Below are 55,526 nucleotides of genomic sequence, written 5' to 3'. Positions count from 1 at the left end.
CTGGATGGCCTCGGCACCGAGGCGGACGCCGTCTTCCGGGAGATGGCGCCCGAGTTGCGCGAGGCGCTCACCGTGGGGCGGGCCATCGCGGCAGCCGAGTCCGACAGGCGGCTACGGAACAGCCATGAGGCCACCAGGCTCACCACCCGGGGCATGATCAGATAGACCACCAGGGGCACGATGGTGGCGGCGACCAGGCCGTGGCGGATGCCCCAAGGGTCGAGGGCCCGGCAAGTGCCGGGCCCCACACCGTTTAGCCCTTCTGGGCGGTGTAGCTCTGGATCAGGTTGGCGTAGGCGGGCAGGTGACCGGCCAGCAGGCCGCCGAAGCCCTCGATGTCGTTGCGCCAGTCGCGGTGCAGCTCGCAACCGACCCCGAACCAGGTCATCAGCTGGGCGCCGGCCTGGGACATGCGATCCCAGGCGGCGTCACGGGTGGTCTGGTTGAAGGTGCCGGAGGCGTCGGTGACCACGAACACCTCATAGCCCTCCTCCAGGGCCGAGAGCACCGGGAAGGCCACGCACACCTCGGTGACCACGCCGGCGATCAGCAGCTGCTTCTTGCCGGTGGCCTTGAGGGCCGCCACGAACTCCTCGTTGTCCCAGGCGTTGATCTGCCCGGGGCGGGCGAAGTAGGGGGCGTCGGGGAAGGCTTCCTTGAGTTCCGGCACCATGGGCCCGTTGGGGCCATCCTCGAAGCTGGTGGTGAGGATGGTGGGGATCTCGAAGAACCTGGCGATATCGGCCAGGGCCAGCACGTTGTTCTTGAAGTCGTCGGGGCTGAAGTCGCGCACCAGCGAGAGCAGGCCGGCCTGGTGGTCGACCATCAGCAGGGCGACATCGTCCTTGTTCAGGCGGTTATAGGCATAGGACATCTCATTTCTCCTTTGCTACCTCGGATGGAGCGCCCGGCGGGGATGCCGGGCGCGATCGGCCGCGGCGATGCCGCTAGCCATTCAGGTTGCCGAACTTGCCTTGCTGGAAGTCGGCAAGGGCCTGGTGGATCTCCTCCGCGCTGTTCATGACGAAGGGGCCATGGCCCACCACCGGCTCGTCGAGGGGCTCGCCGCCGAGCAGCAGCAGCCTGGCATCGTTGTTGGCCTCCAGGCGCAGCGCATCGCCCCGACGCTCGAAGGCCACCACCGCCTCGTCGCGTACCACGGCGTCGTCGTTGACCTGCACGGTGCCCTCGAGTACCACCAGCAGGCTGGTATGCCCCTCGGGCACCGCCAGCGAGACCTCGCCGCCTGCCTGCAGGCGCAGGTCCCAGAGGTCGATCGGCGTGAAGGTGCGGGCTGGCCCTCGATGGCCCCGATACTCGCCGGCGATCACGCGCAGCTCGCCGGCCCGTCCCGGCAGCGAGACTCGTGGGATCTCGGCGTCGAGCAGGGTCTGGTAGGCCGCGGGCGCCGACTTGTGTTCGGCCGGCAGGTTGACCCACAGCTGCACCATCTCCAGGGAGCCTCCGCGCTCGGTGAAGGCGGGGGAGTGGAACTCCTCGTGGACGATGCCCGCCCCGGCGGTCATCCACTGGACGTCGCCCTCGCCGATGCGCCCGCCGCCGCCGCTGGAGTCGCGATGCTCGAGCTCGCCGCGGTAGACCAGGGTCACGGTCTCGAAGCCGCGGTGGGGGTGAGCGCCCACGCCGCGGGGCCGCTGTGCCGGTGCAAAGTCGTGGGGGCCGGCGTGGTCGAGCAGCAGGAAGGGGCTGAGGTGCCCGGCACCCAGGCGGTCATAGGAGAACAGCGAACGGACGGGGAAGCCGTCGCCGACCCAGTGGCCGCGGGGGGCACCGTAGATGCCGAGAATCTTCTTCATGGTGTGGCTCCTGTTCGAGTGAGGGGCGCTTGCCCGATGCAGGAAGCCTAGGAGGGGAACGATGAAGGCGGTAGAGGGTATAATTCACACTCTCCGTTCCATGAATAGGACGACAAGGGCGGCTCAACCATGCAGGATCTCAACGACCTCTACTACTTCGCCCAGGTGGTAGAACACGGTGGCTTTGCCCCGGCCGGCCGGGCCCTGGGCGTTCCCAAGTCGAAGCTGAGCCGGCGCATCGCCCAGTTGGAGGAGCGCCTGGGCACCCGGCTGATCCATCGCTCGACGCGCCACCTGTCGGTCACCGAACTGGGCCAGGCCTACTACCGCCACTGCGTGGCGATGCTGGTGGAGGCGGAGGCCGCCGAGGAGCTGATCCAGCGCAACCTCGCCCTGCCGCGGGGCACGGTGCGACTGAGCTGCCCGCCGAGCCTGCTGCACTACCTGATCACGCCGCTGCTGGTGCGCTTCATGCGGCAGTGTCCCGACGTGGCGGTGCAGGTGGAGGCCACCAGCCGCCGGGTGGACGTGGTCAGGGAGGGCTTCGACATGGCGATCCGGGTGCGCTTCCCGCCGCTGGAGGACAGCGACCTGGCCATGAAGGTGCTGTCGCGCAGCCCCCAGCGGCTGATGGCGGCGCCCGGCCTGTTCGGAGGCACGCCGCTGCCGCGCGCCCCCAGCGACCTGGCACAGCTGCCGAGCCTGGACTTCGAGCAGGTCGACAAGCAGCACGTCTGGGAGCTGGACGGACCGGACGGCATGACCGCCCAGATTCGACATCGGCCGCGGTTGGTCACCGACAACGCCGAGACCCTGCACCAGGCGGCCCTGAACGGCCTCGGTGTGGTCAAGCTTGCCCTGCTGGTGGCGGGGCGGGATCTCCAGGCGGGCCGGCTCGTCGACGTGCTACCCGGCTGGGAGCCGCGGGGCGGCATCCTGCATGCCGTCTTTCCCTCGCGGCGCGGGCTGCTTCCCTCGGTCCGGGCGCTGCTCGACTTCCTGGGCGACAACATCAACGAGCTGGACTTCACTAGCCTGGCGTCGCAGTTCCCGGGAGGGGAGTAAGGGCGTCTGCTGGCGGGTGCCGGGTGATTCCCTCGCGTCGCTAGCGCGAGGGTTCAGCACAGCCGGCTGCCGAGCAGCAGCAGGCCGGCATCCAGGCTGTGCCAGCCCCACCAGGCCAGTGCCAGGGCGCCGGCGGTGGTGAGCGCGGCGGAGAGGACCAGGAGCCGATGACTGTGTGTCATGCCTGGACCTCGCTGGGCGTGGAGCGGCTGATGGGCTGTTCGCTGATGAACCAGTGCAGGGCCGCCGCCGCCACCGAGAGCAGGATGGCGAGCTGCCACACCAGGTCATAGTCGCCGTGGAGATCGTAGAAGTAGCCGCCCAGCCAGACGCCCATGAAGGAGCCCAGCTGGTGGAAGAGGAAGACGATGCCGCCGAGCATCGACAGGTGGCGCACACCGAACACCGCGGCCACGATGCCGTTGGTCAGCGGCACGGTGGAGAGCCACAACAGGCCCATGGCGATGCCGAACAGGTAGGCGCTGGCGGGGCTCAACGGGAAGACGATGAAGGCGGTGATCACCACGCCGCGGATGAGATAGAGCCAGGTCAGCAGCCGCGACTTGGAGAAGTGGCCGCCGAGCCAGCCGGCGGTGTAGGTGCCGAGGATGTTGAACAGCCCCACCAGTGCCAGCACGGTGCTGCCCACGTGCACGGCGATGCCGTTGTCGAACAGGTAGCCCGGCAGGTGTACGCCGATGAATACCACCTGGAAGCCGCAGACGAAGAAGCCCAGGCAGAGCAGCCAGAAGCCGCGGCGGCCGGCGGCCTCGTCGAGGGCGGCCCGCAGGCTGATGTCGCTGTCCTGGCGGGGCGAGGGGCGGTCCCTGAGCATGCCGCCCAGTGGCACCATCAGGGCCGCCAGGGCGCCCATCACCAGCAGTGCCGCCGACCAGCCCAGCCACTCCAGCAACCCGAGGGTGCCCGGCAGCATGGCGAACTGGCCGAACGAGCCCGCCGCGCTGACGATGCCCATGGCCATGCTGCGTTTCTCCGGTGCCACGGCGCGGCCCACGGCGCCGAGAATCACCGAGAAGGTGGTGCCGGAGAGCCCCAGGCCGATCAGCACCCCGGCGGACAGCGACATGCCCAGTGCGGAATCCGAGAGCCCCATGAACGTCAGCCCCAGGGCATAGAGCAGCCCGCCGATCGCCACCACCCGGGCGGCGCCGAAGCGGTCGGCCAGGGCCCCGGTGAAGGGCTGGGAGAGCCCCCAGAGCAGGTTCTGCAGTGCCAGGGCGAAGGCAAACACCTCGCGCCCCCAGCCGAGCTCGCTGCTCATCGGCTCCATGAAGAGCCCGAAACCATGACGCAGGCCCATGGCCACGGAGATGACCAGGCTGCCCAGCAGGACCAGCAGCAGGGTATGGCGACGAAGGGCGTCCATATCGAGATGCCTGTTTGCAGACTAATGAGTTGCCACTATCGCGCGTCCTCGGCCTGCTGGCCATAGTCGCTTTCCTGCGACAGTGCTGTCGCCCAAACGCCACATGGGTGATGTGGCCGCTCTTCGCTAGAATGGGGGCCCGGATCATCACAAGGAGATTTCCATGCCCCGGCGCCTGTTGACCCTGTTCGTTGCCTTGCTCGCTGTCCTGCTGGTGGCCGGTTGCAGCTACCAGCCGGCGCGTATCAAGTCCGAGCCACTGATCGTCATCGATGACGACCGCGGCCACTCCCACGGCGGCCGCTTCTGCCCGCCGGGGCAGGCCAAGAAGGGGCGCTGCTGACCTTGCACGGTCTTTCCTTGCTCCGGGCTTGGCGTGACCGGGGCAGGGGATATACTGATTGGAAACAGTGTTCGTTCAGTAGTGCCCGAGCCGCCATCCGCCCACAGAGGCAGTCATGGTCACGGACCGTGAGAGAAGGCGTACCGAGCCGGGAACGCAGGGAGCCGATCACCCGTTCATTGCCTTGCGAGGTATTCGCCATGATGACTCCCATGCGCCTGCTGATGCTCGCCGTGGTAGCCGGTACCCTGACACTGGCCGGTTGCAGCTATACCCCGGCGCGCATCCATTCCGAGCCGCTGATCGAGATCGACGGCTTCAGTGGGCATCGTCACCACGATCGCCATCGCCGCGTGGAGCGACACTACTACTACGATGACCGTCGCCGTGGCGGCTTCTGCCCGCCTGGGCTGAGGATGCAGGGCCGTTGCTGAGGCGAGGTCGAACGAGGATGCGATGAAGCTCTTCTATCACCCCGACCAGGAGCGCCATGCGCCGCCCACCTTCCTGCTGCGTGGCCGGACGGTGGCCTCCCCCGAGGGGCCGGTCCGCGCCGAACTGCTGGCCGAGGGTCTCGACCGCGCGGGGCTCTCGCTGACCACGCCGGCCGATGCCGACAGTCCGATCCTGCGGGGGCGGCTGGCGCGGGTCCATACGCCGCGTTACCTCGATTTCCTCGAGACCATTCATGCCCGCTGGAGTGAGTTGCCGGATGCCGCCGAGATCGTCGCCCCCAATGTCCACCCCTGCGGCGGCGGGCACCACTATCCCCGGCATCCGGTGGGCCGGGTCGGCTGGCACATGCACGACATGGCCTGCCCCATGACCGCCGACAGCTTTGCCGGCATCCTGGCCAGTGCCGCCAGCGCCGAGGCCGCCGCCGAGGCGGTGCTGGCGGGCGACCGTGCCAGCTATGCGCTGTGCCGCCCGCCGGGGCACCATGCCGGACCGGAGCGGGCCGGCGGCTTCTGCTTCCTCAACAACTCGGCGCTCGCCGCCACCGTGCTGCGCGAGCGCTTCTCGCGGGTGGCGATCCTCGATGTGGACCTGCACCACGGCAACGGTACCCAGGACATCTTCTATCACCGCGGTGACGTCTGGACCGGCTCGCTGCACGCCGACCCGGCCGATTTCTACCCCTTCTTCTGGGGCAGCGCCAACGAGGAGGGCCTGGGCGAGGGGCTGGGGACCAATGTCAACCTGCCGCTGCCGCTGGGCAGCGACGGGGCGGTGTTCCTCGAGCATCTCGACCACCTGATCGTGCGCCTGGCCGATTTCCGTCCCGAGGCCGTGATCGTGGCGCTCGGGCTGGACGCCCACAAGGCGGATCCCCTGGCCGGCCTGAGCCTGGAAACCGACGACTTCGCCCGGATGGGCCGACGGCTCGCCGATATCGGCCTGCCCACCGTGCTGGTACAGGAGGGGGGCTACCCCACCGAGCACCTGAGCGAGAACCTGGCCACCTTCATGGGTGGCTTCACCGGTGCCTGAGCGGTACCCTCGATCCGAACACCGGCTTGCGTTACGCCCATCCACCGCAAAGCGAGCAACGTCATGACCGTCCACTACCGCGACAGCAACCTCCGCCTGAGCCAGGCCGCCGTTCACAACGGCACCGTCTGCCTCTCCGGCCAGGTGCCGGAGGCCTGAGATGCGCATCATCACGGCTGAGCAGGTGGGCGCCTCGCTCGAGGACCTGGCCGCCGCCATCGAGGTCTGGGAGCAGCTGGCGGCACGCCCATGACGGTGGGCCGCACCGGCCGCTTTCGCTATCCGTCACGGAAGGACGCTGATGATCATCGCTTTCATGGACGGCCTGCTGCGCCTGGCGCTGTTGCTCTCTACCGCCTGGGGCGCGCTGGCGCTGGCCCATCGGCTGCCGTTGTCGACGGCGGGCCGAAGGTTGGGGGTGGCGGGCTGGGTGGCCGCAGGCGGGTTCTGGCTGTGGCTGCACTGGCTGGGCGCGAGAGCCGCCCCGCTGGCCGGCATGGCGGTCCAGATGGCCGCGCTGCTCGCCTGGTGGCGCGGCCTGCGACCGTCGAAGGACCTCGACTGGGCCGAGGACGTGGCGCACCTGGCCACCGGCGAGGTCGAGGGCAACCGGCTGACGCTGCACCATGTCCGCCACTTCACCTGGCTGACTCGGGACGAGGCCGTGAGCGCCTGGGAGACCCGGCACTACGACCTGGACCGGCTGTCGTCGGTGGACCTCTTCATCTCCAGTTGGGGCCGTCCGGGCATTGCCCATGTGCTGATCAGTTTCGGTTTCCAGGGCGAGCAGGGCGATGACGGCGAGTTCGTGGCCTTCTCGGTGGAAGTGCGTCGCGAGCGACACGAGCGCTTCTCGGAGATCGGCGGCTTCTTCAAGCAGTACGAGCTGGCGATCATCGCCGCCGACGAGCGCGATGCGGTGCGCCTGCGTAGCAACGTGCGCGGCGAGCGGGTCATCCTCTACCGTGTCACCCTTTCGCCCGAGGACCGACGCGAGTTGCTGCTGGCCCTGGTCAAGGTGGCCAATCGGCTCGACCACGAGCCGCGCTTCTACCACACCATCACCGCCAACTGCACCACCCTGGTGTTCGCCATGATGCGCCGCATCATCGAGGGGTTGCCCATGGACCACCGCCTGCTGCTGACCGGGCTGCTGCCCGGCTATGTGCACGACCATGGCGGGCTCGTCGAGGGCTACTCCCTGGCCGAGCTTCGCCAGTTAGGGGATATCACCGAGCGTGCCCGCCGGGCCCATGAGGCCACGGACTTCTCGCGCCGCATCCGCCAGGGCGTGCCGGGCTGGGAGTCGTTCGCCGGCCCGCACGAATAAAAGCGCCACGACGGCGAGCGTCGTGGCGGCATGCGGCTCCTCCCTGGGCATCGTCCCGATGCCATGGCCCCTGCCGTCAAGACCTGGGCCTCCCTCGGGTGCGTCCCGCACCCTCGCATCCCTGGCGTGGGGGGTGGCAGTGTCCCTTGCCTGTCCCGCCTGGCGGGCCCCTCCTTTATCGCGCATCAGGATGACAGTCCGATCACCGGGCGATGACGATATCGTGACGGCGAGCGTGGCTCACTTCTCCAACGAGCCGAGCAGGCCGCGCAGCAGCGACAGCTCGCGGCGCGAGGGCCGGGCGCGGGCGAACAACGCCTGCAGCTGCGCCTCGGTGCGGGCGTGGGGCTGGGTGAGGAAGCCGCTTGCCTGCATGACCCGGCTCAGGTGGTCGTGGAAGTGGGCGAGCTGCTCCCGGGTCGGCTGTCGCTCCCCGGCGGGGCGGGGTGGCCGGTAGCCGCTGCCGGGGCGCCGGCGCCAGGCCTTGAACACCTCGTAGGCGAGCACCTGTACCGCCTGGGCCAGGTTGAGGATGCCGTAGTCCGGGTTGGCGGGAATGCTCACCTGGTGACTGCAGCAGCGGATCTCGTCGTTGGTCAGGCCGAAGCGCTCACGTCCGAACACCAGCGCCACCGGGTCATGGACGGCATGCGTCACCAACTCGCCGGCCATCGCGTCCGGTTCGTCGAAGTGGGGCAGCGGCAGGCTGCGCAGCCGCGCGCTGGCCCCCACCACCTGCACGCAATCGGCCACGGCCTCCTCGAGGGAGGCCACCAGCCGGGCCTGGTCGACCAGGTCCTCGGCCCCGGCGGCCAGGCGCGAGGCCTCCGGGTCGGGAAACTGGCGCGGATTGACCAGCACCAGGTCGGTGAGGCCCATGGTCTTCATGGCCCGCGCCGAGGCGCCGATATTGCCGGGGTGGTAGGTCTGGACGAGGACGACGCGGATGTTGTGGAGCATGTGGCAGCTGCTGGTGGAGTGGGGCCTGTATTCTAGCGGTAGGACGTAAAGCTGTAAGCCCTAAGCTGTAAGCGCGAAGAAAACCCCCAAAGCCATGGAGTGGGGATTTACGGCTTATAGCTTACAGCTTAAAACTGAAAAACCCCGCCGGTCTCCCGGCGGGGTTCGATCAGGCGAATGCCTGGGAGGTCAGGAGGCGTTGTCGGGTAGCAGCAGGGCATTTCTGCCCCGCCGCCCCCTAAGAACCGTACGTGCGAGTTTCCCCGCATACGGCTCAAGCCTCTGTAAGCCAGTGATCACACTGGCCGGCTGTCACTTACCCTTGCACTCGTTGCATTGCTCCCGTCCCGCAGGCTTAGTGTGGGACGCTTTCCAGCCATCGGCTGGATAGTGGTTCCGGGAGCAGCTCTTTTCCCAGTGATATGCATCACTACCAGTTTCTTTGTAGTAGTAAAGAGGCGCTGGATCAGACATAAGTTCTATCCTTGTTTGCGATGAGAGGACTAGCTTCCTATGGCCGTAGGCTTAGTAAAATTAGTACACCACCGAACGAGGCGTCAAACCGGTCTTGTTGAGTGCAGTTGCCGATGGCAGTTGGGATGCAGCAGTACCAGATTCTCCAGCTCGTCACCGCCACCCTTGTGCCGTTCCACCACGTGGTGGATGTTCCACCCGGTTTCCCAGGTGATGAACTGTTGGCACATCGGGCAGCGCTTGCCTTGCCGGGACCAAAGCGTCTGCAGCTTCTTCCTTCCCTTCGTCGATTCCTTCCAGGAACGTTCCAGCCGCTCCTCGAAATAGGTCTCGAACGCCGGGTCGAAAGGATTCGCTTCCGCCTTGATCTTGGTATGCCGCTTGATCGGCACATCGCTGGCATAGAGCAGATACGCTCGCTTGCCGCCGGGATACTCACCCTGGAAGACCCATTGGCGCTTGCCTGCTGGAGGGAAGTACTTCCCCTTGATCCAGCGCTTGCGCCGGCTCAGGTGCCGTCTCTTGCACCATTGCCATAGCATCTTCCAGATGCGGTAGTCCACGTAGTTGAACGTCTCTTTGGCCGCAACTCCCCGATGGTAGTTGGTCCAGCCCCGAATCATCGGGTTGAGCTGATCCACGATCCACCAGGCAGGCATGGTCTTGTTGGCGTTCAACAGCCTCCTTACATTGGCCAAGAAAGTCTTCACGTTCTTGTGACTCGGCTTGATCAGGCACTTGTCACTGTACTTGCGAATATTCTGGCCCAGGAAGTCGAAACCCTCCGCTATGTGCGTGACAACGGACTTCTCCACCGAAAGGGTGAGCCCACGCTCGGCCATGAAGGCCTCGACGATGGGTTTCACGTCCTCCTCCAGCAGCTCCTTGGAGATGCCGGTGATGATGAAGTCGTCCGCGTACCGCACATAATTGACCTTGGTCTTGTAGCTGGCCTTGGTGTTCTTCCTCCCGAATTGGGATTCGAGCACCGCTTCCAAACCGTCAAGCGCCATATTGGCCAATACCGGCGAGATGATGCCACCTTGCGGTGTTCCCGCCGTCGTCGGAAGGAGCCGTGAGGACTCCATGTATCCCGCTTTAAGCCACTTGCGGAGGACCGTCCTATCCATAGGGATATTCCGGACCAGCCACTCGTGGTCGATGTTGTCGAAGCACCCCTTGATGTCGCCTTCGAGTACCCACTGAGCCGAGTGCTTGCGGCTGAGATTGACGAAGCATTGCTCAATCGCATCCGCGGTGGCTCGCATGGGCCGAAAGCCGTAGGAGTTCCGATCCGCCGTCGTTTCTGCTACCGGTTCGAGCCCAAGCAGGAACAGAGCCTGCATGGCGCGATCCAGCATCGTCGGGATTCCCAGCGGCCGACGTTCACCGTTGGCCTTCGGGATATAGACCCGACGAAGCGGCCTGGGCTTGTAACCCTTCCGCTGCAAACGGAAGATCGCTTCCCACTTGTCATCCGGGGTCTCCCAGCATGCCCCATCGACACCAGGCGTCTTCTTGCCCTGGTTCTCGGTGACGCGTTTCACAGCCAGTGCTCTGGCTGAGAACGAGCGGACCAGCATGCGTTGCAGGGATTTTACCCTGCGCCACTTCTGGTCATGGGCAGCCTTCGCGATCCGTACCTGTAGCCTCCTCACACGGCGATGGCAGACCTTCCAATCGATGGTGTGCCAGCTCGATGCCGAGTGGGAGAATGCAGGTACGCTTTCCAGAGTACTCATCTTGCTATCCTCCTCTGAGCATTGACGAAAAATGCCCCGAGGGGTGAAGACGGCACTATCCCCTTGCGGGGAAGGTGAGCCTCACCCCGCAAGGGCATTCGTACTGTCCATCCAAACCGCGGATGGTGCTTATCAGGCGGCTTTACACGCCTTCACGCGATCAGAGACCAGACAGAAGTCAGCACGCTTTCGCGTCGGGGCAAAGTTCGAACCCCTATCCCGTCCATTACAGACGGGCATTCGCTTTTTCTGTCCTCCTCTACCCGCACCTCCAACAGCTTGCCTTGCGGCTCGCCTGCCCGAGGGCAGAGATACGGGCTTACCGAGTTCCTTTCCTTCTACATGAGTGGGTTAGACCCTGCCTATCCACCGGTAGCCGTGCGTCAGCGTATGCCCAGATGTAAGAGGCATAACCGGCTACACACCTTTTGGTTGAAGCCTGTCAGCAACTTTGGCTCCTTGCGGTTGACGGTGTTTATCAGCAGTTCACTTGCGTTGGTCGTACCACCCAGCCTAGCGTCTCATCCGCCTGTTGCTGGCAGAGTCACTGGCGTGCCTCGCGGCACAGACAGTCCACCGAGGTGGGACTACATTGTCAGGGAGCTTCGCACACCACCGTTGCCAGTGATGCACTACCCCTAGGCTACTGTTGGCTGAACAACAGGTCTCTTTACCCCGAAATACACCAAGGTGAGACAATAGCAGGAAAGGCTTGCGCCACTAGGTGCTAGCAAGCTTTGTAGACACGGCAATCTCTGCTACATCATCCGGCCATTTGGCCGAACTTCAGCATTGATAGATCCGTCGCCGTGAGGCGAGGACTCGGGGTTTCCCCCAGACACCGAGAACGGTACACCCTAGTTACAGGTGACCGGTATCCGGGTCTTGAGAAAGCCCCGGATACCGGGTTTAGCAAATTGCTTTTTCTGCGGGTGTGTGGCCACCGACTCTAGGGTCGGTGACCACAATGATGTAGCCCGCTAGGCTAGCTACCTAAGCGACTCTCGTCGCACTACATCATGCCGCCCATGCCACCCATGCCGCCCATGCCGCCCATGTCCGGAGCAGCGTCCTTCTCTTCCGGGTCGTCGGCGATCATGCACTCGGTGGTGATCATCAGACCCGCCACGGAACCGGCGGACTGCAGCGCAGAGCGGGTCACCTTGGCCGGGTCCAGCACACCCATCTCGAACAGGTCGCCGAACTCGCCGGTCTGGGCGTTGTAGCCGAAGTTGCCTTCACCCGCCTTGACCTCGTTGAGGATCACGGAGGCTTCCTGGCCGGCGTTGGTGACGATCTGACGCAGCGGTGACTCCAGGGCGCGCAGCGCGATGGCGATACCGTGGGTCTGGTCCTCGTTGTCGCCCTTGAGGTCCTTGATCTTGGTCAGCACGCGGATCAGGGCGGTACCACCGCCAGGCACCACGCCTTCCTCGACGGCGGCGCGCGTGGAGTGCAGGGCGTCCTCGACGCGGGCCTTCTTCTCCTTCATCTCCACTTCGGTGGCGGCACCGACGCGGATCACGGCGACACCGCCGGCCAGCTTGGCGACACGCTCCTGGAGCTTCTCGCGATCGTAGTCGGAGGAGGTTTCCTCGATCTGGGCGCGGATCTGGTTGACGCGGGCCTCGATGTCACCCTCGCCACCGGCACCATCGATGATGGTGGTGTTTTCCTTGGACATGGTGATGCGCTTGGCGCTGCCCAGGTGGTCCAGGGTGGCCTGCTCGAGGGTCAGACCCACTTCCTCGGAGATCACGGTGCCGTTGGTCAGGATGGCGATGTCCTGCAGCATGGCCTTGCGACGATCACCGAAGCCGGGCGCCTTGGCGGCGGCGACCTTGACGATGCCGCGCATGGTGTTGACCACCAGGGTCGCCAGGGCTTCGCCCTCGATGTCCTCGGCGATGATCGCCAGCGGCTTGCCGGCCTTGGCGACGGCTTCCAGCACCGGCAGCAGTTCGCGGATGTTGGAGATCTTCTTGTCGACCAGCAGCAGGTAGGGGTCTTCCAGCTCGACCGCCATGGTGTCCTGGTTGGTCACGAAGTAGGGCGACAGGTAGCCGCGGTCGAACTGCATGCCTTCGACCACTTCCAGCTCGTCTTCCAGGCCACGGCCTTCGTCGACGGTGATGACGCCTTCCTTGCCGACCTTCTCCATGGCCTCGGCGATGATCTCGCCGATAGGCGCGTCGCCGTTGGCGGAGATGGTGCCGACCTGGGCGATGGACTTGCGCTCGGTGCAGGGCACGGCCAGGGCCTCGATCTCCTTGACCGCGGCGATGACGGCCTGGTCGATGCCACGCTTGAGGTCCATCGGGTTCATGCCCGCGGTCACGCCCTTCATGCCTTCGGTGACGATGGACTGGGCCAGCACGGTGGCGGTGGTGGTGCCGTCACCGGCGACGTCGGAGGTCTTGGAAGCGACTTCCTTGACCATCTGGGCGCCCATGTTCTCGAACCTGTCCTTGAGTTCGATCTCCTTGGCGACGGAGACGCCGTCCTTGGTCACGGTCGGGGCACCGAAGGATTTCTCGAGCACCACGTTGCGGCCCTTCGGCCCCAGGGTGGCCTTCACGGCGTTGGCCAGGATATCGACCCCACGGGCCATGCGCTTGCGGGCGTCGTCGGAGAACTTGACTTGTTTTGCTGCCATTTTCGAAGTCTTCCTATGAGTTCGTGAACGTCAGATTTGAGCGGTATTCGTGCGAGTCTCGGCGTTGCTTCGGGCTGTTCAGCCTTCGACCACGGCCAGGATGTCGGACTCACTCATGATCAGGACTTCTTCGCCGTCGATCTTCTGCTTCTCGACGCCGAAGCCCTCCTTGAAGATCACGGTATCGCCGACCTGCACATCCAGCGAGCGGACATCGCCGTTGTCGAGAATCCGGCCATTACCGACGGCGAGTACCTCGCCTCGAGTCGGCTTTTCCTGGGCGTTACCCGGGAGCACGATGCCGCCAGCGGTTTTCTGTTCTTCTTCCACGCGACGGATGACGACGCGATCGTGCAAGGGACGGATGTTCATTGCTCACGTTCTCCTGATGGTTTGCTGTGCCATGACGTCACTGCCATGGCGGTTCATCATCACCCTCGCAGTCGGGCCGCGAGGTGGAGGCGACGAATCGCCTTCCTTGTCGATGGCCCGGGGCTGACCCCGTGCCGAAGCCTGTTGCTGAGCGAGAAGTGGGGGCTGGGCAGGGGCTTTCAAGGGCGCCGAAGAAAAAAAATTCATGCCCGCCCTCGCTCAACGGCGCCGCTCGTCGCGGCCGATGAAATCGCCTTCCAGGGGGGCCTCCCGGGAGTCGCTGCCGGAAGCTTCCTGCTCCTGCCGTGGGGCGTCGTCCCCGCGGCCGGCCTGTTGCCAGTCGGCCGCGGGTCCCTGGTCGGAGCGGGAGCCACAGCGGTGCACCGTGCGGTGCTGCAGGCGGATGCCGAGCCACCCCAGCAGGCGACCGAGCAGGCGCCGGGCATCGGGAACCAGGCAGATGAAGCCCAGGGCGTCGGAGAGGAAGCCCGGCGCCATCAGCAGGGCGCCGCCGAAGATCAGTGCCGCCCCGGTCAGCAACTCGCCGGAGGGCACCTCGCCCCGGGCCATGCGTTCCTGGGCGCGGGCGAAGGTCGCGACCCCCTCGCGGCGTATCAGGTGCAGGCCGATGAAGCCGGTGGCCAGTACCAGAAGCAGCGTGGTCAGCAGGCCGATCTGGCTGCCGACGGAAAACAGGATGACGAAATCGAGCAGGGCGAAGAGGGTGAAGGCGAGCAGAAAGGGCATGACGACTCCGCGGGTGGCAGTTTCGCAGAGGATGGGGGCAGTGGGGGAAAAATCAAGCGGCAGTGGTAGTGAGGCGCCTTTACCTGCCAAAGGTGGAATAATCTTCCATATCTCGATATGACAATGATGCAGTGCATCATAAAGGATGGGGCGGGCCAGCGCCGACCCGCCCGGAGTCCCCCGCTAGAACTCCACCTGATCCTGCAATCCATCGACGGTGCTAGCGCCGATGCCGCCGACCCGGGTGAGGTCGTCGAGGCTCTCGAAGGCGCCGTTCGCTTCGCGCTCTTCGATGATGGCCTCGGCACGGCTGGGGCCGATGCCGGGCAGCTCCGCGAGCAGTTCGGCGTCGGCGCTGTTGACGTTGATCGGCGCGACTTCCTGGGCCAGCGCCGCCAGTGGCGGCAGCCCCAGCAGCAGCCCGAGGATCATGGCGACGACGGGACCTTTCTTCCATTGCTTCATGATGACTCTCCCTTCGGTTTTCCGTTGTGCTCAGGCACCCCGCGGGTGCCCCCTTCAAGCTAGCGTGGGCCTGCCGGCTGCAAGGTCGGCCATTGCCGTCAGTGACTGTCGGCCGGTTGCCATGATCGTTGCGGGTTTTCTCCGACATCTGCTGTCCGCCAGGGCTGATATACTGCCGACAGCATTCCGCCCTCCCACTTCCCCCTGACTGGAGACCGGTCCGTGTCCACCGATTCGCCGCTGATCATCGCCCTCGATTATCCCTCCCTGGATGCCGCCCTGTGCATGGCCGACCAGCTGGACCCCGCGCGTTGCCGGGTCAAGGTGGGCAAGGAGCTGTTCACCCGCAGCGGGCCCGACGTGCTGGAAGCCTTGCACGGGCGTGGTTACGAAGTGTTCCTGGATCTCAAGTTCCACGACATCCCCAATACCGTGGCCGGGGCCGTGCAGGCCGCCGCCGAGCAGGGCGCGTGGATGGTCAATGTCCATGCCGGCGGCGGGCGGCGCATGATGGAGGCCGCCCGCGAGCGGCTCGACCGGCATGGCCTGGCGACCCACCTGATCGCGGTGACGGTGCTGACCAGCATGGCGGCGGGGGACCTCGCCGAGGTGGGGGTCACCGCGAGCCCCGCCGAGCAGGTCGAGCGCCTGGCGCTGCTGGCGCGCGACAGCGGCATGGCCGGCGTGGTCTGCTCGGCCCGGGAATCGACGCGGCTGCGTACGCTGTGCGGCGACGACTTCCTCAAGGTGACCCCGGGCATCCGTCCGAGCTTCGCCGCTGCCGGCGATCAGCGGCGCATCATGGCCCCGCGCGACGCCATGGCGGCCGGCAGCACCCATCTGGTGGTGGGGCGGCCGGTGACCCAGGCGGAAGATCCCATGGCGGCGCTCGCCGCCATCGAGGCGGAACTGGCCGGGGAGTGAGCGCTACTCGCCCTCGATGCCGGTGATCGGCTTGGTGGTGCCCCAGCTGCGACAGCTGGGGCACTGCCAATGCAGCTGTTCGCCGGCGAAGCCGCAGCGTCGGCAACGCTGCCGGGGAAGGGCCTTGAGCAGGGTATCGGTGTGGCGCTTGAGCAGCAGGATGCGCTCGGCGGGCTCGCCCCGGCCGTCGTGTCGGTAGAGGTCCATCAGGTAGTCCACCGCCCCCAGGCTCGGTTTCCGGTTGAGCTGTTCGCTGACCAGGTCGATGGCGGCCTGCAGGCCCTCGCGCTGGCGCAGGGTCTCGGCGAGCAGGATGATCACGCTGGTGGAGGGCGCGCGCTCGAGCAGCTCCCGCAGGCACTGGATCAGGCCCTCCTCGTCGTCCAGCAGCCGATAGGCCCTGGCCAGCGGCTCGAGGATGGTGGGGGCGAAGGCCGGATCCTGATCGGGGATGCGCTTGAGGAGGCGGATCTCCTGCTTGTAGTGACCGGTATCGTGCTCCATCCCGGCCAGCAGCAGGTTGGCGCGCACGCAGCGCCCGTCGGTGGCCAGCGCCTGGCGCAGGTGGCGCCGGGCCAGCGCCGGGCTGGAGGTGTGGCGTTCCTGCTCGGCCAGTTCGCAGAGCCAGTGGGCGGCGGCACGGCGGATGTCGTCGTGCTGGCGCACCAGCTGGGGCAGGGCCACGTCCAGCGCCGCCTTCCATTCCCCTTCACGCTCCAGCAGGTCGACCAGCAGTCGCTTGGCCGACTGGCGGATCTCCTCGTCCGGGGTGTCTCGCACCAGGCCGTGCAGCAGGCGTTCGGCGCGGTCGAGCAGCCCCAGCTTGAGGAAGTCGCGTGACAGCTCGAGCTGGACCCGTTCGCTCTGAATGGCGGTGAGGGTCGGGCGGGCGAGCAGGTTCTGGTGGATCTTCACCGCACGGTCGGCCTCGCCACGGGTGCGGAAGAGGTTGCCCAGGGTGATGTGGGTCTCGATGGTTTCGCTGTTGACCTCCAGGGCGGCCACGAAGGTCTCGATGGCTCGGTCCTGCTGATCATTGAGCAGGTAGTTGAGGCCCACGAAATAATCCCGCGCGAGGGGTGTCGAGGGCGCGGGATCGTGGTAGCGACTGCGGTCGCGGCGGCCGAGCCACCAGCCGATGGCCACCGCTGCCAACAACAGGGCCAGCAGCAGAACATCGGGCATTTAGGGGAGTTCCTTCATCTCCTGGATGCGCAGGCGGTCGAGCTCCTTGCGCTGCTGCTGGTTGTGACGCTGGGCGCGTGTCAGCAGGGTGCGCAGGCGGAGGTAGACGCCAGTCATGGCCAGCATCCCCAGCAGCACACCGCAGGCCAGGGCGGCCAGCAGCCATACCGACAGCGAGGCAGCGGGAAGCTCGATCCAGATCAGGTTGAGGGGCAGCGCCTGCTGATTGTTGACGGCGAAGAGGATGCCGATGAGCAGAACCGCCAGCAGGATGATGGCCAGGATCAGGCCTTTGAGCCAACGCATGAACTTGTCCCCTGTGATGTCAGTCGGTATGGCAATGGAAATGGGAGCCCGGTGGGAGGAGAAGCACTCAGTAGCCGAGGGCACGACTGGCGTCTACCTGCTCGCGCAGCTCCTTGCCGGGCTTGAAGTGTGGCACGAACTTGCCGCTCAGCGCGACCGGTTCGCCGGTCTTGGGGTTGCGGCCGACCCGCGGCTCGCGATAGTGCAGCGAGAAGCTGCCGAAGCCGCGGATCTCCACGCGCCCCCCCTCGGCGAGGGTGTCGGTGATATCGTCGAGGATCAGTCGCACCGCCGCTTCGACTTCCTTGATCGACAGCTCGGGCTGTCGCATCGCAATCTGCTCGATCAACTCTGACTTGGTCATCGGCTCTCTCCATGCATTCGTGCCTGGGCCTGTCTGTTTCCCGGCGTTGTTGTTTCGTCAAAGCATACTGTGCAAATCGTGATAAAACAACGAACTACGACTATAGAGGCCGGAATGCCCCCGCGCGGGCCGGCGCAGGCTGTTGCCGGGAGGGGGCTCGGGTATACTGGCGCCACATTCACCCGGACTGTCGAGGTCGACGTTGAGCGAACAATCGTCCATGGACGCTGCCCTGCGCAAGCGACTCTACTGGCACTCCCGCCGTGGCATGTGGGAGCTGGACCTGCTGCTGATTCCCTTCCTCGAGCAGTGCTATGACGCCCTGAGCGAGGCGGACCAGGCCGCCTACCGGTCGCTGGTCGACGAGGAGGACCAGGACCTCTTCGCCTGGCTGATGCGCCGCGAGTGGCCGGAGGAGCCGGTGCGCCGGCGCATCGTGCAGATGATCGTCGAGCATGCCGAACACCCCGATAGCGCTGCGCATCGTCCCGTCTAGGCTGTTGCTGCTCGTCCATCTGCTGCTGGCCCTGGCGGTGATCGGCCTGGCGCTGTGGGTCTCGCCGCCCGGTGTCGCCCTGCTCGCCATCGTGAGCCTAGCCGGCGTGCTGGTGTGGGTGGCGCACCGCCGGGCCCGGGGAGAGCTTCGCGGGTCGCCGCGGGTCTCCGGGGGCACGAGCTGGTGGTGGCGCGAGCGTGCCGGGGCGCCCTGGCAGCCGGTGGCCCTGCGGTGCGACTATCTGGGCCCCTGGCTGATTGGCCTGCGCCTCGACGGGCGTCGGCTCTGGCTCTGGCCCGACAGCAGCGACACTGCCTCGCTGCGCGCGCTCAGGCGCGCACTGGTCGCCTTGCCCTGACACGCCGTCGGGTGCATCGGATGGCGTGGCTCGGCGCATCGCCGCCACGCCGGACCGTCACGCCTCGTCCAGATCGCTCAGCCGGGTTCTCGAGGGCCGCGGCGCCGGATCACCATGGACCGGACAGTCGGGGTTGTAGTGCAGGCCGCGGGATTCGCGGCGCGCCCTGGCGCTGGCCACGGTGAGCCGCGCCAGGCGCAGGGCGTGCCGGAGGCTCGTCAGCCCGGCATCGGCCGCCGCCCGTCGCAGCCGAGGGGCCAACTCGGCCTGGAGGCGAGCCAGGCCGTCGGCGGCCTCGGCGAGGCCGGCATCGCGGCGCATGATGGCGACCCGGGCGCTCATCAGGCTGCGCATCGCCTCGAACGCCTCGGCGATCGTTGCCGCGGGCAGCCGCTCGTCGCCGTCGTGTCCTGGCAGCAGAGGGGCGGTAGAGGCGGGTTCGCTCCGGCTCAGGCACCGGGCGCAGCTGCGGGCAAACACCAGGCACTCCAGCAACGAATTGCTGGCCATGCGGTTGGCGCCGTGCAGGCCGGTGCAGGCGACCTCGCCGATGGCATACAGCCGCGGCACCGTCGTGGCGCCGTCCAGGTCGGTGGCGACGCCGCCACAGCTGTAGTGGGCCGCCGGTACCACGGGGATCGGCGAGCGGGCGATATCGAGGCCACGGCTCGCGCAATGGGCATGGATGGTGGGGAAGTGGTGGCGGATCGTTGCCTCGCCCAGGTGGCGGACGTCGAGGAAGACGTGGTCGCTGTCGGTGCGCTGCATCTCGGCATCGATGGCCCGGGCGACGATGTCGCGCGGTGCCAGCTCGGCCCGCGGGTCCAGCGCCGGCATGAAGCGCTCGCCCGCGGCGTTGAGCAGCAGCCCTCCCTCGCCGCGCACCGCCTCGCTGATCAGGAAGGGCGGGCCATCCGGGTCGTAGAGGCAGGTGGGGTGGAACTGCTGGAACTCCAGGTTCATCAGCTCGGCACCGAGTTCGGCGGCCATCATCATGCCCTCGCCGCTGGCCGGGCGCGGGCTGGTGGTGTGGCGGTAGAGCCCGCTGGCGCCGCCGGTGGCGAGCACGGTGTCCTCGGCCAGCAGGTCGTGTCGCTCCCCCCCGGCGTCGAGGCAGCGGACCCCCCGGCAGTGGCCGGCGGCGTCGCCGATCAGGTCGATGGCGGTGAGGTCGGAGCGCAACGTGATGGCCGGGTGCGCCACGGCATGGGCCATCAGGGTGTCGACCACGGCACGGCCGGTGGCGTCGTCGGCGTGGATGATGCGTCGCGCGCCGTGACCGCCTTCGCGGGTCAGGTGGTAGGGGTAGGCGGCCTCGGGGCTGGTATCCAGGGTGAAGGGCACGCCCAGCGACAGCAGCCACTCGATGGCGGCCGGGCCCTCTTCCACGGTGAAGCGCACGGCGCGCTCGTCGCACAGGCCGTCGCCGGCCACCAGGGTGTCGGCGACATGGGCGTCGAAATCGTCCAGCGGCGAAAGCACGGCGGCGATGCCCCCCTGGGCCCAGCGACTGGCGCCCTGGTCGTCGCTGGCCGGACGCAGCAGGGTGACCCGGCGCCGGTCGGCGATCTCCAGGGCCAGTACCAGGCCGGCGACGCCGCCGCCGATGATCAGTACGTCATGCTTGCCGTCAGTCATCTCGCTTTCCTTTTTCGAGCGGGACAGGTCCCTCGCTGGCGCCGGCCCGGTGCGAGGCACTGCGCAGGCGCTTGCTGGGCAGCCGGACCAGGCTGCCCAGGCGTTCCACCAGGGCGTCGGTCAGGCGCGCCAGCTCCCGGTTGAGCCACAGGTAGCCGCTGGGACTGAAGAGGGCGCGGCCGTCGTCGGTGCGGGCATTGCAGGCCAGGTCGGCATGGCGCTGCAGGTCGAACTGGCCGACCCGGACATCGATGGGGTGGCCGGTGCGTACCTGGAAGGCCAGGCTGCCGAGCACCCGGGCCAGGCCGTGCTGCTCGTCGCGCAGCCCGGTCATGGCATCGATACGATCATGTCCGGCGCGCGTCGTCCAGTGCGTCTCGAGCAGCAGCTCGATGGTCGAGAGCATGCGACGCTGCAGGGAGATGATGTCGTCGAGCTCGTTGCGGCGCAGTCGACGCTCCCGGTGGATGGCGTCCACCAGGCCGCGCTGCTTGACCAGCGACGAGCTGGTGGCCTTGAGCAGCGCCCGGGTGTCGACATCCACCGACGAGGAGGCCGAGGTGTGGGCGTGATAGAGCCGCGCCATGCGATCCAGGTTCTCGGCGAGCATGAAGCGCATCATGTCGGTGGCCTTCTGGGGCAGCACCAGCACCGTGACGGCGATGCCCACCAGGGTGCCGAGCAGCACGTCGAAGGCTCGCCACAGGCCGATGCCGAGGTCATGGCTGCCGTCGCCGATCACCAGCAGCAGGCTGATGGCGAACATCAGGCCGCTGTAGCCGTGACGTTTGCCGAAGGTGATCCAGGTGGCCACGCCGATACCGGCCAGGGCGCCGGCCGGCACCAGCTGAGGCACGGGCAGCGGCAGCAGGATCAGCGCCAGCCCCCAGCCCGCGCCGAGTACCGTCCCCAGCAGGCGCTGTCGCCCCTTGTCGAGCACGCCGCCGATGTGCGGCAGGTTGCCCATCACCATGATGGTGCTGACCAGCGCCCAGCTCGAGTGGGGAATGGGGAAGACCGTGATGACGGCGAAGGTGATCACCAGAGCCAGCAGGACACGCAGCACGTGCAGCTTTCGCCGGTGCCGATAGTTGACATGGGGGTCGCGCAAACGCGGCAGGTTCATGAAGCGATGCCCCGTCCGTAGGCTGGAAGCGGAAGGGTCCAGAAGCGAGGCCGGTAGGCTGGTGCCCGGAGTCGGACTCGAACCGACACGGTGTTGCCACCGAGGGATTTTAAGTCCCTTGCGTCTACCAATTTCGCCATCCGGGCGGCACGGGTTCGAGCGAAAACACGGGGGAAAGTGGAGGCTGGAGTCGGAATCGAACCGGCGTACACGGAGTTGCAGTCCGCTGCATAACCACTCTGCCATCCAGCCTCATCGAGCCGTTCCCCGTCGAGAAGCTTCGACGGAGAGAATGGAGCGGGAAACGAGATTCGAACTCGCGACCCTCGCCTTGGCAAGGCGATGCTCTACCACTGAGCTATTCCCGCTCGACTCGAGAGCGAATTATACGGATAAGTCGGTGACTGTCAAACGCTTTTCACTGCCTGCCATCACATCGAACGACTCAGGTGGGGCCAGGCGGCGCGCAGGTAGAGGATCATCGACCACAGGGTCAGCACGGCGGCCACATAGAGGGTGGCGACGCCGAGAGCGGCCAGCGGCGTGGTGGGGGGGAAGGCCAGCAGCACCAGCAGGGCGATCATCTGCAGGCTGGTCTTGACCTTGCCGATCCAGGACACCGCCACCTGGCCGCGCTTGCCCATCTCGGCCATCCATTCGCGCAGTGCAGAGATGACGATCTCCCGACCGATGATCACCAGCGCCGGCAGCGTCAGCCAGATGGCCTCGTAGCGTTCGATCAGCAGGGCCAGGGCCACCACCACCATCAGCTTGTCGGCCACCGGATCGAGAAAGGCGCCGAAGGGGGTCGACTGGTCCCACCGGCGTGCCAGGTAGCCGTCGAGCCAGTCGGTGACCGAGGCCAGGCCGAAGAGGGCGGCGGCCACCGGCATGCTCCAGGCGAAGGGCAGATAGAACAACACCACCAGCAACGGAATGAAGATGATACGAGCCAGGGTGAGGAGGTTGGGTATGTTCATCGCGTGATGCAGTCCTTGCCGGAGAGGGTGGGGCCAAGAGGTCACTCATTCTATCCAGCTTGGGCGTCGTCATCCATGCAGGGCGCGATGAATCGCCTCGGCGAGGGTGGCGCTGATCCCCGGGACCCGGGCCAGCTCCTCGCGGCTGGCCTGCTTCACGCCCTGCAGGCCGCCGAAGAAGCGCAGCAGCTCGCGTCGGCGGCGCGGGCCGACCCCGGGGATCTCCTGCAGGGTCGAGGTGCGCCGGGTCTTGTCGCGCCGTGCCCGGTGCCCGGCGATGGCGAAGCGGTGCGATTCATCGCGGATGTGCTGGATCAGATGCAGGGCGGGGGAGGCGCCATCGAGGTCGAGGCTGCGGTCGACGGTCTCGACGAACAGCCTCTCGAGCCCTGCCTTGCGGGTGGTGCCCTTGGCCACGCCGAGCAGCATCACGCCGGCGACGCCGAGTTCGGCGAACACCTCGCGCGCCATGTTGAGCTGCCCCTTGCCGCCGTCGACGATCAGGATGTCGGGCCGCTCGCCCTCGCCCTCGCCCTCGGTGAGGCGCTTGAAGCGGCGGGTCAGTGCCTGGCGCATGGCGGCGTAGTCGTCGCCGGCGGCCACCCCCTCGATGTTGAAGCGGCGGTAGTCGGACTTGCGCGGCCCGCCCTGGTCGAACACCACACAGGAGGCCACCGTGGCCTCGCCCTGGCTGTGGCTGATGTCGTAGCACTCCAGGCGCCGTGGCACCGCCTCGAGGTTCAGTGCCTCGCGGAGTGCCTCGAAGCGATGTGATAGCTGGGCCTGGCCGGCGAGCTGGCTGGCGAGCTGCTGCTCGGCATTGGTGCGGGCCAGCTCCCGCCACTGGGCGCGGTGACCGCGTACCTGGTCGGTCAGTCGCACGCGCCGACCGGCGCGCTCGCCCAGCGCCCGGGCGATCAGCTCGGCATCCGGCACCCGGTGGCTGGTGATCACCTCCTGGGGGATCTCCCGGGCCTGGCCCAGATAGAACTGGCTGACGAAATCGCCGAGCAGGGCCTCGGGACCCAGGTCCAGGCCGTTGGTCGGGGCGTGATGGCGGGCGCCCAGCAGCCGGCCCTGGCGTACCGTCAGCACCGAGATGCATAGCGCCCCCGGGCGACTGGCCAGGGCGAAGACATCGGCGTCGCCGCCGGCGGTATCGACGAACTGGCGCTGCTGGAGCTGGCGCAGGTGCTGGATCTGGTCGCGCAGCCGGGCGGCCTCCTCGAAGTTCAGCTCGCGGCTGGCGGCCTCCATGTCGCGGGTCAGCTCCCGGGTGACCTGCTCGCTCTTGCCCTCCAGGCACTGCACCGCGTGCTCGAGATCGCGCCGGTAATCGGCCTCGCTGATGTAGCCGACGCAGGGCGCGCTGCAGCGCTGGATCTGGTACTGCAGGCAGGGACGGGTGCGGTGGGCGAAGACGCTGTCCTCGCAGTTGCGGATGCGGAAGATCTTCTGCATCAGCGACAGGCTCTCGCGCACGGCGCCACTGCTGGGGTAGGGCCCCAGGTAGCGGCCATCGTCGCGCCGGGCGCGGGCGCGCTTGTACTCCAGCGCCGGAAAGGGGTGGCGATCGGTGACGAAGACGAAGGGGTAGGACTTGTCGTCGCGCAACAGGATGTTGTAGGGCGGACGCAGCTCCTTGATCAGCGTCTGCTCCAGCAGCAGTGCCTCGGTCTCGCTGTTGGTCACCGTGACCTGGATATCGCCGATGCGGGCGACCAGCGCCTGGGTCTTGGCGTTCAGCGCGCCGCGGAAGTAGCTCGCCAGTCTCGCCTTGAGCCGGCGAGCCTTGCCCACGTAGAGGGTCTCGCCCTGGTCGTCGAGCATGCGGTAGACGCCGGGGGACTCGCTGACGGTGTCGAGGAAGTGGCGGTGATCGAAGCTCATGCAGGGAAACGAGGCCGGGACGTCGAGAGTGCCATCCTAGCAGATCGTGCGAACAGGGGGGGACTCACTCCACGCTGGCGTAGCCATCCACCAGGCCGTGGCGCAGCCCCAGGTGCGTCAGCTCCACGTCGGAGTGCACGCCGAGCTTCTCGAAGATCCGGTAACGATAGGTGTTGACCGTCTTGGGGCTGAGGAAGAGCCGGTCGGAGATATCGGCGACCTTCTGGCAGTTGACGATCATCATCGCCACCTGCAACTCGCGCTGCGAGAGCTGGTCGAAGGGATTCTCCTGGGAGTCGATGCGTGACAGCACCAGGCGCTGGGCGATCTCGGGGCTGACGTAGCGCTGGCCGGCAAAGACGCTGCGGATGGCACCGACCATCTCGTCATGCTGCGAGCCCTTGCTGATGAAGCCATGGGCCCCGGCGTCGAGCAGGCGCTGGGCGAAGGTCTCCTCGAGAAAGGCGGTGAGCACCAGCACGCGGGTATCGTCCATGCCGCGGGTGATCTTGCGGGTCGCCTCGAGTCCCCCGATGCCGGGCATGCGGATGTCCATCAGTACGATATCCGGGCGCAGGCTGCGTGCCTGGGAGATGGCGTCTTCCCCGTCGGCGGCCTCGCCGACCACGCTGATGTCCTCCTCAGCATTCAGCAGGTGGGCGATGCTGGTCCTTACCAGGTGGTGATCATCGGCAACAAGAACCCGGATCAAGGCAGCGCCTCCTGAGCATAGTGACGGATCACCGGCTAAGACGTCGGGGTGGCGTCTCCGGTAACCTAAGGGTGACACAACTTCATCCTAAGAGGAATTGGCTTTTGGTGGGGAATATTCTCGCCCACCCTTATTCTTCGCTCGGGGCTTGACCCGACTGGCGACCCTGCGTAGGATGTGCCTCGTTCTCGCACGGCGAGACAGCGTGGGGCCTTAGCTCAGCTGGGAGAGCGCAACACTGGCAGTGTTGAGGTCAGCGGTTCGATCCCGCTAGGCTCCACCAACGAGTTTAGAAGAATCAGCCGCCTGGAGCAGTGCTCCAGGCGGCTTTTTCGTGTGCTCGTAAAACGCTGCCGAAGTGTCCCGCAAGCCTGCGGGGCGGACCGTGGGTGAGGGTGGGCGGCGACAGAGACGGCATCGCCCATGCTGGGGAGTGGCGCCGTCGTCTGGCCGGTACGGGTGGCGGCGGCTGAAGGGGGTCAGGCGCAGTCGGCGGCGCCTTGGTCGAACATGTCGAACAGCAGCTCGCGGCCCAGGGCGGTGAGCACGAAGCGGTCATGCTCGTTGTAGGCGGCGGCCTCGCTGCGCTCGAGGACGCTCTGGCAGGTGGACCAGTCGCCCGAAGCGGCGGTCAGGTCGCGAATCGCCTGGCGGTCGAGGCCGCGGTGGGGAACCGTCACCGACTCCAGGACGTGGCCATGGTGATAGAGCAGGGCGGCCATGTTCGACAGGCACTGGCGCAGGCTGCGCTGCATGCCGGCCGTGGCGGAAGTGTCGAGTGTCATGCGCTGCATCTCCCTATGACTCGAGTGTGCTGCAGCGCACTATACCACGAAAGTCGATATGCGACCAAAGTCGCACGTCGCCCGGCCGGCTGCTAGCCCTCGACGCGGCCGAGCAGCAGGAACTCCAGCAGCGCCTTCTGGGCATGCAGGCGGTTGCCGGCCTCCTGCCAGACCACGGCGCGGGGGTCGTCGAGCAGGGTCTCGCTGATCTCCTCGCCCCGGTGGGCGGGCAGGCAGTGCAGGAAGAGCACATCCTCCCTGGCGCGGTCGAGCAGCGCCTCGGTGACCTGGAGGTCGGCGAAGTCGGCCTGGCGCCTGGCCTGCTCCTCTTCCTGGCCCATGGAGGCCCAGACATCGGTGGTGACCAGGTCGGCGTCGGCCACCGCCTGCTGCGGGTCGCGGTAGAGGGTGACGCGCTCCCCGGCGGCGTCGAGGATGTCCTGGCGCGGCTCGTAGCCCTCCGGGCAGCAGATGCGCAGCTGGAAGTCGAACTGGCGGGCGGCGTTGATCCAGGAGTGGCACATGTTGTTGCCGTCGCCGATCCAGACCGCGGTGCGTCCCTTCACGCCCCCCCGCAGCTCGGTCCAGGTCATGATGTCGGCGAGCAGCTGGCAGGGGTGGTAGTCGTCGGTCAGGGCGTTGATCACCGGCACCGTGCTGGCGGCGGCGTAGGTCTCGAGCCCCTGGTGGGAGAAGGTGCGGATCATCACCGCGTCGACCATCTCCGCGAGCACCCGGGCGGTGTCCGCGATGGGCTCGCCGCGGCCGAGCTGGGTATCGCGGGGCGACAGGAACAGCGCATGGCCGCCGAACTGCGCCATGGCGGTCTCGAAGGAGACCCGAGTGCGCGTCGACGACTTCTCGAAGATCATCGCCAGGGTGCGGTTGGCGAAGGGGGTGTAGGTCGGGCCGTGGGTCTTCAGGCCGTTCTTGATCGAGATGGCGCGTTGGATCAGGTAGCGCAGCTCTTCCGGGCTGAGGTCCAGCAGGGTCAGGAAGTGGCGGGTGGCCATGGGGTCGCTCCACGGGAAAAAACGACCATCCTAGCCAGCGGCAGGGGGATGCGCAATGCGCCTTGCATCAGTAGAATGGATCCACACTCAATGCCGACAACCGCACTCGGGTATTCCGGTGCGACGGTCCATCCCTCACATTTTCAGACACCCAGGTTCAGAAAGGACAGGCCCATGAGCACTACCGTCGAGAACATCCAGCGCCAGATCAGCGAGAACCCCATCCTGATCTACATGAAGGGCACGCCCCAGCTGCCCCAGTGCGGTTTCTCCGCCCAGACCGTCCAGGCCCTGATGGCCTGCGGCGAGCGCTTCGCCTTCGTCAACGTGCTGGACAACCCGGACATCCGCGCCGAGCTGCCCAAGGTGGCCAACTGGCCGACCTTCCCGCAGCTGTGGGTCGAGGGCGAGCTGGTCGGCGGCTGCGACATCGTGGTCGAGATGTACCAGAACGGCGAGCTCGAGAAGCTGGTCAAGGAGGCCGCCGCGCGCGCCGAGGCCAGCGACAAGCCGGAAGCCTGAACTGGGCTGCACGCCCCCACTGTAGGAGCTCGGCTCCGCCGGGCGATGCGTCGCGAAGCGGCGCCGGCGGTGAGTCGAGCCGTTGGCGATGGGCACTCGGGCGCCTGCCGGCGCCAATCGCGCAGAAAATCTGCGCTCCTACAGGAGGGTAGCTGGCCATGGCAGCGGGCCCGCCGTGATCCGGCGGGCCCGCTTGCGTTCTCGAAGGGCCTGAGAGCGATAGGCTCTTGCCGCTTACGGCTGCTCCTCGATGCCCTGCTCGCGCTGGGCCAGCGCCCAGCCGCCCAGGTCCTTGTAGCGGTTGACCATGGCGCAGAACAGCTCGGCGGTGCGCTCGGTATCGTAGCGGGCCGAGTGGGCCGCGCTGTTGTCGAACTCGATGCCGGCCGCCCGGCAGGAGCGGGCCAGCACCGTCTGGCCGTAGATCAGGCCGGCCAGCGAGGCGGTATCGAAGCTCGAGAAGGGGTGGAAGGGGTTGCGCTTGATGCCGCAGCGGGCCACGGCGGCGTTGAGGAAGCCGTGGTCGAAGGCGGCGTTGTGCCCCACCAGCACCGCCCGGGTGCAACCGTGGGCCTTGATCGCCTTGCGCACCGGGCGAAAGATCTCCCCCAGCGCCTCGGCCTCGGTGAGCGCCACCTGCTGGCGCAGCGGGTCGTCGAGCCGGATGCCGGTGAAATCCAGCGCCGACTGCTCCACGTTGGCCCCGGTGAAGGGCTTGACGTGGAAGGCATAGGTGGCGTCGGGGACCAGGCTGCCCTCCGGGTCCATGGTCAGGGTCACGGCGGCGATCTCCAGAATCGCGTCGCGTTCGGCATTGAATCCGCCGGTTTCCAGGTCCATTACCACCGGCAGGAAGCTGCGGAATCGCTGCGCCATCAGTTCGCGGGCGATCGCCTCGCTCATTCACCTCTCCTTGCGTCTTTCCGACTCGTCACGACCACTGCATCGCCCCCGGGAACACCGTCGCGTCCCGGCCGGCATCGAATCGCGAAAGTCTAGCAGTTTGGCCTGGCTGCGTCCCGCGGCCGGTATTCGCTGGCGGGTTGCCGCGCTATAATCATTGATTCATGACGTTTATCGCTGTCATTCATTTCAATTTCAGGAGCCCCTAAATGTCCGATGTCAAGAAGGTCGTTCTCGCCTATTCCGGCGGCCTGGACACATCCGTCATCGTCAAGTGGTTGCAGGAGACCTATGACTGTGAGGTCGTGACCTTCACCGCCGACATCGGCCAGGGCGAGGAAGTCGAGCCGGCACGCGCCAAGGCACAGGCGCTGGGCGTCAAGGAGATCTACATCGAGGACCTGCGCGAGGAGTTCGTGCGCGACTACGTCTACCCGATGTTCCGCGCCAACACCATCTACGAGGGCGAGTACCTGCTGGGCACCTCCATCGCCCGCCCGCTGATCGCCAGGCGCCTGATCGAGATCGCCAACCAGACCGGCGCCGACGCCATCTCCCACGGTGCCACCGGCAAGGGCAACGACCAGGTGCGCTTCGAGATGGGCGCCTATGCGCTGAAGCCCGGCGTCAAGGTGATCGCCCCCTGGCGCGAGTGGGACCTGACCTCCCGCGAGAAGCTGATGGCCTACTGCCAGCAGCACGAGATCCCGGTGGACTTCTCCTCGAGCAAGAAGAAGTCGCCGTACTCCATGGACGCCAACCTGCTGCACATCTCCTACGAGGGCGGCATCCTCGAGGACCCCTGGGCCGAGGCCGAGGAGGACATGTGGCGCTGGAGCGTCTCGCCGGAGACCGCCCCGGACCAGCCCACCTACGTGGAGCTGACCTATGAGAAGGGCGACATCGTCGCCATCGACGGCACGCCGATGCGCCCCCACGAGGTGCTGGAGACGCTCAACAAGCTGGGCGGCGACAACGGCATCGGCCGTCTCGACATCGTCGAGAACCGCTACGTGGGCATGAAGTCCCGCGGCTGCTACGAGACCCCCGGGGGCAGCATCATGCTGCGCGCCCACCGTGCCATCGAATCGATCACCCTCGACCGCGAGGAGGCCCACCTCAAGGACGAGCTGATGCCGAAGTACGCCAAGGTGATCTACAACGGCTACTGGTGGAGCCCGGAGCGCCGCATGCTGCAGGCCGCCATCGACGAGACCCAGAAGAACGTCTCCGGTGTGGTGCGCATGAAGCTCTACAAGGGCAGCGCCACCGTGGTCGGCCGCAAGTCCGACCAGTCGCTGTTCGACGAGTCGATCGCCACCTTCGAGGACGATGCCGGCGCCTACGACCAGAAGGACGCCGAGGGCTTCATCAAGCTCAACGCCCTGCGCCTGCGCATCGCCGCCGGCAAGGGGCGCAAGCAGGACTGAGCGGGCCCGCGAGGATCGTTCCTGTGACGCCGGCCCGATGCCGGCGTCGTTGTTTCGAGGCTTATCATCAGTGAGGAATGGATCATGCTCAAGAAACTGTTTTCCGGGCTGTTCGGCGGTGGCGACGAGAAGCCGAAGGGGGCGGCCGCCGCCGAGCCGGTGGAGTACAAGGGCTACCAGATCGTCTCCGAACCCGCCAACCAGGGGGGGCAGTATCGCGTCAGCGGCTGGATCCGCAAGCCCGTCGAGGGCGGGGAGCCCCTCGAGCACCGCTTCGAACGCTCCGACATGGTGTCCGGCCGCGAGGCCTGCGACCAGCTGATGGTCAGCAAGGCGCAGCGCTTCATCGACGACGTGGGCGACGAGATGTTCACGTCACGCTGATCCGGAGCCTCCATGCGCCTGCTGCATCGCGCCTCGCCCTGGCGGGACCTCTTCGCCGCTGACGCCCTGCCCGATCCCGCCCGGCTGCCATCGCTGGTCGCGCCGCTGCGCGATGCCCTCAAGTCGCTGGGGCCGCACCCGAGTCTCGCCGCCGCCCACCGCTGGCAGGCCGAGCTGGTCGAGGCACTGGATCGCCTCGACCTGCCGGCCTGGCGGATCGGCCAGTTGATCAGCGACCACAACGACTGGCTCTATCGCCGCGCCATCGACCTCTCGCTCAACGAGATGCAGGGGCAGGGCTGGGGCGCGCCCCCTGCCGCCTGGTGCGTGCTGACCCTGGGCTCGGCCGCCCGCCACGAGAGCCTGCTGGGGACGGACCAGGACAACGCCATGATCATCGCCGACTACCCCGACAACCGGCACACCGAGATCGATGGCTACTTCCAGGCACTCGGCGAGCGCTTCACCGCGCGCCTCGACGAGGCGGGCATCCCGCTGTGCAGCGGCCACGTCATGGCGCGCTGGCCCATGTGGCGCAAGCGGCTGTCCGAGTGGACCGAGCAGCTGACGATCTGGACCGCCGAGCGCCGGGTCAAGCGGGTGCAGCAGGCCAATATCCTGCTCGACTTCTTCCCGGTGCATGGCGAGGCGGCCCTGGCCGAGGCGCTGGCCGACCGCATCGCCGGGCTGATGCCCCGGGCGCCGCTGTTCCTCGACGAGATGACCGCGCTGCTCGACGAGCTGCCGGTGGCGCTGGATCGCTTCGGACGGCTCGCCGGCAGCCGCGAGGGGGCGCCCCACGAGCGCGCCGTCAACCTCAAGCACCAGGGCGTGCTGCCGCTGGTCAATGCCGTGCGCCTGCTGGCGCTGCGCCACGGCGTGCGGCCTCCGGACACCCGCGCCCGGCTCACCGCGCTGGTGATGAAGGAGGTGCTGAGCGCCGCACGGGCGCAGGCCCTGACCTCGGCGCTGGAGCGGCTGCAGGGGCTGCTGCTCGACGAGCAGCGCACCAACCTCCAGGAGGGGCGGCCGGTGGATGGCTGGGTGGATGTCGCCCGCCTCGGCGAGGACCAGCGCCTGCTGCTGCGCCACGACCTCCAGCAGATCCGTTCGCTGGTCAGGCTGGCCCGGGGACGGTCGTCGGGGTAGGGCTGTCGACCGCCTGCTCGTCGGGCGGGGCGGCCGGCAGCTCCATCACCAGGCAGGCGCCGCCCAGGTGCGGCGCCTCCTCCACCCACAGCCGGCCGCCGAGGTGGGCGACGATGCCGCGGCTGATCGGCAGACCCAGGCCGCTGCCCCGGGGGCGGCCACGGGCCTGGCCGCCGCTGCGCTCGATCTGGTGGAACTTCTCGAACACCCGCTCGCGCTCCTCCGCGACGATGCCGGGGCCGTTGTCCTCCACCGCCAGGCGGAAGTGGCCCTTGTGGCGCTCGAGGCGCAGCCGCACCCGCGGGTCCTCGTCGGCGGCGAACTTGCCGGCGTTGTCGAGCAGGTTGATGATCACCTGCTCGAGCCGGTCCGGGTCACCGATCACCGGCGCCGTCTCCAGCGCCATCTCGACCTCGAGGGCCACCCCACGGTTCTCCTGCAGGCGGTGCACGGCGTCCACGCTGTGCCGGGCCAGGGCGACCAGGTCCAGCGGCTGCGGGTTGAGGGTCAGGCGGCCGCTCTCCAGCCGCGCCAGGTCGAGGATCTCCTCGATCAGCCGCGACAGGCGCTGGCTCTCCAGCACCACCACGTCGAGGAAGTGTTCGCGCTTCTCGTCGGGCAGGTCCTGGCCATCGCGCAGGATCTCAGCGAAGGCGCGGATCGAGGTGAGCGGGGTGCGCAGCTCGTGGCTGACCATGGCCACGAACTCGTCCTTGAGCCGGTCGAGCTCGCGCAGCCGCTCGTTGGCGGCGCGCAGCTCCTCGCCGATGCGCGCCAGCTCCCGCGACTTCTGCTCCAGGCGGCGGTTGTACTCCAGGGTCTGGGAGGTGGTGTCGAGGATGCTGAGGATCGACTCCAGGTCGAGGGCCTCGCCGCGCACCACCGAGTTGATCAGCACCCGGGCCGAGGCGCTGCCCAGCGCACCGGCCAGGGCCTGCTCGGCCCGGGCGATCAGTTCCGGCGGGGCGGGCTGGTCGTCGCCCTCGTGCTCGCCCTGCCGGGCGAAGACCCGCGCCGTGGCGTTGATGCCCAGGTAGCGGTCGAGCAGGGTGCGCAGCTCGCCGCGGGTGGTCTGGCCCCGCCACAGCGAGGTCTCCATCAGCCCCGGGTGCATCGCCTCGGCGAACAGCGCCGCCTGGGTCTGCTCCAGCGGCCCCTGGCGGGTGAAGAGCGACACCCCGACCAGCAGGCCGACGTTGGCGAGCAGGCTCCACAGCAGCGAGTGGGTATAGATGTCCCAGCCCTCGAGACCGAACAGCGCATAGGGCCGCAGCCAGGACTGCCCCCAGGGGCCCTCCTCGACGAAGCCGGCATCGAGCCATCCCGACAGCGCGAAGCCGGGCAGCAGCAGGGTCCAGGCCCAGATCAGGAAGCCGGCGATCAGGCCCAGGCCCGCGCCGTTGCGGGTGGCGCCGCGCCAGTACATGCCGATCAGCATGGCCGGGGCGAACTGGGCGGCGGCGGCGAAGGAGACCAGGCCGATAGTCACCAGGCTGTAGGAGTCGCCGATCAGGGCGTGGTAGAGATAGCCCAGCAGCAGGATCAGCACGATGGCCACGCGCCGGATCCCCAGCAGCCAGCCGGCGAGCTCGCCGCGGGAGCCCAGGTGGAGCCGCCGCGAGCGCAGCATCAGCGGCATCACCAGCTGGTTGCTGACCATGGTCGAGAGCGCGATGGTCTCGACGATCACCATGCTGGTGGCCGCCGAGAGCCCGCCGATGAAGACCAGCAGCGGCAGCCCCTCCAGCCCGGCGGAGAGCGGCAGGGTGAGCACGAAGCTGTCCGGGTCGCTGCCCGTCCCGCCGAGCAGCAGCCCGGCCATGGCGATGGGGATCACGAACAGGTTGATCCCCAGCAGGTAGAGCGGGAAGAGCCAGCTGGCGCGCTTGAGGTGCCGCTCGTCGACGTTCTCGACCACCAGCACCTGGAACTGGCGGGGCAGGGTGAGGAAGGCGAGGAAGGCCAGCAGCAGGGTGCCGACCCAGCCCGCCGCGCCGCCGGGCACCGCCTCGAGGCTCAGGGCGTCGGTCAGTGCCGGCGCCGCGGCGACCCGGGCGAAGAGGTCGCCGGGGCCGTTGAACAGCACGAAGACGGTGAACACCCCCACCGACAGGAAGGCCACCAGCTTGACCAGCGACTCGAAGGCGATGGCCGCGACCATGCCCTCGTGGCGCTCGCTGGCGTCCAGGTGGCGGGTGCCGAAGAGGATGATGAACACCGCCAGCACCAGGGCCACCCAGAACGACCTGTCGTGCCAGAAGCTCTCCTCGGCCAGGCTCAGCGCGGCGGCCTCGGGGTAGTTGACCAGCACCGCGTGGCTCAGGGTGATCGCCTTGAGCTGCAGCGCGATGTAGGGGGTGATGCCGATCAGGGCGATCAGCGCCACCAGGGCGCCCAGGCTCGAGCTCTTGCCGTAGCGGGCGCTGATGAAGTCGGCGATGGAAGTGAGGCGCTGGGCGCTGGCGATGCGCACCATCTTGCGGATCACGAAGGGTGCCATGAGCATGGCCAGGGTCGGCCCCAGGTAGATCAGCAGGAAGCTGGGGCCATGCTCGGCGGCCCGGCCGACGCTGCCGTAGAAGGTCCAGGCGGTGCAGTAGACGGCGATCGACAGGGCGTAGACGGTGGGCGAGCCGATCACCGAGCGACCCTGCTCGGCGCGGCGGTCGCCCCAGGCGGCGATCACGAACAGCAGCGCCAGGTAGCCGAAGGCGACCCCGAGCACGACCATATCGCCCCTCATGGCTCGCTCACTCCTCGTGGCGCCGTTCCATCAGCCAGGCGGCCAGGGCGATCACCGCCCCCCAGGCGAGGAACAGGTAGAGGGGGAGCACGGAGAGCCCGGAGGCGGACGGGCGGTCCGCCACCAGCAGCAGCGGCGGCGAGAAGAGCAGCGCCGCCAGCACGATCAGGGCGACCAGCCGCTCCTTGAGCCGTGGCGTCTTCATGCGCTGGCATCCTCGCGGTCGAAGGCGGCGGCCTGCAGCGCCAGGACCTGCTCGAGGGTGTCGAAGCCGCGGGCCTCGAGGCGTGGCAGCAGCGCCAGCCACAGTTCGGCGGTGACCCGGGCGTCGCCCAGGGCGGTGTGGCGGGCGCCCGGGGGAATCACCAGGCCATAGCGCTCGGCCAGGGTATCCAGGTCGTGGCCGTCGAGGCCCTCGTCGAGGGCGCGCGACAGCAGCAGGGTGTCGAGCACCGGCATCTCGAAGGTGACGCCGGCCCCCGGGGGCTGGATGGCCAGCAAGTCGAAGGCGGCGTTGTGGGCCAGGATCACCGCCTCGCCGATGTAGTCGCGAAAGCGCGGCAGCGCCACGTGCAGGGGCGGGGCACCGGCCACGTCGCGGTCGGTCAGGCCGTGGATGGCGGTGCTGGCCGGCGGGATCGGGCGGCCCGGGTCGATCCGGATGTCGAAGTTGTCGCTGGCCAGCAGCCGGGCGTTGACCACGCGACAGGCGCCGATGCTGATCACGCGGTCGCCGCGGCGCAACTCGAGGCCGGTGGTCTCGGTGTCGAAGGCGACGATCTCCAGCGCCCGCAGCGAGCGGCCGGCGAGTTCGGCGTCCGGGGGCGGCAGGTCGGCGATGCCGAAGTCGTGGAACTCGGGCCGCGGCGGCGTCCGCGGGCGCGGCGCGCCGACCCGCTCGGTGGCCGGCAGCGGCAGCCGCAGCCGGGCGTGCTGGCCGTCCGGGTCGGCCAGGCTCCAGGCGTCGCTGTCGTGCTGGCGCAGCACATCGCCGACCCGCGGGGCGAGCGGCAGGGCCTCGAGGGGCGTGCGGCTCCAGTCGGCGAGCTGGCGTTCGCCGAGCGGCCGGCCGCGCCACACCAGGTCGAGGTAGACCCGCTTGTTGCCGAGGCAGATCTCGCCTTCGATGTCGCCGCCGCCGGTATGCTCCGCCAGCCGCTCGAGCAGCGAGCCGAGCAGCACCAGTAGCGCCGTGGCATCGCCCTTGAGCCAGGCCGGCATGCCGATCGGCACGACGCCCCGGCCTTCGCCGGCGTGGCGCTCGTTGAGGGCGTCCCAGAGGTCGTTGGACCACAGCGGCACCAGCCGCTCGCCCTGGCGCTGCATGTCCTCGATCAAGGCCCCCATGCGTTCGATATCGCGGCCCAGCGCCAGGCTCTCCTCCTCGATCACCGTCTCCAGCCGGCGGCGCAGCTCGCTCGCCTCGCCATCGGGGCGCAGGCTGGTCAGGGCGTCGGCGGCACTGGTCAGGCTGGCGCTGTGGCGGCGCAGCAGCGGCAGGGTATCGACCAGCTCGACCCGGGCGCCCATCTCGCTGGTCCAGGCGGCGGTGGTGTCGGTGAGGGTCAGCAGGGTCTCGCCGTTGCTGCCGGGGACCCGACGCAGGATGGCGCACAGCCAGCGCTCGTCGCAGGGCACCAGGATCTCGCGGGGGGTGCCGTCGTCGGGCAGCTGGCCCAGGGCATCCTGCAGGCTGGACACCGGGAGCAGCGCATCGAGCCGCTTGCCGAGGCCGAGCCCGGGGTGGCCCTCGAAGAGGGATTCGGCGGCCTGGTTGAACAGCAGCAGGCGGCGGTGGTGGTCGCAGAGCAGCAGCGGGGTGTCCAGCACCTGCAGCAGCGTCTCGAGCTCCTGGCGGATGCGGGCCGCACTGCGCGCACCCTCGGCATGGGCGGTGGCCAGGCGGTTGCGATCCGCCCGCCAGGCATCGCGGATCCGTACCAGGTCGGGGCCGAGGCCGCGCAGCCAGCCTTCCGGCGGGTAGTCCTCCCGGGCGTCGGGATTGGCCACCAGCCGCGCCAGCTGGACCTGCAGGTGGCGCAGGGGAGTGAACAGCTGGCGCTCGAGCAGCAGGCCGACCAGGAAGATGGTGCCGCCGCCGGAGAAACAGCCCAGCCAGAGCACCCAGCGGGCCAGCCCCTGGGGCTGGAGCAGGCTGTCGAGCCAGAGGGCGAACACCGCCCCGCCGAACAGGCTGACCCCGCTGAGCAGCAGCCACAGCCCCACCAGCCGCTGGCGCCTGGGCAGGCCAGAGAGACGACGCCCCATCAGTTGGCCTCGTCGAGCAGGGTCTTGACCTTCTCCACCAGGGCCTGGGTGGAGAAGGGCTTGGTGATGTAGTCGTCGGCCCCCAGCGCCATGCCCTTCTCGCGCTCGACCTCGCGACCGTGGGCGGTGAGCATGATGATCGGCAGGCGGGCATGGGCCGGGTCGGCCCGCAGCTGCTCGAGCACGTCGAAGCCACTGATGCCCGGCAGGCTGATATCCAGCAGCACCAGGTCGGGCACGCCCTCGGCCACCCTGGCCAGGGCTCCCTCGCCGTCCTCGGCGGTGACCACCTCGAAGCCGGCCTGCTGCATCAGGAACTCCAGCGACAGGACGATGTTGGGTTCATCGTCCACCACCAGGACCTTGGCCATGGGCGCTCTCCTCGTAAGCGTGCTGCTATGCATTGTTACCGATCAGTCTAGTGGGCGGCCAGGGCGCGGCAAAGACGACCTTGGCCGGAGGTGCCGGCCGGGGCGGCCGCCAGGAGGCGGGGCAGAGGCATTCGGGCGGGGGATCAGCGTCCGTTGTCGCCGTTTCCGGTGTCGCGGACCTTCGGCCCCAGCGGACCGAGCCACAGCCATATCTGCACTACCACCAGCACCGGCAGCAGCCAGATCGGCGCCCCCACGGTCGCGACCAGCACATAATGGATGACGAAGGCGGTAATGCCGGCGATCAGCCCGACCACCGGAAACAGCAGGGGACGCCGGCGACCGGGCAGGCGCGAGAGGCGAAACAGCGAGCCGATGAAGGCGCCGAAGGCGGCTGCCATGGCCAGGGGGATCAGCAGTTCTTGCATGGGGAGTCTCGTGCCGTGGGCGGGAAGTGGCCGTGCCGCCAGCGTAGCGTTTCCGCGGGGCGCCTGACCCTTCGACTTTTGATGTAGTCAGCGACAGTCAAAGGGTCAGGCCGACCGCCCGGAGGTCGCGGGGTTCTAGCCGGCGTGACGCCGAATCGGGATCCCCGGGAGCAAGGCAGGAATGGGCTCGCACCATTGCCATATGGCAGCAATGTAGTGCGGCGGAGCGGCCTACTCCGGCCGGGGATGGCTCGGCTACACTGTCGCCCTTTCGATTCATCTGCCGTCCGGAGGGGGCATACCATGTCCGACAGTGTCCAACTGATTCAGCGCTACTACGCCGCCTTCAACCGGGGCGACTGGGACGCCATGCTCGACTGCCTCGACGAGGAGGTCGCCCACGACCTGAACCAGGGGCCGCGGGAAACCGGCCGCGAGGCCTTCCGCGCCTTCCTCGCGCGCATGGACCGCAGCTACGTCGAGCGGCTGCAGGACATCGTCGTCATGGCCACCGCCGATGGCCGGCGCCTCGCCGCCGAGTACGTGGTGCACGGCGAGTACCGCGCCACCGACGAGGGGCTGCCGCCGGCCACGGGCCAGCGCTATGTGCTGCCCGGCGGTGCCTTCTTCGAGGTGCGCGACGGCCGCATCACCCGGGTGACCAACTACTACAACCTGCAGGAGTGGCTGCGTCAGGTGGGAGCCGAGGCGTGATACCGGCGTGGCGTTCGAGCTTGAGGGAGGGGCACTGATGCGTGTGGCGGTGGCCAAGTACCCGATCGGGATGCCGCGGGACTTCGATGAGTTCGCCCGGCGCCAGGCCGACTGGCTGGCCGAGGCCAAGGCACGGGGCGCACGCATCGCCGTGCTGCCGGAGTACCTGAGCCTGGAACTGGCGGCGGGCTTCGCGCCGGCGGTGCGCGACGACCTGGCGGCGTCGCTGGCGGCGCTGCAGCCGCTGCGCGAGGCGTGGTGCGCGCTCTATCGGCGGCTGGCCCGGGAGCTCGATCTCTATATCGTGCCCGGCACCTTCCTGCTGGCCACCGGCAGCGGTCGCTATCGCAACCGGGCCGACTGGTTCGCCCCCGATGGCCTTCACGGCTGGCAGGACAAGCTGCAGCTGACCGGCTACGAGAAGGCGAGCGGGGTGGTCGAGCCCGGCGATGCCCTGCAGGGTTTCGACTGCGACGGGCACCGGGTGGGCATCGCGGTCTGCTATGACGTCGAGTTCCCGCTGCCGGTGCGCGCCCAGTACGAGGCGGGCGTGCGCCTGCTGCTGGTGCCCAGTTGCACCGACACCGCGGCCGGGGCGACCCGGGTCAGGGTCGGCTGCCTGGCGCGGGCGCTCGAGAACCGCTTCTTCGTGGCCCAGGCGGTAACCGCCGGCGACGCCCCCTGGAGCCCGGCGCTGGACGTCAACACCGGCGAGGCCACCCTCTATGCGCCCATGGACCACGGCTTCCCCGCCGACGGCCTGCTGGCCGTCACCGAGGCCGACCAGCCGTGGGCCTGCGGCGATGTCGATATCGACGCGCTGGAGCGCAGTCGCGCGCACGCCCAGGTCGCCAACGACCGGGACTGGCCCGCCCAGCTGGCGTCGCCGGTGCGGATGATGGCAGTGGACGAGGCGCAGGCGGACACCGCCGAGGCGTGAGGCCGGCGATGTCCCTGTCCCTCAATCGCCGCGGTCGAACAGCTGCCGGCGCAGGGCCTGCTCGCCGCGGCCCAGCCACTCGTGCAGGGCCCGGGTGCTCTGGTGCAGGTGATAGCTGCGGGGCAGCCAGCCGGCCAGGCCCGGCGGCGGTCGGCTGGCGAACTCGGTGGGGGCGGGAATCACCGTGAAGCCGGCGCGCTCGAACTCCGCCACGGCCCGGGGCAGGTGCCAGGCCTGGGAGACCAGGGCGATGCGCTCCACCTCCGCGACGCGCAGCATCTCGGCGCTGTAGCGGGCGTTCTCGGCGGTGTTGCGGCTCTGCCCCTCCAGCCAGGCCACCGGCACCTCGAACACCTCGCGCAGGGCCGCGGCCATCAGGCTCGCCTCGGCACTGTGCTCGTCGTGGCCCCGGCCGCCGCTGACCAGGATCGGCAACCCACTCTGGCGATGCAGGTGGGCCCCGTAGGCGAGCCGCCGCCAGCTGGCGTTGGCGGGGGCGTCGCCCCAGCCGAATTCCGGGGCGAGGTAATCCCGGCCGCCGCCGAGAATCACGATCGCCTGGGCCGCTTCCAGCTGGCCCGGCCCCGAGAGCGGCGCCGGCTCCAGGCCCTGGCGCAGGGCGTGGCTCGCCACCGGGGTGGCGAGGGCGAGCAGCCCGCCCAGGCCGAGCACCACCAGCAGGCCGCCGAGCAGGCGCATCCGCGGCCAGAGCAGGCCACCGAGCAGCGTCAACAGCACGTTGGCGAGCGGTGGCAGCAGCAGGTACTTGAGCATCTCCATGGGGCGGCCTCGCTGTCGGTTAGCCCGGCGTGGGGCGGGTGTCAGCCGATATCGACCTTGTCCGGGTACTCGCAGAGGTCCTCGATCACGCAGCTGCCGCAGCGCGGCCGGCGGGCCACGCAGGTGTAGCGCCCGTGCAGGATCAGCCAGTGGTGGGCGTCCTTGAGGAACTCCTTCGGCACGTAGCGCAGCAGCTTCCTCTCCACTTCCACCACGTCCTTGCCCTTGGCCAGGCCGGTGCGGTTCGCCACCCGGAAGATATGGGTGTCCACGGCGATGGTCGGCTCACCGAAGGCGGTGTTGAGGATGACGTTGGCGGTCTTGCGGCCGACGCCTGGCAGCGCCTCGAGGGCGGCGCGGGTGCGCGGCACCTCGCCGCCGTGCTGCTCGACGAGGATCCGGCAGGTCTTCATCAGGTTCTCGGCCTTGGTGTTGTAGAGGCCGATGGTCCGGATGTGCTCCTTGAGGCCGTCGAGGCCGAGGTCGAGGATCGCCCTGGGCGTATTGGCCACCGGGAACAGCCGCGCGGTGGCCTTGTTGACCCCCACGTCGGTGGCCTGGGCGGAGAGCAGCACCGCGGTGAGCAGCTCGAAGGGCGTGGCCCAGTCGAGCTCGGTGGTGGGCTCGGGGTTGTGCTCGCGCAGCCGCGCGAAGATCTCGTAACGTTTCTGGGCGTTCATGAATCCAGTGGGGGTCCTTCTGCAGACGGTACTGACAGGAGATACTCTTCCGGTGTCATGGCGGGAACAGGGGAGCCTGCGAAGTCGCGGACGTTACGGGTCACGATGGTGTGGCAACCCCGGGTTTCTGCGGCGGCCGCGACGACGGCATCCTCGAAGTCGGCCCAGCCAAGCCCCTGTGCTCGCCACAGCTCGGCTCGGCCGACGGACGCGATGTCGAAGTGGCGCAATAGCCAGGCAACGGCCTGGTGGGCCAAATCGCCATTCTGGTAGCGGTGTACCAGGAAGTGAATCGTCGTCACCGCATGCGCGGAGAGCGTGCCGCGGTAGCGGTGCCGGAGAATGCCGTCGATGACCGCCGCGGATGCCGGGTAGTGGGGCTCACGCTTCTGGATCACATCGAGCAGCACATTGGTATCGACCAGGATCATCCGTGCTTCTCATACTGATGCTGGCGGAACTCTTCCAGACCGTCGACATCGTCGGGCACCAGGCCCGTAATGAAATCGAGCTCTGGTGAGAGCGTGGCGTGTTCCAGCTCGCGCATTTGCCGCAGGTAGCGGTCGATGACTTCCGTGACGGTCAGGCCGTGCGCCTTGGCATAGGCCTTGGCGAATTCCACATCCTGACGTGGCAGGCGGATGGTCAGCTTCACGGTGTCGGGCGGCATGCGAGCCTCCTGGTACGGCAATTATTCTTATTTTATACGGCTTGTGAGCCGTCGTCCAAATCAGCGGGATGTGGCGCTCTCGAGGGCGGTGCGGGCGTCGTCGAGCAGCCTGGTCGCCTGCGCCACCTGATCCCGGGCCGTCGCGATCGCCTCGGCAACGCCCTGGCGCTCGGCGTGGGCGAGCTGCTGGCGGGCCCGGCGCAGGGCCTGCTCGGCGGCCTTGACGGCCATCTGGCGCTGACGCTGCTGGAGCCGGGTGTCCGAGGCGCTGCGGGTGGCGCGCGAGGTCTGGCGGATCAGGCGCCGCTGGCGTTCCAGGCGCCTTTCCCGCGCCTCACGGGCCAGGCGGCGGTTGCGCGCCTCGAAGCGCTTGCGCCCGCGCTCGGCGCGCGCGGCCAGGTAGTCGCGGCGCCGGGCCTCGGTCTCGGCCGCCACCCAGGCGGGGTGGGGCAGCAGGTCGATGCAGTCGACCGGGCAGGGGGCCACGCAGAGCTCGCAGCCGGTGCACTCCGCGGCGATGACCGTGTGCATCCGCTTGGCGGCGCCGAGGATGGCATCGACCGGGCAGGCCTGGATGCACTTGGTGCAGCCGATGCACTCGGCCTCGCGGATCCATGCCACCAGCGGTTCCTGGGCGGGCTGCTCGAGCGGCACGGGCTCCCGCCCGGTCAGCTCGGCCAGCCGCGCGACGGTGGCCTCGCCGCCGGGCGGGCAGCGGTTGATCGGCTCGCCCGCGGCAATGGCCTCGGCATAGGGGCGACAGCCGGGATGGCCGCACTTGCCGCACTGGGTCTGCGGCAGTTCGGCGTCAATGGCGTCGATCAAGGCGGGGTGGCCCGTCACATTCGCTCCTCGGTGGGGTCGTCGGCAGCGGCGCTGACAGGGCAATATTGTACGCCCTTTGCGACCACCGAGGTACCTCAGCCCGGGGGAGGCGGGGTCAGCGCACCCGCTGGCCGGGCTCGGCGCCGGAGTCCGGCGAGAGCAGGTAGATGCCCTCGTCGCTGCCGGCGGCCAGCACCATGCCTTCCGACACGCCGAAGCGCATCTTGCGCGGCGCCAGGTTGGCGACCATCACCGTCAGCCGGCCCTCGAGGGCCTCCGGGGCATAGGCGGCACGGATGCCGGCGAACACGGTACGGGTCTCGCCGCCCAGGTCGAGGGTCAGCTGGAGCAGCTTGTCGGCCCCCTCGACATAATCGGCCTTGGCGATGCGCGCGATGCGCAGGTCGACCTTGGCAAAGTCGTCGAAGGCGATCTCGGCGGCGATGGGCTCCTCGGTCAACGGCCCCTTGGGAGCGTCCTTGAGCTTCTGTTCTTCCACCAGGTCCTCCTTCGATGCCGCCATCATGGCATCGATCTTGTCGCGCTCGATGCGCGTCATCAGCGGCTTGAACTTGTTGATCTCGTGATTCAGCAGCAGGTCGTGGCGGCTGTGCCAGGCGAGGGTCTCCAGCTTCAGGAACTCGCGGGCCCCCTCGGCCATGGCCGGCACCACCGGGGCCAGGTAGACCATCAACTGGCGGAACAGGTTGATGCCTACCGAGCAGATCTCCAGCACCTCCTGCTCACGGCCGGCCTGCTTGGCCAGCACCCAGGGCTCCTTCTCGGCGATATAGGTGTTGGCCTCGTCGGCCAGTTCCATCACCTTGCGCATGGCGCGACCGAACTCCCGTGTCTCGAAGTCCTCGGCGATGCCGTCGCCGGCGGCGATGAAGCGCGCCACGAGGTCGGGCTCGGCACAATGCGCCGAGAGCTTCCCATCCCCCAGCTTCTTGACGAAGCCGGCGCAGCGGCTGGCGATGTTGACCACCTTGCCCACCAGGTCCGAGTTCACCCGGGCGGTGAAGTCCTCGAGGTTGAGGTCCAGGTCGTCGATCCCTGAGGTGAGCTTGGCGGCGAAGTAGTAGCGCAGGTACTCCGGGTTGAGGTGTTCGGCGTAGGTGGCGGCCTTGATGAAGGTGCCGCGGGACTTCGACATCTTGGCGCCGTTCACCGTGACGAAGCCGTGGCAGTTCACCGCCGTGGGGGTGCGCAGCTTGGCGCCGTGGAGCATGGCCGGCCAGAACAGCGCATGGAAGTAGACGATATCCTTGCCGATGAAGTGGTAGACCTCGGCCTCGGCATCCTTCTGCCAGTAGGCGTCGAAATCGATGCCCTCGCGGTCGCACAGGTTCTTGAAGCTGGCCAGGTAGCCGATCGGCGCGTCGAGCCACACGTAGAAGTACTTGCCCGGCGCATCGGGAATCTCGAAGCCGAAGTAGGGCGCATCGCGGGAGATGTCCCACTCGTTGAGCCCGGACTCGAACCACTCCTGCAGCTTGTTGCCGATCTGCGTCTGGACGTGGCCGCCGCGGGTCCACTGCTTCAGGAAATCGGCGAAGTCGGGCAGCTTGAAGAAGTAGTGGGTAGAGCTGCGCACCTCGGGGGTGGCGCCGGAGATCGCCGACACCGGGTCGATCAGTTCGGCCGGGGTGTAGGTGGCGCCGCACGCCTCGCAGTTGTCGCCGTACTGGTCCGGGGTGTGGCACTTGGGGCAGGTGCCCTGGATGAAGCGGTCGGCCAGGAACAGCCCCTTCACCGGGTCGTACATCTGCTCGATGTCGCGGGTGGCGATATGGCCGGCGTCGCGCAGCCGGGTGTAGATCAGCTCGCTGAAGTGGCGGTTTTCCTCGGAATGGGTCGAGTGGTAGTTGTCGAAGGCCACGCCGAAGGTCGCGAAGTCCTGCTGGTGCTCGCGGGAGACCCGCTCGATCAGCGCCTCGGAGCTGATGCCCTCCTGCTCGGCGCGCAACATGATGGCGGTGCCGTGGGCGTCGTCGGCACACACATAGTGGCACTCATGGCCGCGGCTCTTCTGGAAGCGCACCCAGATGTCGGTCTGGATGTACTCCAGCAGGTGACCCAGGTGGATCGAGCCGTTGGCGTAGGGCAGGGCGCTGGTGACCAGGATCTTGCGCGGATGGCGTGCGGTGTTCGACATGTCGGCTCTGGAATTCCCAAGAAAATCAGACCCTCGATTGTAGCCATCTTCGGCGCCCACTGCACCCGCCGGGACGTGTGCCGTGCCCATCTGTAGCACTGCTCCGGTGTCTCGGATAGAATGCACCGGCGGTAGGCAGGCACGTCAAAGGGATTGACGGCCGTAACCGCCGCTCAGCGCTTCGCACGTCACACATCCAGGGAGCTGCGATACAACGACTGATCATTCATGGAGGAACCACCATGCGACTTCACCACGCCCTGCCGCTGCTGCTGGCCACCGCCCTGCTGGCTGGTTGTGCCGGCAACTCGATCTCGCCGCGGTACACCAGCGAGAACCCCGACATCATGCGCATCAGCGACGAGCGTCCCGCCAACCCCGAGAAGACCGTAGAGGACCTCGGTTCCTACTGCGTCGAGGTCAGCGAGACCTGGAACGCCCACGGCACCACCCCGGACGGCCAGAGCCTCTGGGCCAAGGACACCGCCCGCGCCGTCGTCCCCTGCGACTGAGCAACACCCCCGGCCCATGCCCCGCATGGGCCGGACCTTATGCATCCCGACATCGGCGACACCTCCGGGGAACCCTCGGCAACATTGGTAGCCAATCAGCTGGTTGGGGACACGCTCGTGGTAGGTTGCCGACGCTGGGAGGCGCCTTCATCTTCGAATATGCAGTCATCATCGAGAAAATCCAGAACCCCCCCCCGTATACGGACCCGCAATACAGCCTGCTCTGCCTTAGCTCACCATCTGCACCACCCCCCTCCTTTCGCAAAATACCCAGGATTCTCCTTAGCAACCCGAAGAAAGGTTGATTAGGCTGTAGTGTAAAAGCATGTATCAGCCTCATGCGCCTGCGTCGCTATAAGGCGACGCTACATGCAGCCACTGCCAGGGAAGGTGACATGCACGCCACCATTCCCTCGGCGGTAGCGTACCCGCCAGACGACCCAGGCCAACCCCATAGGCGACACGGAACTGTGGGAGATCGCTTTAGCGCGCGACAGGCGGAGGTGACCCGCGCTGAATAGAGACAATCATGGTGTCAGCGGACGCCGATTTATCAGACGAAGGACTGCAATCGACCCAAAGCTGACATGGAGGAAAGAACACGCGAAAGCTCATTGGTACTATTCATCCAGCATATAGTTGGTGCTAGCTATTAGCAGTCAGGAGAGATTCATGGCAGGAAGACCCCCTGAAGTAGACCATGTCAAGTCTGCTTTTTTGAAAGAACTCAAAGCCGCTGAAGATCTGGTTAGAAAGATCAACTCCTTCAAAGGCGGAATCAATCCCAACGGCACTCCTGGGCTGCATCCCAAGTATGTGCGTCAGGTTGTTGAGCTTGCCTTTATGGGAGCAGTTTCTTCGTGGGAAGAGTTTCTGGAGCGCGCGCTTGTTCGGTATGCTGCAGGCGCTAAGACAAAAGCAGGTCATTCTCCCACTCCAAAGTATGGTTGTGCCAACTCGATTGATCACGCTTACCAAGTTTTGTCCGGTAATCCAAAGTTTGATAAGAGCAAGGATTACCTAAAAGTCAGCGAGCCAAAATGGGTTGTAAACACTGCAGACTTTTTGTTTGGCGCTCACGGTTTCGGCGACATCAAGACCAAGAGTCAGCTGCTTGGCCATGCCAATTCAATCCGGAATCGTGTGGCACATAGTTCAGATAAGTGCCGGTCTGATTTCAAGGCGACAGCTATAGATTTCCTGCAACCACAGAACGGAAAACTAACAAAAGGCTACGGACCAGGTGACCTACTCATGACCCAAGTCATTCGGCATTTTGGCCAACCTGCCGTTCAAGCACAGAAGACCCACTTTGATGCCTACATGGATCTATTCAAACAGCTCGCGAACAAGGCTGTACCGTAATGCCTGATAAAAATCTTTTAATCCTGACGCCGGATTGCGGTGTGAATTAACTCGGTCGATACGGGGCTTTAATAGAACAAGCTATGTGTTAGACTCGGTATGGCTAGTTGTAGACCCAGAGGGTGACCAATCCAGTGAAAAACCTAGCCCCTATATATAAAGCACTTGAAGACGCTGATCAACGTGGTGAATTGATTCCTTTCCTTCTGTCTCTTGACGGTCATTTTCGTAGGCTCGAATGCGGTCCTGTTTTGGGTGACCTTCATAATGCAGGAAAGATCTCGCTGGTTTCAGATGAGAATTTTGCGGCGATTGAAGCCCTTGGACATAATGACTTTTGGTCGGTCTTCCATTCGCTTGTTCAGGCGATACCCGAACTAGATTGTTCGTACCAAGACGTGCTGAGTCTGGTTAAGAAACTCGTTGATAAGGCTGGTTCAGACGGCGCAGCAGGCGCGCCAAATCTTTCTTTGGTTAAATGGTGCAAAGTCAATCCTGAAAAGGCCAAGCAGATCGTCTCGGAAGCGAAAGCTCTTGAAAAAAACTGCCTTTCACATTGTGTCTTTGCGATACAAGGCCTTGCGGACACAGAGCTCGCATTTGATTTGCTGGATCACCCAGATAAGCGTGTTGTCGCAGTGGGGCTGCGTTCTCTTGGAAGGCTCGAAATAGATAGAGGGACGATTGCCAAGCGCGTCATTGACGAGTGCTGCAAGGCCATTGCGGGAGGAAAAGACCAAGACGTAAGGTCTTCAGCTATCGAAACGGCTTTTAAGGCATGGGAAAAAATTGATTCGTCGGAACCATACCGGCAGAAAGAGTTTCTTGAAGCCATAATCAGTGAAAAGGAAGGTGACGAATTAGTTCAGCTATCAGCCTTTCTTTTTCATAATCAAAAAGGCTTGGTGTCCGAGAGTGTTGAACAGATTTTGGATGCTTTTTCTGGGGAAGTTTCAAATCCACAAGCAGTCCTTCATTGGCTGAATCACGCCATACATTCCAAGGACGAAAAGTGGAGCCTTACTAAAGTAATCGATGCCTTCGCCGCGCAAATTCTAAAATTGGACAATTCAATCGAAGCAAGTCAGTTTTACAATTTTTGTCAATGGATTTGGGAAGATCCAGATAATGCATCTCAACTTTTCTCTAGATGGCTCGTTAGCGGCCAGTTTAGCTTATGCAAGTTTCTCGTGGAAATGGTAGGAGAAGCTGGCAAGAACAACGCACTTGTTGAGATCTCTAAACGCGACTTGCCGAATGATTCCAACGACCAGATTTTTTTGGCAAGAAAATGCGTTGGCTTCCTATGGTTTAATGAGGTTACTGCCGCGTCCATTCTTTTGAGCATAGTGAAAAATGGAAAGAAAACCGCGCGAGAAGCGGCGGAAGAGCTTTTATTTGAGCCATTATTGCTCAGTTATGGTGGCGATCTGCGTAGCTTTATTGAAAGACAATCCCAAAGCCCATCAAAGCGCATTTCTGATTGCGTTCAGCGACTTATAAAAAATCATGACACTTACATCGCTGGCCTTAAACGGACAGAACACGTGGTCGAGTTTCTCCCCACGATTGAGCAACGTCGTGCCGCAGGGATGAAGGATCGCGAGCGCAATAAAGACATCCAAAAACAAGCACATGAGAGATCAATATTTGCCCAGCTGGTTACTCATCAAACGCTTCTGTACGGAAATAAAAGCTTTTCCATGATTTATGGAGCGGGTGAAGAGAAAAAGTCTAGCGTCACTCCGCTATCAGAGATTTCTTATAGTACCGAATATCCCAGGCTTGCTGTGGTCGACCCAGTCGGATTTGGTCAGATGCTTGCAATTTTCCGGGTTGAGTGAGAGGTCTTGCAATGAAGATAATTTTGAAAGAGTATCTCGCATCGCTAAAAGAACGTGGTGATTTAGATAAATCAGTTTTGCCAAATTTGCTCTCTGAGATTGGGCTGCTAGTTCTCAATGTTCCAATGATAGGGACGAGGCAGAATGGTGTAGACATTGCAGCGGTTGGGAAAGTCAAAGGAGAGGATAAGCAGAGATATCTATACCTGTTCTGTATCAAGGCAGGTAACGTGACGCGGCGTGATTGGGAGGTAAGTGAACAGTCTGTTCGTCCAGAACTGAATGAGATCAAGGACGTCTATTTGCGTAGCAACGTTGCCCAAGAGTACGTGGATCTTCCAGTAAAAATATGTCTGTGTTGTGGTGGAGACCTCGAAGAAACGGTTATTATGAATTGGGCGGGATATACTGAGAAAAACAAAACGGATAAAATCAGCTACGAGTTATGGAACGGAGATAGATTAGCTGATCTTATGATGCGGTCTCTATTGGCGCGAGAACTTCTGGACGAGGAGCCACGCCGGAACTTCCAGAAGGCGGTAGCAATGGTCAATGAGCCTAATTCTTGTTATGAATACACTCGAACCTTTCTAGGAAATCTTCTACTAGAGGAATGCCAGTCACAGAAAGATCAACTGCTTAGGCTGCGCCAATCTTATATCTGTTTACATGCAGTTGTAGCTTGGGCGATTGATGCCAATAACTTAGAAAGCACTTACAAGGCTTCCGAGCTTGGCGTGTTGTTCTGTTGGAATGCAATTCGGACAAGAGAGACCAAGAAAAAACCAACAAAGCATGATAGTTCTTTGATGTTTATTTTTGATCAGTTCTTGAAGCTGTACCTTACGACATCGGAGATGTACTTTGCAAAGACGGCTTACGCTCACGGTGATACACTGCACTCACTTTCTGTATCTGTCCGGTCACGGGAGTCCGTTGATGTTAATTTGGCGATGTTTGAACTCTTAGGCAGGTTGGCCATACGAGCTATTTGGACCAATCTTTTTTCTAAGAGTCTGACAGACGACCCAGATTTTTCGAGATCCTTGACAAAGAGCACCGCTCGTACACTGGATACGATTGTTTCTGTAGTCAATAATAATCCAACGCTTAGCTCCCCGATGCGAGATGACCACATGATTGAGATCGCTTTGGTCATGTATCTTGCACAGCTAACACAGTCAGAATCTCGCTTCCTGCCTTGGCTTAAAGCCATTTCTGATCGAACAACGTTCGCCCTCATCACGAATTCCCAATATCCGACATGTTTTCACGACTATGCTGACCTGCTATACCATCCCGCCAGCGTGGAACAATCGTATCGTGATGAAGCTTGCGCAGGGAGTGTTTTGTACCCCTATATTTTTTCTTGGATGTTGCACATAGCTGATGAAAAAGAGATTGCAGAATTCAGAGGGCGGCTAGAGAAAAGCATACCTAATTGTACCCATCAAGCATGGTTCCCGGATGAGGAGTCAGATGACCTAATTTGGTGCGGTGAGAAATATCATGGGATTTGCGTAACCGATCTGTCGCCCCATACAGGCCATGATATTTTTTTGGAAACGCTCAATGAAGCCATGAAAACATGTACGGCGATAAAAGATATTAAGGCAATTAAGGTTGGTCTGGTTCCTTTGTTTTTGACAGCGTGTAGACACTACCGGCTTCCTATTCCACCAAGCTTTTGGTTTGTCCGTGCGTAGGGGTTCATATTTTTCAACTTCTTCAATAAAATATGATCTTTGCGTGTATCGAAAATTTCTATGTGCGAGGATTAAGCATGAAATGCATGACAGATGCAGGCACGGAGACGACTTTTGCGTTGCGTCTTTACTTTCACTTAGAAAACTTTTTTCCGCAGGCGTTATATGAGGACTATCTGAACGTCCGGGTTTGGCCGCAAGCTGCCATTTGGCATAAGTTTGAATGTCTCATGGATACTGTCCAATCGCCTCACCGCCTCACCGCCTCGCCTGCGGCTCGCGCACTTCGGCCCTGGCGTCTTTGGCCAGCGGGATTTATGCAGCGCTCCTCTAGAAGTTTGCAGCATTCCTTACCGCCTCCCGTCGCCATCGTGCTATAATTGAAAAATGTGAACCGGATTCCGATGACTTATGCCCGTTGACCTGAAGGCGCTCTACCCCAAACTGATCAATCTGATGCTGGACACGGTCTTCGTGGTCGATGGGCATGATCAGATTGTCTTTGTGAGTGATGCCTGTGAGACACTGCTCGGTTACCGTGCCGACGAGCTGACCGGCACCTCGATCACCGACTATTGGCATCCTGACGACCTGGAGGCCACACGGGCCTCCGTTCACCGGGTCATGAATGGTCAGCCCCACGTCGATTTCCGCAACCGTTATCTCCGCAAAGATGGCGGTATCGTACATATCCTCTGGTCTGCCCACTGGTCCGAGGAAGAGGGTGTGCGGATCGGTGTCGCGCGGGACGTGACGGCCCTTAGGCAGGCCGAGGCGGAATTACGTTTCCTCGCCCATCATGATCCGCTGACAGAACTGACTAACCGATCGCTGTTCAATGATCGACTGGGCTCGGGTCTGCGTGCGGCCCATCGCCACCAGAGCGGTCTGGCTTTGCTGTTTCTGGATATCAATGACTTCAAGGGTATCAATGATGTCCATGGACATGCGGTGGGTGATCGTGTGCTCTGTACGATTGCTCGACGGCTGGAAAGCTGCGTACGTGATATGGACACGGTGGCTCGGATGGGCGGTGATGAATTCACTGTTCTGCTGACGGACATTCACTCGGCGGATGCCGTTTCCGGGAAGGTGGAGCAGATTCTCGCGGTCATGGCCGAGCCGCTGGGCGCTGAATTCGGCGGAATCGGAATGCCGTCCTGCAGTATCGGCGTGGCCTGTTATCCCGCGGACGGGGAGGATGCCGATACCCTGCTGAGCCATGCGGATGGTGATATGTACCGGATGAAAAAGCGCCGTTCGGTAGCTGGGTGACGAGTCTGCAGTGTATCAATATAGACTATCACTCGTCCGGCATTTATGTTTTTCGGCCTTTCAGACGATTTCAGACAACCGACAATCCGACAGGACAGTCGCCAGTACTGAAGGGGCGGAAAAAGACATGTGCACCAGTGAAGAGCCAGTTTAAAAAGAAGCTAAAAGAACGTCTTACTAACCTCAGGGTGCCTTCGGCAAAGCTCAGTGGGTTTGAATCTGTATATAAAATCAAGTTGCGTGCAGCTGGATGCCGCTATAGTGGTCATCTATGTCCTCTTTTTCGGTAAACGGGAGAAAGAAGGGGGCTATAAGACGCTCAGGAATGAGAAATGAGTGTTCCATGCCGGCATAATACTAGCGTTATATTACACTCTCTGAACATCCGCTTCTGGCCGGATGCCGAACTTCAGACTACGCTGATGGAGCTGGTGCGGCAGTTGACGACCCTAAGGAACCGCTGAACAATCTTGTGCTGGGCAGTGAAAGAGCCAGGTGAGGCTCGATCATCGCCTCAGCGATCAATATCTGAGCACCTTGGGTGGCATGTTTTACTTGGCTGCCGGGTTATTCGGCTGCCAGGTCGGATTCAAGACACACTGACCCCGTCAGCGTATCCTTGGCATCGTCCTGCCAGCATCAGATTGGCCAGGGCGAGCAGACTGAAGAGCTGGGCCTGGTTCTTGGCCAGCCCCTTGTAGCGAACCTTCCGGTAGCCGAAGAGGTTCTTGATGACATGGAACGGGTGCTCGACTTTGGCGTGGATGCTGGCCTTGGCCTTCTCGATCTCCAGCAGCAGCGTTTTCATCGGACTATCTTCTCTCTTCTTGATGGTATTTCGCTTGGCCGCGACGCAGCACCGAGAATCCGGATCGTCCTTCTCCTCGCCCAGGTATTTCCCCATGCCAGTATAGCCGGCATCGCCGTATATCCGCTCGTCATCGTTAAGAGCTCATTTCCAAACCCCCAGCAATGGTGGGCGCCGGGGCAAGACGAAGCAAGGGGCCTTTGCCATCCATGGCAAGGTAGCGCCCATGGAGGGGGGCACAACGCCCTCGCGAAGCCTTGCCGACGGAAAACCCACCCTATCCGATGAGTTGTGAAAGAAGTTTTAAAGACCTCCGCGGCCCGGCCGATGTATACTTGTCGCCTTTTGCAAACATGATCGCGAGCGGCTGGTGAGGTCTTGCATTCGTGAAGCCTGCCTCTCCGAGAGGTGTCGCGACAGTAGGGAGTGCGAGGAACAATGAAGACACCGCTGTGGCGGAGGTGGCGGGTCGAGGCTGACACTGGCTCGGGAGCGGACCCGCGACGGATTTGGCTGTCTAACTGCTTCTTGATTATCATTGCGCTGACGTCCCTGGCGTATGCCTTGGTCAACATCTTCCACTTCGAGGCCATCCCGCTGGCGGTCGTCGAGCTGGGGATCTTCGTCATCCTCGTGCTGGCGCTGGTCGACATGCGGGTCAACCGAAATATCGAGCGCTCGGCTTGGGTGACGGTGCTGTCCTGTGGTGGCCTGTCGGCATTCTTCTATTGGTACGTGAAGGCCGATGTCTCGGCGGCGGTATGGACGGTGTTCTTCGCTATCATCAATTTCTTCCTGCTCGGCACGCGCAAGGGCTTGCCCGTCTACCTGGTCTTCTTCGCGGCCATCCTGTCGATGACCGTCGCCTACCGCGATGACTGGCCGGCACTGGCATCGGGGGCCGCCCTGACCAATATCCTCGGCGCGATGATGGCCTTCGGGGCCGCGGCCTATTATCAGGAACGGTTCCGGGAAGCCGCCCACGACAGGATCGAAGCCCTGGCCAACCAGGACAGCCTGACCGGCATCTCGAACCGTCGCCATTTCTTGCAGCGCTTCGAGCGGGTTCGCCAAGCCCTGTGCCTCCTGGGCGGGCAGTATTCCCTCGTCCTCATCGATATCGACCACTTCAAGTCGGTCAATGACACCCACGGGCATGCCGTGGGGGACCAGGTCATCATTGCCGTCACCCGACGCATTCTCTCGGCCGTCCGGGCCCAGGACCTGGTGGCCCGGTTGGGCGGAGAGGAGTTCTGCGTCCTGCTCCGCGACTGTGAGGGGAGCGATGCCCGGCGCCGTGCCGAGGGGCTCCGTCGGGTCGTCGGTGCCGAACCGGTGGCCGTGGGGAGCCAGAGCGTGTTGGTGACGATCAGCGCGGGGGTCGCCGATGGGAATCCTCGGTCCCGGGGATTCAACGAGATGTTCGCGGATGCGGACAGATGGCTGTATGTCGCCAAGGCAAGGGGACGCGACCGGGTGGTGGGGCAGTCGCCGCCGTGATGCCGTCTCGGTTCCGCGGGCGTTCGCGCATTTTCCCCTTCAAGTGCCGGCAGTGCTTGCCGATGACCGTCGTGCCGGCGGGCGCGAGTTGTGCCGTGGAGCGGTAGGCCAGAACGTCCTCGAGGACGACTCCTCACCACGTTAGCCCGAGCAGGAAGAGCTGTTCTGACCGGTAAACGGCGCAGCAGTGGCCGATGAGCCACCCACAAAGCACCTAGCTGGCGACGAGGAGATCCGACCAGCGGGTCGTATAGCGAGGGACCAGGAACTGCTGTCGCATGCCTCAGCCGCTGGCCGCTTCCTCTCTGGCGATCCGCACCGTCCCCTGTCCGAACTTCTCATTCACGCGATCTATCGCCCGCATGGCCGCCTGGCTGTTGGGTCGCAAGCCGCCGTGGAACAGGTCTGTTGTGGAATGCGTCGAGGGAACAAACTGACTCAAGATGTGGGGGGGCTTGCAGCCTTTTCAGGTTACGGCGCCTATGCATGGATCACGGCACCCATTTGGCTAAAAGCACTCGCAACGGCTTCGCTAATTCCATTTTTATTAATGGCAGTATCCATAGGGCTTGCAGCTATTATATTTACCATTAGAAAGCCATTATTTTATTTGGAAGCTTGGTGCTCCGAAGAGCGGCGACACATCAGAAGGGGCCGGTCGCTTTCTTTTCCACTGCATTTTTCTGCTTGGCAGTCGCTGTGACAGCGGCGACTAGTCTGATAAATTGAAGCATGACAAGGACAATCACAGCGACAGCTTTTTCGTTGCGGCTTCACCCTTCGCTACAAAGCAGCGCGCGTTGGCAATATTATATCAGACGTTGGTGAAAGTCAGGTCTTGGCCGGATGGGAATCTTTAGCCTTCGCTTTTGCAATGGATACGGTAGCTGAGGACCGAGGCTGTGTGAAAACTCGTGGGCCCTACTGAAGATGGCGTTCGTACGCGAAATCTGGAGTGGTTTTGCCATGCAACCTCCTCGGAATTTGCGAGAGAGCACCAATGTTGACCAGTTTTTGACCACTGGCAGACGCTTCAAATGTTTTCACACAGCTTGGGCCGAATGTGGAACTTTAGGCTATGTTGATGAGATGGTCGAGGCAGTTGACGACCCAAATCGGTCATTACCGGTAGTGATTTAGCTGTTGCGAGAATCCTTTTATGGCCATCGATAAAGATTTGGCAAGATCGCTCTTGACGAGCGCGGTGACGCGCTACGAGAGCGCCTGCCGTTGGGGATTGGTCACGGTCCTGGTCATGCTCGTCTTCCATGTGATGACTTTCGGCCCCTTCGTCGCCGCGCAGGTCGAGCGTGCCAAGGTTGCGGCGGAGTCGAAGGCGTTGAAACAGACCTCAGACGAGCTCCGCGCCAATCTCAGGGCGCAGCAGACCGCCATGCAGGAGGTGCGAGACGGCCTCGACGTGATGCTCGTTCGTAAGAAAGCGGACTTAGATGCCCTACAGCGCGCAGTTGAATTCATTCGTGAATCGACCAGCGGTGAACAGGACGAAGCAGGCAGCGAGCGCGGCGCCAACCTTGCCGTTCAGGCTCCGATAGCCGTACAAGAGCCCGCACCGCGACTTCAGGATTCGGCTCGGGTCCGTTTCTTTGCAAAGCGCATCGAGCAGGAAGGGTTGAGCGAGCGCGTACGAGCCGCCTCCACGGGCGCCGATCTGCGAACGATACTGACGCCACTCATAGACCGTCACGTCATCGCTCCGCAATTCGCGCGCGTCAACGAGAACTGGCAATCCAAGGTGCCGCAACTGGAAACAGGGGCTCTGCGGATCAAGGAGCAGTTTGCCAAGTTGGCCAACACGTTTCCAAACGCCCCACTCTGGGCAGAGATGCGCGAGAAGGCCGATAGCTACCTCGACGATTTGCGCGCAGTCGAGTTCGGTCCACCCGACGATCCGCAATGGTGGCATACCGTCGTCGGCAAAGACGATGCAGTGCTCCAAATGAAGGAACTCGAAGTCGCGCTGATCAGCCCGCCATCGTTCCATGCGGCGAACGAAGCGCTGCAAAATTGGTTGAGCGATCGAGACACGATGCTTGCAGGGCTCAATGCTCAACTGCAGAGTCTGCAACAACGCTTTGATGAACAGCAAGATCGCCTGGCGAATCTACTCGTGCCGATCAGCGGTGTCGCACTGGACCTCTCTATCGTCGTCGGTAACTTCCCGCTCGTCCTTGCGATTCTGCTCGGCTCCGCGATCGGCTGGCCCGCACGACGTCACCGCGAGTTGCTCCGCGCGGTGGCACTCGCGCGCCGAGCAGATCTGATAACTCGAGGCGACGAAGATCTGCTAACCGCGCAGAGTTCGGCGTGGCCACTGGGTTACGCGCTCGGGTCGGTCGCGCTGTCTATCGCGTGGATCAGCGTCGTGAGCTGGCAACTCGCGAAATGGACAGACAGGGGCGACCTTGATCTCGTGAGTATGACAGCTGTGGCCATCACGTTCGTCGTGGCCGCCGGCATTTACAAGTTCCGCATAGCCAAACAGGGGGCAGGCCACGGTTTCTCGCGACAGTCCTGAACCGTGGTCTGTCCCCGATTCCAGGATGATTCTCCGAGCAGTATCGGGACTGTTTCGGTGAGTCTCCTTCAGCGACGCTTCGGCGCGAACGCGCCGCTACGTTCTCGCAACCGGCCAGGGTCAGGAAGCGAAATACGCCCGGCGGCCCTGTTAACCAGAAGCCGTCAAAACGCATCGCGCTCCGTTGCGCGGGAGGTAAGCTTGAAATCGGACTTCAACGCCATCAGCATGGACGACGTTCAGGGCATCCCGCTCACCGAGATGTCGCTGGATGATTTTGCCCGCCCGATCGACATAGGTACGCAGTCGCAGTTCTTGACGGCAACCGCCGCGACGCGGCTCATGCCTGGCACTATATCAGAATACTCTGAAGGTCGGCTCCTGGC

55 protein-coding genes, 4 tRNA genes and 2 pseudogenes (1 of these 61 running past the window's edge) are annotated in these 55,526 nt (G+C 64.9%); 24 read left to right on the top strand and 37 right to left on the bottom strand.

From position 1 onward, the window contains the following. Positions 1-165 carry the final stretch of a carboxymuconolactone decarboxylase family protein gene (locus CR157_RS00680; RefSeq protein WP_110281631.1) on the top strand. It extends 489 nt beyond the left edge of the window, so 165 of the gene's 654 nt are visible here — the last part of the coding sequence; its start codon lies beyond the left edge, outside the window; the stop codon is at positions 163-165. An 88-nt stretch (positions 166-253) separates the two neighbouring features. On the opposite strand, the gene ycaC is transcribed toward CR157_RS00680, so the two are convergent. Together ycaC and CR157_RS00665 are read right to left on the bottom strand one after the other, a co-directional pair. Then, entirely contained in the window at positions 254-874 is a 621-nt protein-coding gene (gene ycaC / locus CR157_RS00670) for an isochorismate family cysteine hydrolase YcaC (protein WP_110281630.1), read from the bottom strand. 73 nt (positions 875-947) lie between these two features. Then, complete coding sequence (locus CR157_RS00665) at positions 948-1,817, bottom strand: pirin family protein (RefSeq protein ID WP_110281629.1); 870 nt, start codon at positions 1,815-1,817, stop codon at positions 948-950. Positions 1,818-1,946: 129 nt separating this feature from the next. On the opposite strand from CR157_RS00665, the gene CR157_RS00660 reads away from it, so the two are divergent. Beyond that, complete coding sequence (locus CR157_RS00660; RefSeq protein WP_110281628.1) at positions 1,947-2,882, top strand: LysR substrate-binding domain-containing protein; 936 nt, start codon at positions 1,947-1,949, stop codon at positions 2,880-2,882. 53 nt (positions 2,883-2,935) lie between these two features. Here CR157_RS00660 and CR157_RS22920 read toward each other — a convergent pair whose 3' ends face one another. Continuing rightward, entirely contained in the window at positions 2,936-3,064 is a 129-nt protein-coding gene (locus CR157_RS22920; RefSeq protein WP_258364031.1) for a hypothetical protein, read from the bottom strand. Then, on the bottom strand, positions 3,061-4,269 hold the full coding sequence (locus CR157_RS00655; protein WP_110281627.1) for an MFS transporter: 1,209 nt from the start codon (positions 4,267-4,269) through the stop codon (positions 3,061-3,063). The genes CR157_RS22920 and CR157_RS00655 overlap by 4 nt, the downstream gene beginning before the upstream one ends. Before the next feature lie 163 nt (positions 4,270-4,432). On the opposite strand from CR157_RS00655, the gene CR157_RS00650 reads away from it, so the two are divergent. The 4 genes from CR157_RS00650 to CR157_RS00630 all read left to right on the top strand — a co-directional run bounded on the left by CR157_RS00650 (position 4,433) and on the right by CR157_RS00630 (position 7,433). Next, positions 4,433-4,612 (top strand): hypothetical protein, encoded by a 180-nt coding sequence (locus tag CR157_RS00650; protein ID WP_110281626.1) that lies wholly within the window; start codon positions 4,433-4,435, stop codon positions 4,610-4,612. A gap of 200 nt (positions 4,613-4,812) precedes the next feature. After that, positions 4,813-5,046, top strand: a complete 234-nt coding sequence (locus CR157_RS00645; RefSeq protein ID WP_240569357.1) for a hypothetical protein — start codon at positions 4,813-4,815, stop codon at positions 5,044-5,046. 22 nt (positions 5,047-5,068) lie between these two features. Beyond that, positions 5,069-6,103, top strand: coding sequence for a histone deacetylase family protein (locus tag CR157_RS00640; RefSeq protein ID WP_110281625.1), 1,035 nt, complete (start codon positions 5,069-5,071; stop codon positions 6,101-6,103). Between the two features lie 301 nt (positions 6,104-6,404). Next, positions 6,405-7,433, top strand: a complete 1,029-nt coding sequence (locus tag CR157_RS00630; protein ID WP_110281624.1) for an Lnb N-terminal periplasmic domain-containing protein — start codon at positions 6,405-6,407, stop codon at positions 7,431-7,433. Between the two features lie 240 nt (positions 7,434-7,673). Here the strand turns inward: CR157_RS00630 and CR157_RS00625 are convergent, their stop codons facing one another. The 6 genes from CR157_RS00625 to CR157_RS00600 form a co-directional block, all read right to left on the bottom strand. Then, a complete protein-coding gene (locus CR157_RS00625; protein WP_110281623.1) occupies positions 7,674-8,393 on the bottom strand; it encodes an RNA methyltransferase in 720 nt (239 codons plus the stop codon). Between the two features lie 557 nt (positions 8,394-8,950). Then, complete coding sequence (gene ltrA / locus CR157_RS00620; RefSeq protein WP_110281622.1) at positions 8,951-10,609, bottom strand: group II intron reverse transcriptase/maturase; 1,659 nt, start codon at positions 10,607-10,609, stop codon at positions 8,951-8,953. Between the two features lie 1,012 nt (positions 10,610-11,621). Continuing rightward, positions 11,622-13,265 carry a chaperonin GroEL gene (gene groL, locus CR157_RS00615; RefSeq protein WP_110281621.1) on the bottom strand — a complete coding sequence of 548 codons (1,644 nt, stop codon included), beginning with the start codon at positions 13,263-13,265 and terminating at the stop codon, positions 11,622-11,624. 78 nt (positions 13,266-13,343) lie between these two features. Next, a complete protein-coding gene (locus CR157_RS00610) occupies positions 13,344-13,637 on the bottom strand; it encodes a co-chaperone GroES (protein WP_110281620.1) in 294 nt (97 codons plus the stop codon). A gap of 219 nt (positions 13,638-13,856) precedes the next feature. Beyond that, complete coding sequence (locus CR157_RS00605; protein ID WP_110281619.1) at positions 13,857-14,384, bottom strand: FxsA family protein; 528 nt, start codon at positions 14,382-14,384, stop codon at positions 13,857-13,859. A 183-nt stretch (positions 14,385-14,567) separates the two neighbouring features. Then, the gene (locus CR157_RS00600) at positions 14,568-14,849 is read right to left on the bottom strand and encodes a ComEA family DNA-binding protein (RefSeq protein ID WP_110281618.1); all 282 of its coding nucleotides are present in this window, start codon (positions 14,847-14,849) and stop codon (positions 14,568-14,570) included. 222 nt (positions 14,850-15,071) lie between these two features. On the opposite strand from CR157_RS00600, the gene pyrF reads away from it, so the two are divergent. After that, positions 15,072-15,773 (top strand): orotidine-5'-phosphate decarboxylase, encoded by a 702-nt coding sequence (gene pyrF, locus CR157_RS00595; protein ID WP_110281617.1) that lies wholly within the window; start codon positions 15,072-15,074, stop codon positions 15,771-15,773. 3 nt (positions 15,774-15,776) lie between these two features. Here the strand turns inward: pyrF and lapB are convergent, their stop codons facing one another. The 3 genes from lapB to CR157_RS00580 all read right to left on the bottom strand — a co-directional run bounded on the left by lapB (position 15,777) and on the right by CR157_RS00580 (position 17,628). Continuing rightward, positions 15,777-16,958 (bottom strand): lipopolysaccharide assembly protein LapB, encoded by a 1,182-nt coding sequence (lapB, locus tag CR157_RS00590; RefSeq protein ID WP_110281616.1) that lies wholly within the window; start codon positions 16,956-16,958, stop codon positions 15,777-15,779. Continuing rightward, positions 16,959-17,264, bottom strand: coding sequence for a lipopolysaccharide assembly protein LapA domain-containing protein (locus CR157_RS00585; protein WP_110281615.1), 306 nt, complete (start codon positions 17,262-17,264; stop codon positions 16,959-16,961). Between the two features lie 67 nt (positions 17,265-17,331). Further along, on the bottom strand, positions 17,332-17,628 hold the full coding sequence (locus tag CR157_RS00580) for an integration host factor subunit beta (RefSeq protein ID WP_110281614.1): 297 nt from the start codon (positions 17,626-17,628) through the stop codon (positions 17,332-17,334). 202 nt (positions 17,629-17,830) lie between these two features. On the opposite strand from CR157_RS00580, the gene CR157_RS00575 reads away from it, so the two are divergent. Both CR157_RS00575 and CR157_RS00570 read left to right on the top strand, forming a co-directional pair. Further along, a complete protein-coding gene (locus CR157_RS00575; protein WP_110281613.1) occupies positions 17,831-18,124 on the top strand; it encodes an FAD assembly factor SdhE in 294 nt (97 codons plus the stop codon). Continuing rightward, entirely contained in the window at positions 18,084-18,482 is a 399-nt protein-coding gene (locus CR157_RS00570; protein WP_258364030.1) for a protein YgfX, read from the top strand. Before CR157_RS00575 ends, CR157_RS00570 begins: the two co-directional genes overlap by 41 nt. A gap of 57 nt (positions 18,483-18,539) precedes the next feature. On the opposite strand, the gene nadB is transcribed toward CR157_RS00570, so the two are convergent. From nadB to uvrY, 8 genes are all read right to left on the bottom strand, one after another. Then, positions 18,540-20,120: an L-aspartate oxidase gene (nadB, locus tag CR157_RS00565; RefSeq protein ID WP_110281612.1), complete on the bottom strand. Its 1,581-nt coding sequence runs from the start codon at positions 20,118-20,120 to the stop codon at positions 18,540-18,542. Then, entirely contained in the window at positions 20,113-21,246 is a 1,134-nt protein-coding gene (locus CR157_RS00560) for an FUSC family protein (protein WP_110281611.1), read from the bottom strand. Before CR157_RS00560 ends, nadB begins: the two co-directional genes overlap by 8 nt. 59 nt (positions 21,247-21,305) lie before the next feature. Continuing rightward, positions 21,306-21,392 (bottom strand) — tRNA-Leu (locus CR157_RS00555). A 32-nt stretch (positions 21,393-21,424) separates the two neighbouring features. Then, positions 21,425-21,498: transfer RNA gene (locus tag CR157_RS00550), tRNA-Cys, on the bottom strand. Between the two features lie 41 nt (positions 21,499-21,539). Continuing rightward, positions 21,540-21,614, bottom strand: a tRNA-Gly gene (locus tag CR157_RS00545). Between the two features lie 63 nt (positions 21,615-21,677). Further along, positions 21,678-22,226 (bottom strand): CDP-diacylglycerol--glycerol-3-phosphate 3-phosphatidyltransferase, encoded by a 549-nt coding sequence (pgsA, locus tag CR157_RS00540; RefSeq protein WP_110281610.1) that lies wholly within the window; start codon positions 22,224-22,226, stop codon positions 21,678-21,680. A gap of 69 nt (positions 22,227-22,295) precedes the next feature. Then, positions 22,296-24,116 (bottom strand): excinuclease ABC subunit UvrC, encoded by a 1,821-nt coding sequence (gene uvrC, locus CR157_RS00535; protein WP_110281609.1) that lies wholly within the window; start codon positions 24,114-24,116, stop codon positions 22,296-22,298. Positions 24,117-24,180: 64 nt separating this feature from the next. Continuing rightward, on the bottom strand, positions 24,181-24,828 hold the full coding sequence (uvrY, locus tag CR157_RS00530) for a UvrY/SirA/GacA family response regulator transcription factor (RefSeq protein ID WP_110281608.1): 648 nt from the start codon (positions 24,826-24,828) through the stop codon (positions 24,181-24,183). A 207-nt stretch (positions 24,829-25,035) separates the two neighbouring features. Here uvrY and CR157_RS00525 point away from each other — a divergent pair. Further along, positions 25,036-25,111, top strand: a tRNA-Ala gene (locus CR157_RS00525). A 196-nt stretch (positions 25,112-25,307) separates the two neighbouring features. Here CR157_RS00525 and CR157_RS00520 read toward each other — a convergent pair. Together CR157_RS00520 and argF are read right to left on the bottom strand one after the other, a co-directional pair. Then, positions 25,308-25,613, bottom strand: a complete 306-nt coding sequence (locus tag CR157_RS00520) for a hypothetical protein (protein WP_110281607.1) — start codon at positions 25,611-25,613, stop codon at positions 25,308-25,310. Positions 25,614-25,705: 92 nt separating this feature from the next. Further along, a complete protein-coding gene (gene argF, locus CR157_RS00515) occupies positions 25,706-26,626 on the bottom strand; it encodes an ornithine carbamoyltransferase (RefSeq protein WP_110281606.1) in 921 nt (306 codons plus the stop codon). 174 nt (positions 26,627-26,800) lie between these two features. Between argF and CR157_RS00510 the strand changes: the two genes are divergently transcribed. Further along, positions 26,801-27,148 (top strand): Grx4 family monothiol glutaredoxin, encoded by a 348-nt coding sequence (locus CR157_RS00510; protein ID WP_102627593.1) that lies wholly within the window; start codon positions 26,801-26,803, stop codon positions 27,146-27,148. Between the two features lie 234 nt (positions 27,149-27,382). On the opposite strand, the gene rnt is transcribed toward CR157_RS00510, so the two are convergent. After that, on the bottom strand, positions 27,383-28,051 hold the full coding sequence (gene rnt, locus CR157_RS00505; RefSeq protein ID WP_110281605.1) for a ribonuclease T: 669 nt from the start codon (positions 28,049-28,051) through the stop codon (positions 27,383-27,385). Between the two features lie 209 nt (positions 28,052-28,260). On the opposite strand from rnt, the gene CR157_RS00500 reads away from it, so the two are divergent. The 3 genes from CR157_RS00500 to CR157_RS00490 all read left to right on the top strand — a co-directional run bounded on the left by CR157_RS00500 (position 28,261) and on the right by CR157_RS00490 (position 31,014). Beyond that, positions 28,261-29,481, top strand: coding sequence for an argininosuccinate synthase (locus CR157_RS00500; RefSeq protein ID WP_110281604.1), 1,221 nt, complete (start codon positions 28,261-28,263; stop codon positions 29,479-29,481). Positions 29,482-29,565: 84 nt separating this feature from the next. Next, a complete protein-coding gene (locus tag CR157_RS00495; RefSeq protein WP_110281603.1) occupies positions 29,566-29,865 on the top strand; it encodes an HlyU family transcriptional regulator in 300 nt (99 codons plus the stop codon). 12 nt (positions 29,866-29,877) lie between these two features. Next, a complete protein-coding gene (locus CR157_RS00490) occupies positions 29,878-31,014 on the top strand; it encodes a DUF294 nucleotidyltransferase-like domain-containing protein (protein ID WP_110281602.1) in 1,137 nt (378 codons plus the stop codon). On the opposite strand, the gene CR157_RS00485 is transcribed toward CR157_RS00490, so the two are convergent. The 5 genes from CR157_RS00485 to CR157_RS00465 all read right to left on the bottom strand — a co-directional run bounded on the left by CR157_RS00485 (position 30,983) and on the right by CR157_RS00465 (position 36,824). Further along, the gene (locus tag CR157_RS00485) at positions 30,983-33,757 is read right to left on the bottom strand and encodes a sensor histidine kinase (protein ID WP_110281601.1); all 2,775 of its coding nucleotides are present in this window, start codon (positions 33,755-33,757) and stop codon (positions 30,983-30,985) included. The two genes, CR157_RS00490 and CR157_RS00485, sit on opposite strands and share 32 nt — an antisense overlap. A gap of 7 nt (positions 33,758-33,764) precedes the next feature. Next, positions 33,765-33,962 carry a hypothetical protein gene (locus tag CR157_RS00480; RefSeq protein WP_110281600.1) on the bottom strand — a complete coding sequence of 66 codons (198 nt, stop codon included), beginning with the start codon at positions 33,960-33,962 and terminating at the stop codon, positions 33,765-33,767. After that, the gene (locus CR157_RS00475; RefSeq protein WP_110281599.1) at positions 33,959-36,025 is read right to left on the bottom strand and encodes a 3'-5' exonuclease; all 2,067 of its coding nucleotides are present in this window, start codon (positions 36,023-36,025) and stop codon (positions 33,959-33,961) included. Before CR157_RS00475 ends, CR157_RS00480 begins: the two co-directional genes overlap by 4 nt. Continuing rightward, positions 36,025-36,396 carry a response regulator transcription factor gene (locus tag CR157_RS00470; protein ID WP_110281598.1) on the bottom strand — a complete coding sequence of 124 codons (372 nt, stop codon included), beginning with the start codon at positions 36,394-36,396 and terminating at the stop codon, positions 36,025-36,027. Before CR157_RS00470 ends, CR157_RS00475 begins: the two co-directional genes overlap by 1 nt. A 143-nt stretch (positions 36,397-36,539) precedes the next feature. Beyond that, positions 36,540-36,824, bottom strand: a complete 285-nt coding sequence (locus tag CR157_RS00465; RefSeq protein WP_110281597.1) for a hypothetical protein — start codon at positions 36,822-36,824, stop codon at positions 36,540-36,542. A gap of 303 nt (positions 36,825-37,127) precedes the next feature. Between CR157_RS00465 and CR157_RS00460 the strand changes: the two genes are divergently transcribed. Further along, positions 37,128-37,538: a ketosteroid isomerase-related protein gene (locus tag CR157_RS00460; protein WP_110281596.1), complete on the top strand. Its 411-nt coding sequence runs from the start codon at positions 37,128-37,130 to the stop codon at positions 37,536-37,538. Between the two features lie 7 nt (positions 37,539-37,545). Then, the gene (locus CR157_RS00455) at positions 37,546-38,478 is read left to right on the top strand and encodes a carbon-nitrogen hydrolase family protein (RefSeq protein WP_258364029.1); all 933 of its coding nucleotides are present in this window, start codon (positions 37,546-37,548) and stop codon (positions 38,476-38,478) included. A gap of 21 nt (positions 38,479-38,499) precedes the next feature. On the opposite strand, the gene CR157_RS00450 is transcribed toward CR157_RS00455, so the two are convergent. The 6 genes from CR157_RS00450 to metG all read right to left on the bottom strand — a co-directional run bounded on the left by CR157_RS00450 (position 38,500) and on the right by metG (position 43,591). Further along, the gene (locus tag CR157_RS00450) at positions 38,500-39,258 is read right to left on the bottom strand and encodes a YdcF family protein (protein WP_110281594.1); all 759 of its coding nucleotides are present in this window, start codon (positions 39,256-39,258) and stop codon (positions 38,500-38,502) included. A 41-nt stretch (positions 39,259-39,299) separates the two neighbouring features. Continuing rightward, entirely contained in the window at positions 39,300-39,938 is a 639-nt protein-coding gene (gene nth / locus CR157_RS00445) for an endonuclease III (protein ID WP_110281593.1), read from the bottom strand. Continuing rightward, a complete protein-coding gene (locus CR157_RS00440; protein ID WP_110281592.1) occupies positions 39,935-40,369 on the bottom strand; it encodes a type II toxin-antitoxin system VapC family toxin in 435 nt (144 codons plus the stop codon). Before CR157_RS00440 ends, nth begins: the two co-directional genes overlap by 4 nt. Then, on the bottom strand, positions 40,366-40,608 hold the full coding sequence (locus tag CR157_RS00435; RefSeq protein WP_110281591.1) for a DUF6364 family protein: 243 nt from the start codon (positions 40,606-40,608) through the stop codon (positions 40,366-40,368). Before CR157_RS00435 ends, CR157_RS00440 begins: the two co-directional genes overlap by 4 nt. 60 nt (positions 40,609-40,668) lie before the next feature. Continuing rightward, complete coding sequence (gene rsxB, locus CR157_RS00430; RefSeq protein WP_110281590.1) at positions 40,669-41,451, bottom strand: electron transport complex subunit RsxB; 783 nt, start codon at positions 41,449-41,451, stop codon at positions 40,669-40,671. 97 nt (positions 41,452-41,548) lie between these two features. After that, positions 41,549-43,591: a methionine--tRNA ligase gene (metG, locus tag CR157_RS00425; RefSeq protein WP_110281589.1), complete on the bottom strand. Its 2,043-nt coding sequence runs from the start codon at positions 43,589-43,591 to the stop codon at positions 41,549-41,551. A gap of 242 nt (positions 43,592-43,833) precedes the next feature. On the opposite strand from metG, the gene CR157_RS00420 reads away from it, so the two are divergent. The 5 genes from CR157_RS00420 (at position 43,834) to CR157_RS00405 (ending at position 50,293) form a co-directional block, all read left to right on the top strand. Continuing rightward, positions 43,834-44,103, top strand: coding sequence for a hypothetical protein (locus CR157_RS00420; RefSeq protein ID WP_110281588.1), 270 nt, complete (start codon positions 43,834-43,836; stop codon positions 44,101-44,103). 672 nt (positions 44,104-44,775) lie between these two features. After that, the gene (locus CR157_RS22160; protein ID WP_146218646.1) at positions 44,776-45,468 is read left to right on the top strand and encodes a hypothetical protein; all 693 of its coding nucleotides are present in this window, start codon (positions 44,776-44,778) and stop codon (positions 45,466-45,468) included. A 134-nt stretch (positions 45,469-45,602) separates the two neighbouring features. Further along, positions 45,603-47,312: a hypothetical protein gene (locus CR157_RS00415; RefSeq protein WP_110281587.1), complete on the top strand. Its 1,710-nt coding sequence runs from the start codon at positions 45,603-45,605 to the stop codon at positions 47,310-47,312. 11 nt (positions 47,313-47,323) lie between these two features. After that, positions 47,324-49,018, top strand: coding sequence for a hypothetical protein (locus tag CR157_RS00410; protein WP_110281586.1), 1,695 nt, complete (start codon positions 47,324-47,326; stop codon positions 49,016-49,018). A 411-nt stretch (positions 49,019-49,429) separates the two neighbouring features. After that, on the top strand, positions 49,430-50,293 hold the full coding sequence (locus CR157_RS00405; protein ID WP_110281585.1) for a sensor domain-containing diguanylate cyclase: 864 nt from the start codon (positions 49,430-49,432) through the stop codon (positions 50,291-50,293). Positions 50,294-50,882: 589 nt separating this feature from the next. Here CR157_RS00405 and CR157_RS00395 read toward each other — a convergent pair. After that, positions 50,883-51,221 (bottom strand): annotated as a pseudogene (locus tag CR157_RS00395) (transposase); the annotation flags it as partial. A gap of 318 nt (positions 51,222-51,539) precedes the next feature. On the opposite strand from CR157_RS00395, the gene CR157_RS00390 reads away from it, so the two are divergent. Then, a complete protein-coding gene (locus CR157_RS00390; protein ID WP_110281584.1) occupies positions 51,540-52,601 on the top strand; it encodes a GGDEF domain-containing protein in 1,062 nt (353 codons plus the stop codon). A gap of 214 nt (positions 52,602-52,815) precedes the next feature. On the opposite strand, the pseudogene CR157_RS23260 reads toward CR157_RS00390, so the two are convergent. Continuing rightward, positions 52,816-52,965: pseudogene (locus CR157_RS23260) on the bottom strand (DUF4113 domain-containing protein). 795 nt (positions 52,966-53,760) lie between these two features. Here CR157_RS23260 and CR157_RS00380 point away from each other — a divergent pair. Beyond that, complete coding sequence (locus CR157_RS00380) at positions 53,761-55,140, top strand: hypothetical protein (protein WP_110281583.1); 1,380 nt, start codon at positions 53,761-53,763, stop codon at positions 55,138-55,140. A 201-nt stretch (positions 55,141-55,341) separates the two neighbouring features. Next, positions 55,342-55,526, top strand: a 185-nt coding sequence (locus CR157_RS22445; protein WP_219999860.1) for a hypothetical protein, incomplete at its 3' end; no start/stop codon positions are given.

Origin of the sequence: Halomonas sp. LBP4 (assembly GCF_003202205.1) — a bacterium.
Lineage (GTDB): Bacteria > Pseudomonadota > Gammaproteobacteria > Pseudomonadales > Halomonadaceae > Halomonas > Halomonas flagellata.
Note: the sequence above shows the minus strand (reverse complement) of the source record. Positions and strands in the feature narration are given on the sequence as shown.

Coding starts and splice junctions, on each gene's coding strand:
- ycaC (WP_110281630.1), bottom strand. CDS start 874: ATGTCCTATGCCTATAACCGCCTGAACAAGGACGATGTCGCCCTGCTG.
- CR157_RS00665 (WP_110281629.1), bottom strand. CDS start 1,817: ATGAAGAAGATTCTCGGCATCTACGGTGCCCCCCGCGGCCACTGGGTC.
- CR157_RS00660 (WP_110281628.1), top strand. CDS start 1,947: ATGCAGGATCTCAACGACCTCTACTACTTCGCCCAGGTGGTAGAACAC.
- CR157_RS22920 (WP_258364031.1), bottom strand. CDS start 3,064: ATGACACACAGTCATCGGCTCCTGGTCCTCTCCGCCGCGCTCACCACC.
- CR157_RS00655 (WP_110281627.1), bottom strand. CDS start 4,269: ATGGACGCCCTTCGTCGCCATACCCTGCTGCTGGTCCTGCTGGGCAGC.
- CR157_RS00650 (WP_110281626.1), top strand. CDS start 4,433: ATGCCCCGGCGCCTGTTGACCCTGTTCGTTGCCTTGCTCGCTGTCCTG.
- CR157_RS00645 (WP_240569357.1), top strand. CDS start 4,813: ATGATGACTCCCATGCGCCTGCTGATGCTCGCCGTGGTAGCCGGTACC.
- CR157_RS00640 (WP_110281625.1), top strand. CDS start 5,069: ATGAAGCTCTTCTATCACCCCGACCAGGAGCGCCATGCGCCGCCCACC.
- CR157_RS00630 (WP_110281624.1), top strand. CDS start 6,405: ATGATCATCGCTTTCATGGACGGCCTGCTGCGCCTGGCGCTGTTGCTC.
- CR157_RS00625 (WP_110281623.1), bottom strand. CDS start 8,393: ATGCTCCACAACATCCGCGTCGTCCTCGTCCAGACCTACCACCCCGGC.
- ltrA (WP_110281622.1), bottom strand. CDS start 10,609: ATGAGTACTCTGGAAAGCGTACCTGCATTCTCCCACTCGGCATCGAGC.
- groL (WP_110281621.1), bottom strand. CDS start 13,265: ATGGCAGCAAAACAAGTCAAGTTCTCCGACGACGCCCGCAAGCGCATG.
- CR157_RS00610 (WP_110281620.1), bottom strand. CDS start 13,637: ATGAACATCCGTCCCTTGCACGATCGCGTCGTCATCCGTCGCGTGGAA.
- CR157_RS00605 (WP_110281619.1), bottom strand. CDS start 14,384: ATGCCCTTTCTGCTCGCCTTCACCCTCTTCGCCCTGCTCGATTTCGTC.
- CR157_RS00600 (WP_110281618.1), bottom strand. CDS start 14,849: ATGAAGCAATGGAAGAAAGGTCCCGTCGTCGCCATGATCCTCGGGCTG.
- lapB (WP_110281616.1), bottom strand. CDS start 16,958: ATGCCCGATGTTCTGCTGCTGGCCCTGTTGTTGGCAGCGGTGGCCATC.
- CR157_RS00585 (WP_110281615.1), bottom strand. CDS start 17,264: ATGCGTTGGCTCAAAGGCCTGATCCTGGCCATCATCCTGCTGGCGGTT.
- CR157_RS00580 (WP_110281614.1), bottom strand. CDS start 17,628: ATGACCAAGTCAGAGTTGATCGAGCAGATTGCGATGCGACAGCCCGAG.
- CR157_RS00570 (WP_258364030.1), top strand. CDS start 18,084: ATGCCGAACACCCCGATAGCGCTGCGCATCGTCCCGTCTAGGCTGTTG.
- nadB (WP_110281612.1), bottom strand. CDS start 20,120: ATGACTGACGGCAAGCATGACGTACTGATCATCGGCGGCGGCGTCGCC.
- CR157_RS00560 (WP_110281611.1), bottom strand. CDS start 21,246: ATGAACCTGCCGCGTTTGCGCGACCCCCATGTCAACTATCGGCACCGG.
- pgsA (WP_110281610.1), bottom strand. CDS start 22,226: ATGAACATACCCAACCTCCTCACCCTGGCTCGTATCATCTTCATTCCG.
- uvrC (WP_110281609.1), bottom strand. CDS start 24,116: ATGAGCTTCGATCACCGCCACTTCCTCGACACCGTCAGCGAGTCCCCC.
- CR157_RS00520 (WP_110281607.1), bottom strand. CDS start 25,613: ATGACACTCGACACTTCCGCCACGGCCGGCATGCAGCGCAGCCTGCGC.
- argF (WP_110281606.1), bottom strand. CDS start 26,626: ATGGCCACCCGCCACTTCCTGACCCTGCTGGACCTCAGCCCGGAAGAG.
- CR157_RS00510 (WP_102627593.1), top strand. CDS start 26,801: ATGAGCACTACCGTCGAGAACATCCAGCGCCAGATCAGCGAGAACCCC.
- rnt (WP_110281605.1), bottom strand. CDS start 28,051: ATGAGCGAGGCGATCGCCCGCGAACTGATGGCGCAGCGATTCCGCAGC.
- CR157_RS00500 (WP_110281604.1), top strand. CDS start 28,261: ATGTCCGATGTCAAGAAGGTCGTTCTCGCCTATTCCGGCGGCCTGGAC.
- CR157_RS00495 (WP_110281603.1), top strand. CDS start 29,566: ATGCTCAAGAAACTGTTTTCCGGGCTGTTCGGCGGTGGCGACGAGAAG.
- CR157_RS00490 (WP_110281602.1), top strand. CDS start 29,878: ATGCGCCTGCTGCATCGCGCCTCGCCCTGGCGGGACCTCTTCGCCGCT.
- CR157_RS00485 (WP_110281601.1), bottom strand. CDS start 33,757: ATGAGGGGCGATATGGTCGTGCTCGGGGTCGCCTTCGGCTACCTGGCG.
- CR157_RS00480 (WP_110281600.1), bottom strand. CDS start 33,962: ATGAAGACGCCACGGCTCAAGGAGCGGCTGGTCGCCCTGATCGTGCTG.
- CR157_RS00475 (WP_110281599.1), bottom strand. CDS start 36,025: ATGGGGCGTCGTCTCTCTGGCCTGCCCAGGCGCCAGCGGCTGGTGGGG.
- CR157_RS00470 (WP_110281598.1), bottom strand. CDS start 36,396: ATGGCCAAGGTCCTGGTGGTGGACGATGAACCCAACATCGTCCTGTCG.
- CR157_RS00465 (WP_110281597.1), bottom strand. CDS start 36,824: ATGCAAGAACTGCTGATCCCCCTGGCCATGGCAGCCGCCTTCGGCGCC.
- CR157_RS00460 (WP_110281596.1), top strand. CDS start 37,128: ATGTCCGACAGTGTCCAACTGATTCAGCGCTACTACGCCGCCTTCAAC.
- CR157_RS00450 (WP_110281594.1), bottom strand. CDS start 39,258: ATGGAGATGCTCAAGTACCTGCTGCTGCCACCGCTCGCCAACGTGCTG.
- nth (WP_110281593.1), bottom strand. CDS start 39,938: ATGAACGCCCAGAAACGTTACGAGATCTTCGCGCGGCTGCGCGAGCAC.
- CR157_RS00440 (WP_110281592.1), bottom strand. CDS start 40,369: ATGATCCTGGTCGATACCAATGTGCTGCTCGATGTGATCCAGAAGCGT.
- CR157_RS00435 (WP_110281591.1), bottom strand. CDS start 40,608: ATGCCGCCCGACACCGTGAAGCTGACCATCCGCCTGCCACGTCAGGAT.
- metG (WP_110281589.1), bottom strand. CDS start 43,591: ATGTCGAACACCGCACGCCATCCGCGCAAGATCCTGGTCACCAGCGCC.
- CR157_RS00420 (WP_110281588.1), top strand. CDS start 43,834: ATGCGACTTCACCACGCCCTGCCGCTGCTGCTGGCCACCGCCCTGCTG.
- CR157_RS22160 (WP_146218646.1), top strand. CDS start 44,776: ATGGCAGGAAGACCCCCTGAAGTAGACCATGTCAAGTCTGCTTTTTTG.
- CR157_RS00410 (WP_110281586.1), top strand. CDS start 47,324: ATGAAGATAATTTTGAAAGAGTATCTCGCATCGCTAAAAGAACGTGGT.
- CR157_RS00405 (WP_110281585.1), top strand. CDS start 49,430: ATGCCCGTTGACCTGAAGGCGCTCTACCCCAAACTGATCAATCTGATG.
- CR157_RS00390 (WP_110281584.1), top strand. CDS start 51,540: ATGAAGACACCGCTGTGGCGGAGGTGGCGGGTCGAGGCTGACACTGGC.
- CR157_RS00380 (WP_110281583.1), top strand. CDS start 53,761: ATGGCCATCGATAAAGATTTGGCAAGATCGCTCTTGACGAGCGCGGTG.